This is a genomic window from Kitasatospora sp. NPDC098652 (genome assembly GCF_044760155.1).
GTDB lineage: Bacteria > Actinomycetota > Actinomycetes > Streptomycetales > Streptomycetaceae > Kitasatospora.
Window position 1 is genome coordinate 1 of the sequence record NZ_JBIWAQ010000017.1, and the last position, 56856, is coordinate 56856.

A 56856-nucleotide genomic window follows, 5' to 3' on the forward strand; every position below is an offset into this window, starting at 1 on the left:
CGGGTGCACTTCCGGGACCCGTCGTTCACCAATCTGCAGACGATGGCGGCGATGTGCGAGGGCGGCCAGGTCGCCGACGTGATCGTCGCGGTGGCGAGCATCGACCCGGTGATGGGCGGCGTGGACCGGTGAGGCTCTGACGACGGGCGCGCCGCACGGCTGGGGAGCCCGGGGAGGCGGAGCTCGTGCACCGACCAGGGCGGGCGCCGGCCGTTTCGGGCGGGTCAGCCGGGCGGGGCGGGCGACGGGTGCTTGCATGACCAGGTCGGTGCGACAGGCTCCCGCCCGAGGAGACAGGGAATGACGGACACCATCAGATCATCGGAAGGAACCGCCACCGAGCGGCGGGTGCGGCGCGGACAGGCGGTGCTGGGGTGGTTGAGCACCACCGATCACAAGGTGATCGGGAACATGTACCTGGTCACGTCGTTCGCGTTCTTCCTGTTCGCCGGACTGCTCGCGCTGCTGATGCGCGCGGAACTGGCGCGGCCGGGGCTGCAGTTGATGAGCAACCAGCAGTACAACGAGCTGTTCACCATCCACGGCACGATCATGATGCTGCTCTTCGCGACGCCGACCTTCGCCGGTTTCGCCAACGCCGTGATGCCCCTGCAGATCGGCTCACCGGACGTCGCCTTCCCCCGGCTGAACGCCTTCACCTACTGGGTGTTCCTGCTGGGCGGACTGATGGTCGTCAGCGGCTTCCTGACCAGCAGCGGCGCCGCCTCGTTCGGCTGGTTCGCCTACGCGCCGCTGAACGGCCCCGTCCACAGCCCGGGCACCGGCGCCGACCTGTGGACGATGGGCCTGGCGGTGGCCGGTCTGAGCACGATCCTGGGCGCGGTCAACTTCATCACCACCATCACCTGCCTGCGGGCGCCGGGGATGACGCTGTTCCGGATGCCCGTCTTCACCTGGAACGTGCTGTTCACCTCGATCCTGGCCCTGTTCGCCTTCCCGGTCCTGACCGCCGCGTTGCTCTGCCTGGAGGCGGACCGCAAGTTCGGCGCCCACGTCTTCGACCCGGCCAACGGCGGCGCGCTGCTGTGGCAGCACCTGTTCTGGTTCTTCGGCCACCCCGAGGTCTACATCGTGGCGCTGCCGTTCTTCGGCATCGTCTCGGAGATCCTGCCCGTGTTCAGCCGCAAACCGGTCTTCGGCTACTACGGCCTGATCGGGGCCACCATCGCGATCACCGCGCTGTCCGCGGTGGTGTGGGCGCACCACATGTTCGCCACCGGCCAGGTGCTGCTGCCGTTCTTCTCGCTCGCCTCGCTGCTGATCGCCGTGCCGACCGGGGTGAAGTTCTTCAACTGGGTCGGCACCCTGTGGAACGGCTCGCTGTCCTTCGAGGCGCCGATGCTGTTCTCCCTGGGCTTCCTGGTGACCTTCCTGCTCGGCGGTCTGACCGGAGTGCTGCTGGCCGCGCCGCCCATCGACTTCCACGTGACCGACAGCTACTTCGTCGTCGCCCACCTGCACTACGTGCTGTTCGGGACGGTGGTGTTCGCGACCTTCGCCGGCTTCTACTTCTGGTGGCCCAAGATCACCGGCAGGATGCTCGACGAACGCCTGGGGCGGATCCACTTCTGGCTGCTCCTGCCCGCCTTCCAGGCCACCTTCCTGGTCCAGCACTGGCTCGGCGCCCAGGGCATGCCCCGCCGGTACGCCGACTACCTCGCGTCGGACGGCTTCACCACCCTCAACACCGTCTCCTCGATCGGCGCCTTCCTGCTCGGCGCCTCCACCCTGCCGTTCCTCTACAACGTCTGGTACACCGCCCGGCACGCGCCGAAGGTCACCGAGGACGACCCGTGGGGGTACGGCCGCTCCCTGGAGTGGGCGACGTCCTGCCCGCCGCCGCGCCACAACTTCCACACCCTGCCGAGGATCCGGTCCGAGGGGCCGGCCTTCGACCTCCACCATCCGGAACACTCCCGGCAGGCCGTCGAGGCCGGGGAGGGCGCCCGGTGAAGGCCGAGTCCTACCTGTTCGCCGGGGTCGCCGCGTTCTTCGCCGCGGCCGCCGGGGTGTACGGCTGGTTCGCGCACGAGCCCGCCGGGAAGGCCGCGCTCGTCGTCGCCTGCCTGATGTCGGCCCTGGTCGCGTTCTTCTTCTGGACCCAGCACGTCCGCCGGGGTCGGCGCCCGCAGGACCGTACGGACGCGGAGATCGTCTCCGGTGCGGGACCGCTGGAGTTCTTCGCCCCGCGCAGCTACTACCCCGCGCTCACCGCCGCCGGTCTCGCCCTGTTCGGGACCGGGGTGGTGTACGCGCTGTGGCTCGTGCTGGTGGGCGCCGGGGTGACGGCCGCCGGGGTGGTGGGCGCGATGTTCCAGTACGCCGGCCGGGACGACTGAGCGGGGTCACCCGCCGGGAACGCCGGCCCGGTCGGGCGCCGGAGCCCCTTCCGCCGTCCCCTCCTCGGGCGGCAGCTCGACCCGGTCGCGGTAGAACCAGGCGCTCAACCGACGGCGCAGCCGCTCCCGCCTGGACGCCCCGCGCCCGGGCGGGGGCAGCGGACGCGGCATGTTGCGCACGGTCAAGGTGTAGCGGCGCCCGCTGGGCAGGGGTTCGCGTCCGGCGTGGAACGCGCCCTCGATCGCCTCGCGCACGTACCCCGTCTCCCGGCCCCGGGTCAGTTGGTCCCGGTCGCGGGCCTGCAGTGCGAGCGCCAGGCGCTTGGCGAGCCAGAAGGCGGCGACCGGGCCCGCGAACAGCGCCACCCTCAGCACCCAGTTCAGGCCCTCCACCGGCACGTCGAGCGCGCGCGCCACGACGTCCTGACCGCCCGCCACCAGCAGCACCACGTAGAACACGAAGCCCGCGACCCCGAGCCCGGTGCGGGTGGGGCGGTTACGGGGCCGGTCGCACAGGTGCTGCTCACCCCGCTCGCCGGTCAGCCACCGCTCCAGGAAGGGGTACGCGTAGAGGCACGAGAAGAACAGCAAGGGGAACAGCACGGCGGGCACCAGCGGGTTCCAGGACACCGTGTGGCCCCACAGGCCGGTCTCCGCACCCGGCATCAGCCGCAGTGCCCCCTCGATGAAACCCATGTACCAGTCCGGCTGGGCGTCCGTGGACGCCTGGTCCGGACGGTACGGCCCGTACAGCCAGATCGGGTTGATCTGCGCGAGGGCGGCGGAGAGCGCCAGCACGCCGAAGACCATCGCCAGCAGCCCGACCGTCTGGACGGTGAACCCGGGGAACAGCGGCTTGCCGACGACGTTCCGGTTGGTGCGCCCCGGCCCCGCCCACTGGGTGTGGGTCAGGTGGAAGACCAGGATCAGGTGGGCTGTGACCAGGGCGACCAGCAGACCGGGCAGCAGCAGGATGTGCGCGCTGTAGAGCCGCGGCACGATGTCCTGCCCGGGGAGGTCGCCGCCCCACAGGAAGTAGCTCAGGTAGCTGCCGACCAGCGGCACCGAGAGGATGAAGCCCTGCGCGGTGCGCAGCCCGGTACCGGAGAGCAGGTCGTCGGGCAGCGAGTAGCCGGCGAACCCCTCGATCAGTCCCACCTGGAACAGCGTCAGGCCCACCATCCAGTTCAGCTCCCGGGGGCGGCGGAACGCCCCGGTGAAGAACACCCGCAGCAGGTGGGCACCGATGGCGGAGGTGAACAGCAGCGCGCCCCAGTGGTGGATCTGCCGGATCAGCAGTCCGCCGCGGACGTCGAAGCTGATCGCCAGGGTGGAGGAGTAGGCCGCGCTCACCCGCACGCCGTTCAAGGGGGCGTAGGTCCCGTGGTAGACCTCCTCCGCCATCGAGGGCTTGAAGAACAGCGTGAGGTACACCCCGGTGAGCAGCAGCACGACAAAGCTGTAGAGCGCCAGTTCGCCCAGCAGGAAGGACCAGTGGTCGGGGAAGATCTTGCGGACCAGCCCCTTGGCCCCGTCGAACAGCGGCAGGCGCCGGTCGAGTGCCACCGCGGCCGACTCCGCGACCCGCCCCGCCCGCCGCCGCGTCCGGGCCCTGCTCCTCGACCGCGCCATGTGCCCGCCGCCCTCCGACCGTCCCGCTCGTCCGCGTCCGTCCCGCTCGTCCGACAGACATAGCCCGGGCGGGTACCGGCGGCCGTACGGCGCGCCCCTGGGCGGCGGCTGTCACCCGGACGCCGGGGCCGAGGTGGTCCAGCAGGTGTTCGTCGGGGTGCGCGGTTCAGCCCTCCAGGGCGTCCGCGATGCGGTGCAGCACACCACCGCCGGTCGGGTGGCGCGGCGCGGTCTCGCGTACGGCCTGCATCCGCTCCCCCAGCTCGCTCAGTTCCTTGCGGCCCAGGGTGGCCCGCACCTTCGGGAACCAGTCGGCCTCCTCCTGCGCGATGTGGCGTTCGACGGCGTCGATCAGGACGGCGGTCTTGGCGTCGTAGCCCTCGTCGTCGGGCGACATCCGGCTCAGCTCCTCGCAGAGCAGGTCGGCCACGTGGTGCTCCTCCTTGGCCCGGTCCATCTCCTCGGCGAGGCCGGCCACCTCCTGGCGGATCCTGGGGTAGACCAGTTCGTCCTCCAGGTAGGTGTGGACGGTCAGCGCCTCGATGATCTGGTGGACCGTTCTGGCCCGCGCCGGGCCGTCGCCGTCCTGGGCCAGCCCCCGGTACTCGCGGAACAGACCGCGGACCTCCTTGTGGTCCTCCCGCAGGAGGACGATCGCGTCGTTCGACATCACAGGGCTCCTCGTCATCGGCTCCCCCGGGAGTCCGGCGTGTCCCCCGGCAGGACGGAGCCAAACGCGGGCCGTCGGCGGATCCGGGCCGACGGTGGATTCCACCCGGATCCGCCGCCGGGAGGATTACCGCCCTCGATCCGGGGCAGCCGCACCGTACGTCCCGGCTCCGGAACGACCACCGGGACGGCCAGCGCCACCCACCGCGGCGACCGGTTCCCCGGCCGGGCGCCGCGGTGGGTGGGTGGCTGCGTTTGCGGCTGCGGCTGCGGCTGCGGCTGCGGCCAGGGTGGTCGCCTGCGGAGGTTTCCCGGCGCCACGCCCGGATAGCCGCTCCGCTGAGGACGACCCGAGGAACCCACTGAGGAGCCGAGGCTGTTATGACCGCGTTCGGATACTTCCTGTCCTGCGAGGAGTTCACCCCCGCCCAACTGGTCGACCAGGCCAGACTGGCCGAAGAGGCCGGATTCACCCGCCTCGCCATCTCCGACCACTACCACCCCTGGAACGACGCCCAGGGCAGCAGCCCCTTCGTCTGGGGCGTGATCGGCGCGCTCTCGCAGGTCACCCGGCTCCCCGTGACGACGCTGGTGACCTGCCCGACCGTCCGGATCCACCCCGCGATCGTCGCCCAGGCGGCCGCTACCGCGGACGTGCAACTGGAGGGCGGCCTACGGCTCGGCGTCGGCACCGGCGAGGCGCTCAACGAGCACGTACTGGGCGACCGGTGGCCGCCGTTCGACGTGCGGGCCCAGATGCTGGAGGAGGCCGTCACGGTGATGCGAGAACTGTTCGCCGGAGGGGTCGTCAGCCACCAGGGCACCCACTACACCGTCGAGAACGCCCAGCTCTACACCCCACCCAAGGACGGCCGGCTGCCCGTGTACGCCTCGGCGTTCGGCCCCAAGGCCGCCGAGCGGGCCGCCGGGTTCGCCGACGGACTCGTCACCATGACCCCGGACGAGGAACTGATCGGCCGCTACCGGGCCGCAGGCGGCGGCGGTCCCGTTCTCGGCGGCGTCAAGGTGTGCTGGTCGAGGGAGCGCGAGCAGGCGGTGAAGACCGTCCACCGGCTCTGGCCCAGCGAACTGCTGCCCGGCGAACTGGCCCAGGTCCTGCCCACCCCACGCCACTTCGAGCAGGCCACCGAACTGGTCACCGAGCAGATGGTCGCCTCTGCCGTGACCTGTGGCGACGACCCGCAGGAGCACGCCGACCGGCTGCTCGGCTACCGCGACGCCGGCTGCGATGAGGTGTACGTCGGCCAGATCGGCCAGGAACAGGAAGGATTCTTCGACTTCTACCGCGAGCAGGTACTGCCCCGGCTGAACTGAGCGAGCAGCTGGGCTGAGCGACCGGCTGGGCTGAGCCACCGCCCGCTCCCGGAGACGGCTCCGGGAGCGGGCGGTGGATCGCGAAGCACCGGACGCCTACCGGTCGACCGGGGGTTGCGCAAGCAGGCTCTCGTCGAGGCCGGCCAGCAGTTCGGCGGTGTCGCGGTGGACCTCTGCCGCGCCGGCGCCGAGGAGTTCCAGGGCGGAGAAGCCCCCGCTCTCGACCGCGATGCACGGAACCCCGGCCCGGGCGGCGGCGGTGACGTCCCAGACGGTGTCACCGACGAACACGGCGTGCTCGGGCTCCGTCTCCGCGCGGTGCAGAGCGGCCTCGACCAGGTCCGGCGCAGGCTTGGTCGCGTCGACGTCGTCACTGACCGTGGCGGCCGCGATGACGTCGTCGGCGTCGAGCGCACGGCGCAGCACCGTGATCTCCCGTTCGGAGGCGGAGCTGGCGAGCACCACCTTCCAGCCCCGCCCGGCGCAGGCGCGCAGGAGGCGTGCTGCTCCGGGCAGCGGCGTGATCGCCGGCCAGTGGCGGGCGTAGAGGGCGTCGTGGGCCGCCGTGATCGCGTCGTCGTCGCCGTGGTCGCGGTCCTCACCGAGCACGTGGTCGAGCAGCTGGTCGGCGCCCATGCCGACGGCCCGGTGGACCCGGGCGGACGGCACGGTCCGTCCGTACTGCCGCAGCGCCTCCCACCAGGCGAGCGTGTGGAAGTACGTGGTGTCGAGCAGGGTCCCGTCGACGTCGAAGAGCGCTGCCGCGGTCCTCGTCATGGCATCTCCTCCAGGTCGGGGGAGCCCCGGACGGGGCTCCGCTCCCCCAGGGCGGCTATCCGCTGCGGGGGCCCGGAAACGCCGGAGCGGGCCGGTGGGGGCCGGAGCAGTCCGTTCGGCCCTGTCGGATGCGGCCACCCCCGCCCGGTCCGCGTGTTCCGTCGCCGTTCTCGACCTGCGCCCGGGCGACGGGGACGGCATCACCATTGCCGAGAACTGCGCTCCTACCGCCCCCGCGCGACCGGCCCGGCCGCCCTCGCCGGGGAGGCGCTCCAGTGGCCCTGCTTCGTCTACCTGGCCGCAGCCAGGAAGCAGAGCGGCGCGGCGACGCCGCTCGGCCGCACGTCCACCTTCCTCGGCGTCAACCCCAACACGACCTGGAGGCCGCAGTACTGACGGAACGCCAGAGTCAGGGAGGTGGGCGGCTTCCTCATCAGGCTGCGGATCGTCCGCTTCCTGCACAGCCCCGATGTCCGGCGCACTCGAGCACCGGGGGCAGCCACACGGGACGGCGCGCGGCGCCGCGGTCCGTCAGGCCGAGGGCGGTGCCGTCACGGCCTGGACGCGGGCCTCCAGGGCAGCCCTGGCCGCGAGCGGGTTGATGTCGGCCCGGCGCTCCCGCTGCATGGCGGTCAGCCGGGTCACCACCAGGATCGCGGCGATCGCGGCGACGAGCCGCAGCGCCGAGCCGCCGGCCTCCAGCCGGAGGCCCGTGCGCAGGGCCTCGAGGTCGATGGAGTCCGTCACGTCGAAGCGGGTGCTCTTGACGGCGGCGACCCAACCGAGGATCAAGGAGCCCATCCAGGTCAGCCACCACACCGCGACGATGCCCTCCGACGGCGTGCTGCGCCTCCCCTCGGCGTCCAGCGGCGCGCTGGCCCGCCAGCAGTCCACCATCAGCTGCCAGGGGAACCAGAGAAAGACGACCGGGGTGAACCAGCCGCCGATGGTCCAGCCGCGCCCGAGGCGGTGCCCGTTCGGCAGCAGCAGGTCGGCGTTCCCGCGGGTGCGGTGGAACCAGACGATGAACAGCACCACGGTGGCCAGGCCCAGGGGGCGGGACACCGTGCTCAGGGTGTGCGCCGCGGATTCCAGGGCCGCCAGGTCATCGGGGTCGGGGCCGTCCGTCCCGTCCAGCAGCCGTCCCGCGAGCACGTCCAGCCAGACGTCCAGGACGACCACCGCTGCCGCCGCCACGGCGCCCAGGCCCAGCAGGACGGAGAGCGCCGAGGCGAGGCCGTTCGCCGGCCTCAGCGCGGCCGCCCATCCGGGGGCCGCCTCCGCGCAGCCGAAACAGCGTCCGCTGTCGGTCCCCACCGGACGCGCCCCGCACGCCACACACACCATCGGATCGTCAACTCCTGGAATCGCCGGGCGGCTCGACCGAGCGCGCCGGTTCGCCACCGCCCCGACCGGGACGGGCGCGCCGACTCTAGGGGATCCGCGACACCGGCTGCCAGTGGGTTTTCCCAGCTCAGGGGCGGTATCGCCAGATACCCCGACAGATCGCACCGCTGCGGGTGGAGCCGGCTCGGTGCCGATGATCCGGTGCCCGGCGCCCGGACGGGGAGCGAGCGGCGGACGGCGCTCGCGGCACGCCCCGGTTCCGCGCGCGCCGCGGCCCCGACGGCCGGGGCTCCGTCGGGGCCGGGCGGGTCGCGGGGAGGTCAGGGGCACTGCTTCCAGGCGAGGTGGTAGGTGGTGTTGATGCTGCCGTCGGTGGAGTCCATCGCCATGAAGCTGGTGGTGTGGGCCTGGTCGGAACTGCCGCCGGAGACGCGCAGTTCGGTGTTGATGTTGAAGTTGCGCTCCTCGCCGCAGGGGGCGAAGACCAGGGCGGCGACGTCGACGGTGTCGGTGGCCTGCCAGTTGTCGTCCCTCGGGCCGTCGAAGCGGTGGCTCTGGTAGCTGGTCCGGGGGTCGCCCTGGAAGTAGTAGTTGGCCCGCTCGGTGCCGTACGCGCCCTGTTCCAGGTGGGCGAAGCCGCGGTAGTCGGCGGAGGCGATGGCGTAGGTGAAGCCCTGGGGGACGTGGACCTGCAGGTCGAGTTGGCAGTTCTTCCGGAAGTCGGTCGGCTTGGAGCCGACGCCCACCTGGGCGAGGTAGCTGCTGTACGTCACGGTGAAGGCGGTGTTGTCCGGCGAGACGGCGACGGCGGCGGTTCCGGCCGGACAGCCGGAGCCGTTGACGGTCGCGACGTCGATGACGATCCGGTCCGGCGGGGTCGGCAGCGAGTCGCCGCCGAAGGTCGAGGTGCCGACCAGTGCGGCGGTCGCGGTGGCGGCGACGGCCAGGGTACGGAGCAGCATGGGCTTCCCCTTCGATCGTCCACGGAGGTACGGGGGCGGAGCGGCGCGCGGCGGCGCAGGGCGGCGCGACGGCGCTGCGGGCGAGGCCGAACGCGGCCCCCTCTGACTTGACGTGGCTATGTCAACACATCGCGCGGACGGTGCACAAGGGGTGACGCATGGTCACTGTCGGCGGGCCCGGCGGCCCCCCGGGTGACCTGCGGGCGTGGGGCGCGGCTCGGACGGATCGGGCGCCCGCATAGTCGGAGGACTGATCACACCTTCCGATCGCGAGACGAGACGACCGTGCCCCTCCCCCGCCGCCGGACCGCCGTCACGGCCCTCGCCCTGCTGCTCGCCCTCCCCGGCTGCGGCGCCCCGGCACCGACGCCGAACCCCGCCGCGACGCCCGCCGCGAACCCGACAGCCACGCCCGAGGCTCCGAGCCAGACCCCCACCGGCCCGAGGCCGTTCACCCTGGTCGCCACCGGCGACGTCCTGCCGCACACCGAGATCATCCAGCAGGCGAAGGAGGACGCCGGCGGGACCGGCTACGACTTCACCGCCATGCTGGCCGGCGTCAGACCGCTGATCAGCGGCGCCGACCTGGCCATCTGCCACATGGAGACCGTCTACGGCGCCGACGGCGGACCGTACACCGGCTACCCGGCCTTCAAGTCCCCGCCCCAGGTCGCCAAGGCGCTCCGGGACGCGGGCTACGCCTCCTGCGACACCGCGTCCAACCACACCCTGGACGACGGCCCGGCCGGCATCCGCCGCACGCTCGACGCGATGGACGCCGTCGGCCTCGCCCACACCGGCTCCGCCCGCACCGCCGAGGAGGCCGGGAGGCCCGCGCTGCTGCGGGCGGGCGGCGCGACGGTGGCCCAACTCGCCTACACCTACGGCACCAACGGCATCCCGCTGCCGAAGGGCGAGCCCTGGGCCGTCAACCTGATCGACCGGGACCGGATCCTCGCCGACGCCCGCGCCGCCCGGGCCGAGGGCGCCGACCTGGTGGTGGTCAGCATCCACTGGGGCACCGAGTGGCAGGACGCCCCGAACGAGCAACAGCTCACCCTGGCGCGCGAGTTGGCCGCAGCCGGACAGGGACCGGGCCGCCCCGACGTGGACCTGATCCTGGGCACCCACGCCCACATCCCACAGGCCTACGAGAAGATCGGCGACACCTGGACGGTCTACGGCCTCGGCGACCAGCTCGCCGGGCACATGTTCACCTACGACGGCGCCGAGGACCCGCGCGGCAACTGGAGCTCGCTCGCCCGATTCACCGTCAGCCCGCCCGCTGGGCCGGGGCAGCGCTGGACGGTGAGCCGGGCCGAGTTCGTCCCGCAGATCACCGACCTCGGCCCGCCCTACCGGGTACTCGACCTGCGCGAGGCCGTCCGCAGTGACCCGGGCCGCGCCGACTGGGCCCGCGCCCTGGACCACATCCGCACGGTGGTGCTCAGCCGTGGCGCCGGCGCGGCGGGCCTCACCATGGCACCGTGACGACCGCCGGGCACCGTGACGACCGCCGGGCGGCCGGCCCCGGGCAGCCCGACGTCCGGGCAGCCCGACCTCCGGGCGCCCTGACGGCAGGCCCGCCCTCCGGGAACCCGACCCGGGGGCAGGACGGCGGACCGGCTACGGCTTGCGCCCCACGCCCCCGTACACCGAGACCTGGCCGTCGAGCCGCTGCGCGGAGTCGCTCAGTTCGGGGTGCCACTGGTTGATCAGGACCACGCCGGGTTCGTCCAGCTCCAGGCCGGTGAAGAAACGTTCCACCTCGGCGTGCGACCGCGTGTGGACCTCTATCCCGGCCTCCGCGTAGCGCCGGGCCCCCGCCTTGGCCGCCTCCGGCGCGTTGTCGGCCGTGCCCGCGCTCAGCGCGAGGAAGCTGCCGGCGGGCAGGGCGTCCACGAGCTTTCGGACGGGCGGGTGCGCGGCCTCGTCGGAGAGGAAGTGCACGATGTTGATCAGCGTCAGCGCGACCGGCTGGGTCAGGTCCAGGGTGGCGGCCACCGCAGGGTCGGCCAGGAACTTCTCCGGCTCGCGCAGGTCGCCCTCGACGTAGGCGGTGCGCCCCTCCGGGGTGCTGCTGAGCAGCGCGCGCGAATGGGCCAGCACGATCGGGTCGTTGTCGACGTACACCACCCGGCAGGACGGGTCGACCGCCTGGACGATCTCGTGCAGGTTCGGCGCGGTCGGAATGCCGGTGCCGACGTCCAGGAACTGGCGGACGCCGTGTTCCTCGGCCAGTCGGCGCACCATCCGGTGCATCACGGCGCGCGCGGCGGCCGCGGCGGTCCGGGCCTCCGGGAGGTCGGCGAGCACCCGGTCGCCGACCTCGCGGTCCGCCGGGAAGTTGGTCTTCCCGCCGAGCAGGTAGTCGTAGACCCGCGCGGAGTGCGCCCGGTCCGTCCGCAGGTCCACCTGCGGCGGCTGCTCGAAGTCCACTTCGGTCAGCCAGCTCTCCGGCCCGTTCCCGTCCATCGTCGCCCTCCCCGTCCGGCGTCTGGTCCGGACCACTCAACCACAGGACGTGAACGTCCGTCAGGCGGTTCCCGGTGTCCGCTGAACCCCGGGTTCCGTCTCCCGGAGCGCGGCGGTGAACGAGGGCACCCGCATCGCCGTCAGCAGGCCCAGCGCCGGCCCCGCCGTGCAGACCGTGACGTAGAACGGGATCAGCCCGAGGTTGCCGTGGGAGTCCAACCACGCGGCGAGCAGCGGGAAGGTGCCGCCGAAGGCCGCGATGGTGGCCGCGTTGACCACGCCGAGGCCCACCGCGCGCACCTCGGTCGGGAACAGCAGCCCGGTGAACACGTTGAGCGTGCCCAGCACCATCGCCACCATCATCCCTAGCAGCACGGCCACGAGTTGGAAGGGCAGCCAGCCCCCGCGCAGCCCGGCCAGCAGGAACCCGACCAGCGGGACGGGCAGTGCGAACCCGATCCGGGCGACCGGCAGCAGGCCGAAGCGGTCGGCGGCCGCGCCGGTGAGCAGCATGGTGACCAGCACCACCGCCAGCACGACCGTCATGAAGGAGGCCGCCCGCTCCTTGTCGATCACGTGGTAGGCGGCGGCGTACTGCGGCAGGTAGGTCAGCGCGAAGTAGTAACCGACCGTGCCGCCCAGGGTGTTGAGGAAAACGGTGAGCACCGCCCAGCGGTGGTCCCGGAGCGTGCGCAGGAACGGCGGGCGCCCGCCCGGCCCGGCGGCGGCCCGGGCCCGCTGGAACTCGGCACTCTCCGGCGCGGCCCGCCGCACCCACACCGCGGCCAGCCCCAGCAGCGCGGCAGCCACGAAGCCCAAGCGCCAACCGCCGTTCTCCAGACCGGACTTGCCGATGGTGTGGATCAGCAGGGTGAGCACCCCGAAGGAGAGCAGCGAGCCCAGGATGATCCCGCCGTAGGAGACCGAGCTGAACGCGAAGCGGTGCCGGGGCGGCGCCGTCTCGGTCACGTACGCGGCCACGCTCGGCGCCTCCCCGCCGAAGGCGAGCCCCTGCACCACCCGTACCACCACGGCCAGCACCGCCGCCCAGACGCCGATCGTCCGCTGCCCCGGCAGGACGGCGAGGCCCAGGCTGGCGACGGCGATCACGGCCATGCCGAGACTGAGGGCGAAGCGCCGCCCCCGGGTGTCGCTGAGCCGGCCGATCAGGTACGAGCCGACCGGGCGGGCGCCGAAGCCGACCGCGAAGGTGGCGTACGCGGCGAGCGTGCCGCTGACCCCGCCCTTGCCGTGGCCGAAGAGGTCGGCGGCGAAGTAGGGCGCGAGCACGGCGTACACGTTCCAGTCGAAGGACTCGACCACCGACCCCACCGTCGCCGCCGCCAACTCCCGTCGCCGGCCCCCGTCGTGCACCCCGTCGTGGGCGGGGGCGGTATCGATGCGATCTGTCATGGCGTCAGCATGGCACCGTTCGACCTGCGGCGGAATCGGGTTCGGGCCCGGCTCCGGCGGGAGCCCGGCGGCCGGTCCGCGGGTGGTTCGCGGGCGGTGCGCAGCTGGTGCGCGGGCGGCGCGCGGGCGATCCGTAGCCGGCGCCCGGGCGGTGCGGCGACGAACCGCGGCCGGTGCGGCCGCGAGCCGCGGTACCCCCGTAACCGCGCCTCGCCGCCGGACCGGCCGGTCGGCAGCCGTGGTCGGGCCGCCGGACGGGCCCGACACCGTCGGGCCAAGCCTTCATCCTCGTCCCGGGTCGCGCACGACGACCACGACGTTGACCTGACGTTGACCTGACACTTGGCCCCGGGAGGACTACGCTCATGCGCGATCCGGGTCGGCCGGGCGGGGCGGCGACACGGTTCGCAGGGGATCCGGAGGGAACGGATGGGGGCTGCTGCTTTCGCCGCGCTGCTGCGCGAGCGACGTCTGTCGGCGGGGTGGAGCCAGGACGAACTGGCGGACCGCTCGGGGGTGTCGACCCGGTCGATCAGCGCACTGGAGGCCGGTGGCCGCCGACCCCGGATGTCCTCGGTGGTCCGGCTCGCCGAGGCCCTCGGGGTCGACCCGGACACCCGGGCCCGCTGGCTGGCCGCCGCCCGGGAGACCGACGCACCGGCGGCCGGGCCGGCCCCTGCGAGCACTCCGCCACTCCCCGCCCCGCCACCACCGCTGCCCTCGCCGGGCAGCTCGGGGCCACAGCAACTCCCCATGGCGATCCGGCACTTCACCGGCCGGGCCCGCGAGCTCCGCGCCCTCGACGCCCTGCTCGCCGACGTGACCCCCGGCTGCGGCGCGGTGGTGATCTCGGCGATCGCCGGCACCGCCGGAGTGGGCAAGACCACCCTCGCCGTGCACTTCGCCCACCGGGTGGCCGACCGCTTCCCCGACGGCCAACTCTTCGCCAACCTGCGCGGGTTCGACCCGGCCCGGGCCCCGGTCGACGCCGCCGACGTGGCCCGCGGCTTCCTGGAGGCCCTGGGCGTGCCGGCCCTGCGCATCCCCGCCGATCCGGACGGACAGCTCGCGCTCCTGCGCAGCCGGCTGGCGGGCACCCGGACGCTGATCGTCCTGGACAACGTCCGGGAGGCCGAGCAGGTCCGCCCGCTGCTGCCGGGCTCCACCACCTGCCTGGTCGTGGTCACCAGCCGCAACCGGCTGCCCGGACTGGTCGCCCTGGACGGCGCGGTGCCACTCGCCCTGGACGTGCTCTCCCGCGAGGAGGCCCGCGAACTGTTCGCCCGCCGCCTCGGTGCGACCGCCGTCGCCGAGCAGCCCGACGCGGCCGACGAGTTGATCGAGCTGTGCGCCCGGCTGCCGCTCGCCCTGAACATCGCCGCCGCCCGGGCCGCCGACCACCCCGGCATCCCGCTCGGGGTGTGGGCGCGCGAACTGCGCGACTCCCGGGCCCGCCTGGACCTGCTGTCGGCGGGCGACAGCCACGCCGACGTCCGGCTGGTGCTCTCCTGGTCCTACCGCGCGCTGGCCCCGCAGGCCGCCCGGCTGTTCCGGCTGCTCGGTCTGCACCCTGGCCCCACCATCAGCGTGCCGGCGGCCGCGAGCCTCGCGGGCCGCCCGCTGACCGAGACCCGCGCCCTGCTGGAGGACCTCCACCGGGCCCACCTGATCACCGCGCCCGAGCCCGGCCGGTACACCTTCCACGACCTGCTGCGCGCGTACGCCGCCGAACAGGCGGCCGCCCTCGAACCGCCGCAGGGACGGGCGGGGGCGACGCGGCGGATGCTCGACCACTACCTCCACACCGCCCACCGCGCGGCCTGCCTCGCCTACGCCGACGACGCGGCCTGGCATCCGTTCGACCTCGCCCGCCCCGCCGCCGGGGTGACACCCGAGCAGCTCGCCGACCGCCGGCAGGCGCTCGTCTGGTACCGGGAGGAACAGCCGGTACTGGAGCGGGTCGTCGACGCCTCGCACGCGGCCGGGGCCGACCTGCACACCTGGCAGCTGGTCGGCGCCCAGGTGCCTTACCTGCTCAAGTCGGGCCTGTGGCAGCAGTGGCAGCGCGCCGGCGAGACCGCGCTGGCCGCCGCCGAACGGGCCGGCGACCCCGGCCGCCGGGCCCACGCCCACCGCTGGCTCGGCCAGGTGCACCGCTCCCAGGACCGCCAGCCCGAGGCCCAGCGCGAACTGCGGCTGGCCCTCGCCCTGTTCGAGGAGACCGGCGACCGGCCGCGCGAGGGCCGGACCAGGCTCGACCTCGCCATCGCCCACGGCGAGGTACGGGCCGACGCCGAGGCGGTGGCCGAGTCCCGCCGGGCCCTGGCACTGTTCGAGGAGCTCGGCGACCCGTCCGGGCAGGCCCTCGCCCTCAACAGCATCGGCTGGTACCTGGCCCAGCAGGGCGAACTGCGCGCCGCGCTCACCCACTGCCGGCGCGCCCTGGACCTCGCCCGCGAGGTCGGCAACCTGCCCAGCCAGGCCTCCATCTGGGACAGCATCGGCTACATCCACCACCAACTCGGCGAGTACCACGAGGCGCTGCCCGCCTACCACGAGTCCCTGAGCCTGCGGCGGGCGGTCGGCGACTACTTCCTCCAGGCCGACATCCACACCCACCTCGGCGACACCCACCTCGCCCTCGGCGACCCGGAATCCGCCCGAGCCGACTGGATCCTCGGCCTGGCCATCCTCGACGACCTCCAGCACCGCGACGCCGAAGCCGTCCGGGCCCGCCTCCACCGCCTCGACGCCACTCCGGGAGCAACCCGATAACGGGCGGCATCACGCGGGGACGTGTGACACCATCACCTGCCGAGTGAGCGAGAGCCGGATCCCGAGCCGAGCCGAGCGGCCGGGCCGGCACTCGAAACGCTCTGGGGCGTGTCTGACTGTTCCCGCCGGGCGCGCGACGCCGGGGTGGGGCCGGTGCGGCGGGCAGGCCGCCGCACCGGCCCCGGGGGCTCACGCCGAGGTGCCCGTGCGGCCGCGGCGGGCGAGCAGCACGCCGGCCGCCGTGCCGAGGACGCCGACCACGATGCCGGCGATGCCGAGGCCGCGGGCGGTGGAGTCGCTGCTGTCGGCCTTCGCCGCCGCCGTCTCCGCACTGGCCTTCGCCGTCGCACTGCCCGTCGGCGCCGGGGTCGCGGCGACGGCGCTGTCCCCGTCGGCGGCCGCGGTCGTCAGGTGCAGCACCGGGGCCGGGTTCTTCGGCTCCGGCCGGCCGGCCTGGGGTTCCTCGATCCAGCGCACCACGTTGCCGTCGCTGTACGTCTGGAGGGCCTTGAAGACGACCTTGTCGGTGCCCTCGGGCAGCGCGCCGAGCTCGACGGTGAAGTCCTGGTAGTGACCGGGGGTGATCTGGCCGCCGGTCCAGATCACCTGGGAGACCACGTCGGTGACGTCCCCGTCGTCGGTGTGGATCGGGGTGGCGAGCTTGGTCGTGGTGATCTTGTCGGTCCAGCCGGGCACCGTCGTGACCAGGGCGGACGGGATGGGGTGGTCGGTCGGGAAGTCGATCTCCACCTGGACGGTGCTCTTGGTGTCGTCCTCGTTCGGCACCCGGAAGGCGAAGGTCCGGTCGGTGGCGTTCTTCGGGACGCTGGACGGGTCCACGATGACGTGCGCGGAGGCCGTCGTGGCGGCGGCCAGTACGGTCGCGGCCGCCAGGGCAGCGGCGGCGGTCAGGCGGGTCATGGGGGTCAGGCGGGGCAGGCGGGGCAGGCGGGTCGGGCGGGTCATGGGGGAAGTTCGCATGATGCGGTTGTTCTCCAGAGGAGGGCACGCGTGATCGCGCACGGGCGCCCGGCGGGCCGGTGTCCGAACCGGGCCGTCGTCGCCGCCGTACGAAAGCTCGCGTGCGGTGGGTGATCCAGGGGGTCGGGAGGACGGCCGTGCCCGGGAGCGTCCCCGCTCCGGTCACGCCGTCGCGCACCCCGGCGGACCGCGCCTGATCACCGTGTGCCGCAGGAAGGCCGAGCACGCCCGGCCCGAGCGGTCGGCGCCCGACGCCCGGCGCACCGCGTCCCCGAGGACGTCGAGCCCGTCCCGCAGGGCCGTGAACAGGGCCAGCGCACCTCGGAGTTGCGCCGCGCAGGCCCGCCCGGCGGCCTCGGCGACGCGGGCCGCGATCCGGACCAGGGCCCACACCGCCGCCTCGCCCCGGCGCAGCCACCAGCCGGCGGCGAGGGTCGCGGCCAGGTGCGCCAGGACCATCGCGGGGCTCAGCCCGGCGAGCGTCGCATGGCACCAGAAGCCGAGGTGGGTCGCCGCGACGGCGGTGTGGTGGGTGGTGCCCGCGCCCGCGCTCGCCGTGACGTGCGTCATCGCGGCGCCACGGCGATCGGCCATCCCCTGCATGCCGGGCATAGAGGAGATACCAGTCATACCTGCCATGCCGGGCATGTCCGGCATCCCGGCCGCCCCGGCAACCCCGCCGGTGCCTCCCCGCGCCGCCCCCGGCTGCCCGGCGCCGACCCCGGCACCGGCCGCAGCCCCGGCCGCGTGGAACAGCAGGTGCAGGCCCAGCTGGCCGCCCAGCAGACCGCCGACGATCGCCCGGGCCGAACGCTCCTGCCGCGCACCGAGCACGGCGACCGCCGCGACCAGCACCCACCCGAGCAGCAGCACGCCGGGCGGCAGCCGGTCCCCCGAGGCCAGCACGTGCCCGGCGGCGGACAGCACGAGGCAGACCGTCGCGAAGGGCAGGGCCCGCAGCACGCGAAGGTCGAGGGCGGCGGCGCGCACCGGCAGTGGTGCGGGCCCGGCGTCGAGGTCGGTCATGGCGGCGCCATCATGGCACGGGATCCCGGTGCCCTGTCGGGGACTCCCCTGATTCGTCCCCGATCCGGCGCCCGGCGGCGTTTCGGCCCGCCCGGCCCGGGCTACCACAGCGGTACGACCCGTCCGGGAGACCGGGCCGCAGGCCTTCATCGCGGCACGCCGGAAGGGTAGTTGAGCTTAAGCGGATCTTCAGCAAGGCCCTGCCATCCTGACCGAGCCGCGGTTCGCCGCGGCCCCAGCCGCTGCTCGTCGCACCAGGCGGCATCCCCCGCGCCCCGGCCGCGCCCGGGCACCGGATCGTGCCCGGACGGGCACCGGAAGCCACCCGCCCCTGCCCCGTCACCGCCAGAGGATCGGCCGACCGTGTCGCAACTCCCGCACCTCCACGAGGCATCGGCGCACCACGCCGAAGCGTCCCGCCCGTCCGTGCCCGCCGCCGGGCGCGTCGTCATCGTCTCCGCGAGCGTGGGCGCCGGGCACGACGGCGCCGCCGCCCAGCTCGCCCTGCGCCTGGCCGGGTCGGGCCACGCCGTCGACCGCTGGGACTTCCTGGACCTGGTCCCCGCCGGGCTCGGGCCACTGGTCTCGGAGTGCTACCGGCGGCTGCTGACCGTCGCCCCCTCCGCCTACCAGCGGATCTACTCCAGCACCGAGTCCACCGGGCGCCCGGGCGCGCTGATCCGGCTGATCCAGCGCAGCACCCACCGCAAGCTGCTGCGATCGCTCCCGCCGGACACCCGCGCCGTGGTGGCCACCTACCCGATCGCCGGGCAGGTGCTCGGCACCCTGCGCGGCCGGGGTCGGCTGGCGGTGCCCGCCGCGGTCTACCTGACGGACTTCTCCGTGCACCCGCTCTGGGTGGCGCCCGGCGTCGACCTGCACCTGGCGGCCCATCCCGTCCCCGCCGAGCAGGCCCGCGCGCACGGGGCCGAGCGGGTCACGGTCGCGGGCCCGGTGGTCGACCCCCGGTTCACCCCGACCACGGAGGCCCTGCGCACGGCTGCCCGGGCGCGGTTCGGACTGCCGCCGGGCGCGCCGCTGGCCCTGCTGGTGGCCGGCTCCTGGGGGGTGGGCGAGGTGGCGAGGGTGGCCGCCGAGGTGCGCGCCACCGGGGCGGCGGTGCCGGTCGTGGTGTGCGGGAAGAACCGGGCCCTGGCGGAGCGGCTACGGGCGGACGGCGTCGAGCACGCCTTCGGCTGGGTCCGGGACATGCCCGGCCTGATGCACGCCTGCGACGTGCTGGTGCAGAACGCCGGGGGCCTGACCTCGCTGGAGGCGTTCGCCTGCGGCCTGCCGGTGGTCAGCTACCGCTGCATACCCGGGCACGGCCTGACCAACGCGGCCGCCCTCGACCGGGCGGGCCTCGCCCCGTGGGTCCGCGACCCGGCGCAGCTCGCGGCCGTCCTCGCCGCCATGGCCGACGGGCCCACCGGGCGCCGGTACCGGGAGGCCGGACTGGCACTGCACCGCGACGCGTCCGGGCCGGCGGAGGCGATCGCGGCCATCGCGGCCATCCCGGCCGGTGGCTCCCCGGCCGTACGGGCCGGCGGCGCATCCCCCGCCGTACCGGCCGACGCCGCGCCCCCGGCGCACGCCGCACCGCCGCCGCTGATCCCCGCGCAACGCCGCCGCCCCGACCGGGCAGCCACGCCCGCCCCCGGCCGCGAGTCCGCCCTCGCCTCCACCCCCGCCTCCACCCCCACCCCGCGCCGCGTCGGCCGCCGCCCCGACCTCCGTCCCGGCCGACGCGTCGGCCTCGTGCTCGCCGCCCTCAGCGCGACCGCCTGGCTGTCCACGGCCGGCGCCCAACTCGCCGTCGCCTACGGCGGGTTCGACGCCGTCGACGCCAGCCGCACCGGCCGGGCCTTCCTCGTGGTGCACCCGCCGCACGGCGGGCACCTCGACGACGCCACCCTGAGCGCCCTGTCGGCCGTGCAGGCCGCCGTCTCGGTCGACACCGACGAGGCCGCCGCCGACCCGGCCGAGGTCCGCCGCTTCGCGGCCGCCGGGCTCACCCTGGTCAACGCCGGCTACGGCCCGCCCTACCGGAGCGGGATCGTCACCCGCCGCAACTCCGTCGACGCCGGGGCCGACGCCCTGCGCTCCGCCACCGGCGCGGGCAGCTCCTTCTTCCTCTCCAGCCGGGACGTGGACGCCCTCGACCTCGGCCTGGCCGCCTACCACCGCGAGCACCTGGTCGTGCCCGACCTCCGGATCGCCTGCGGCAGCGCCGTCACTCCGCAGCTGAGACCCGGCCAGATCGTCCTGGTCGAGTGCGGCAGCGCCGATCCGGCCGGGCTCACCACGACCATGAACCGCCTGCTCACCTCCCACCGCCCGCCGCACCTCGGCGCGCTGACCACCCTTTCCTGAGGCCCCCATGAAGCCCCGCGTGCTCCCGCTCCTCGGCGCCGCCGCTGCCACCGCCACCGTCGCCGCCACCGCGCTCCACGCGGCTCCCGTGCTCTCCACCTACGGGCCGCTGCGCAACCGCCTGCTGCCCCGGCTCGCCGGGACCGGGCGCCCCGACCACGTTGCCCTCACCTTCGACGACGGCCCGGACCCGTCCTCCACGCCCGCCTTCCTGGCCGTGCTCCAGGAGCGCCGGGTGCACGCCACCTTCTTCCTGCTCGGCTCGATGGCCGTCCGGGCGCCCGCACTGGTGCGGGAGATTGCGGACGCCGGGCACGAGCTCGCCGTGCACGGCTGGGCGCACCGCCCGCTCCTGCTGCGCGGCCCGCGCGCCGCCTTCGAGGACCTGCGCCGGGCCCGCGACACCGTCGCCGACCTCACCGGCACCGCACCGCACTGGTTCCGGCCCCCGTACGGCGTCATGAGCGCGGGCGCCCACCTCGCGGCACGCCGGCTCGGCCTGACCCCGGTGCTGTGGACGAGCTGGGGCGAGGACTGGACCGGCCGCGCCACCCCGGACACCGTCCACCGCACCGTCACCACGGACCTGTACGGCGGCGGCACCGTCCTGCTGCACGACTCGGACTGCACCTCCGCCCCCGGGGCCTGGCACTCCGCCCTCGGCGCCCTCCCCCGGCTGCTCGACCACTGCGCCGCCCAGGGCTGGCAGGTCGGCCCGCTCCGCGAGCACGGGGTCGGGGCGGGGCCCCGAGGCAGCGCGACCTGAACCGAACCCGCCGACGGAACCCGACCCGACGCGTCCAGCCCGACCGGCCCGTCAGCCCAGAACAGCCAGTCAGCCCGAGACGGACTGCGGCCCGGCCGCGATGCGGGCCGCCCTGGCACACACCCGCCGCAGCAGCGCGTTCAGCTCGGTGCGCTGGCCCTTCGTCAGCGGGGCCAGCAGGTCCTCCTGGACGGTGGCGGCGTCGCCGTGCAGCCCTTCGAGGGCGGCCTCGCCCGCAGCGGTGAGGGTCACCACCTCGTGGCGGCCGTTGACCTGGACGACCATCGACTGCACCAGCGCGGCCGACAGCAGTTCGTCGAGCGCCCGGGACACCTCCGGCTCCGGCAGGCGCAGCCGGGCGGCGAGGTCGGGCCGGGCGTGCGCGCCCTGCCGGGACAGCGCCGAGAGCACCGCCAGATGGGTCTGGCCCATCCCCCGGGCCCGCCACCGGTCCGCCAGCAGGCCGTCCGCCGCCCGGCCGGCCGCGGACAGCAGGTAAACCGTCTGCTCGAAGGGGCTCGACGATCCCTTCCGCCCGTCGTACACGTGCCGTCCAATCGCTGGGGAGGGTTGCACCACCTCCGGTCCGGGCCCCGGAGTGCCGACGCCCACGCCCGCGCCGGGCCGAGTCGTACCGGCGGTGAGCAGTACGGAACGCGCGGCGGGCGCGAGGACCACGGGCACGCGGCGCTGCGGACAGGCGGGAGCAGCCACACCCTACCCAGGGTCGACGGCTTCGGTCTACATCGTTGTCGTCGAACCGTGAGGTCACCGGCCCTGGACCGCGCACCCGGGCCGGGTCGCGGCCTGACCGCCGGTCGACGTACGTCCGGGCGTCGGACCGTGTCGCTCGTATAGAGACCTTCCGGGCTACCACATACTCGCGATCGCTGTTCGAGAGTGCGCGCGCTGCACCCGGCAGCCGCCCCGAGCCCGCCGGAGGACCCATGACCACACCCCCGAACACCCCCGCCCCCGATCCGGTCGTCGCGAATCCGACGTACCTCGCGGACATCCGCACCTACTTCCGCCCCGAGGACGTGGCCCACATGGCCGCCAAGGGCATCGACCTCGGCACGTACGACGGAGTGAAGCAGAACGCCCTCACGATCTTCGCCCACACCGCGCCCCCCAACGCGGACATGCCCCCGGACGCGGCGGGCAAGTGGAGCGCCAACCGCTCGCAGACCTTCAAGAACTGGATCGTCAACGGCTTCCCGCTCGGCACCTCGACACCGGTCACGACGGCACCCGGCGGGGCGGCCCCGGCCCGGCTGCGCAAGGACGTCACCACCCTCACCGACGCCGAATTCGCCCTCCTGACAACAGCGTTCAACGGCGTCATGGCCCGCTCCACCACCGCCCCGGACGGCTACTTCACGCTGGCCGGGCAGCACGGACTCCCGAAGGCCTGGTGCCTGCACCACGAGCCCCGCTTCAACCCCTGGCACCGCGTCTACCTGCGCGAGTTCGAGGACGCGCTGCGCTCCGTCCCGGGCTGTCAGGACGTGACGCTCCCCTACTGGGACATCTCCACCCCGCTGCCGGACCGCCTGCAGCACCCGCCGTTCGACCGGTACGTCCTGCCCGCCGACCCCGGCGCCATGGCGACGCCGCCGGTCCCCGACACCTTCCCGTACACGACCCAGCGCTACTCCGTCGCCGACATCACGGCGAACCTTGAGCGCTTCGGCGTCCTGGCCGAGATCGCCACGTCGATGGCCCAGTCCCTCTGGGGCGCGTCCGACATCAACGGCTACCAGAAGTTCTCGATCCAGTCCCACGACGGCGGCCACGGCTCGGTCGGGCCGACGATGGGCGTCCAGGAGGTCTCCGCCTTCGACCCGGTCTTCTGGTTCTACCACTGCAACATCGACCGGCTGTGGCTGAGCTGGCAGACACGCAACCACGCGACCACCCTGGCCGGGTTCCGGACCACCCTGGCCGGCGGGGACGAGAGTTGGCTCACCGACCCGCACTTCAACTCGCTGCCGCCGTTCACCGCGACCGCCGACCAGACCATCGCCACCGACATCGGGTACGACCGACTGGACCTGCCCACCCACGCGGAGACCGTCATGGAGAACCTCTCCGGCAGCATCGACGCCGCCCGCACCTTCTCCTTCCGCAGCGCCGACCCGGTCTCGGTGCGGGTGAAGGGCATCGACCGGCTGAACATCCCGGGGTCGTTCATCATCAGCCTGCTCGCCAACGGCGAGCCGGTCGCGGAGCGGTTCTTCTTCCAGCCCAACAACCCGCGCCAGTGCGCGACGTGCGTCAAGCACGGCACCGTCAACATCGACTTCCGGCTGACGAGGGAACAGATCCTCGACCGCGCCCTGACCGTCCGGATCGACGTCCCGGGCCACTCCGGGGAGATCGGCACCGCCTTCCCACTCGGCCAGGCCGGCAACCCCACTGTCAACGCCCGCCTCCTGGTCGGCGAGGCGTAACCGCGGCCACGCCCGTCGCTCTCTCCCGTTCGCCCGTTCGCCCGTTCGCCCGGGAGCCCTGGATCCACCGGGCTCCCGGGCGAACGGGGCTCAGCGGGCTCAGCGGGCTCAGCGGGCTCAGCGGGCTCAGCGGGCGAACTTCTGCTTCGCCGCCGGGGTGACGGGGGTGAAGAAGTTGACCAGGTTGCCGTCGGGGTCGCGGAACAGCAGCGAGCGGTTGCCCCAGGGCATCGTGGTGGGACCGGCGACGACCTCGGTGAGGACGGCGCTCAGGTTGCGGTGGACGCGGTCCACGTCGTCGACGAGGAACTCGGTGATCACGCTGTGGTTGTCCGCCGGGCGGGCCGAGCCGGGGGCGAACAGCGGGACGGTACGGGTGCCGGCGATCGCGAGGGTGGCGCCGCCGATCCCCAGTTCGGCGAAGTCCTCGGTGGCCCACACCGCCCGCACGCCGGTGGCCTGCTCGTAGAAGGCGACGAGGCGGGCGACGTCGGCGGTGATGATGCGGATCGAGACGAAGTGCACGGGGATCTCCTTGGCTGAACCTGAAACGGGACTCGGGAACCTGCACGACGCAGGCTAGGCGGGATACTGGACAGAATCGGTCCGCTATTCCGCCTAGGCTGCGAACATGCCCCGACCCACCGCCCGCGTGCTGACCCTGCTGGAACTGCTGCAGTCCGGCGGCACCCGGACCGTCGCCGAACTCGCCGACCGGCTCGGTGTCCAGGGGCGCACCGTACGGCGGTACGTCGACCAGCTGGGCGAGCTGGGCGTCCCCGTGGAGTCGGTGCGCGGCCGTTACGGCGGGTACCGGCTCGCCCCCGGGTACCGGCTGCCCCCGCTGATGCTCGGCGAGGACGAGGCGCTGGCCGTCCTGCTCGGCCTGCTCGCCGGCCGCCGCGCGGGCCTGAGCACGGCGGAGCGCACGGCGGGCGAAACGGCGGCGGCGAAGATCCGACGGGTCCTGCCCAAGCACCTCGCCCGCCGGCTCGACCCGCTCCTGGACGCCCTCGCCTTCACGGACCGGCCCGGCGAGTTCGACACCCCGGACGCCGAGGTCCTGCTCACCCTCGCCGACGCCGTCCGCCACCGCCGACCGGTCTCCCTCCACCACACCGGCCGCGACGGGCGCCGCACCGAGCGCACGCTGCACGCGTACGGGATCGTCGCCCACGCGGGCCGGTGGTACGTCACGGGCCGGGACGCCCGGCTCGACGAGGACCGGACCTTCCGGCTCGACCGGATCGCGGACGCCCGCACCCTGCCCGGCTCCTTCGACCTGCCCGACGGCCCGGATCCGGCGGAGCGGGTGCTGTCGGCGTTCGCCACCGCCGAGTACCGGCACGAGGTGACCGTGCGGATCCACGGAACGGTCGGGCAGATCCGCGCCGGGCTCCCGGCGAGCGTCGCACGCCTGGCGGATGGCGCTCCCGAGGACGACGCTCCCGAGAGCAATACTCCCGACGGCAATGCTCCCGAAGGCGACGCGACGGTCGAGCGCTGGCGGGTGGTCGAGCTGCGGGTGGAGCGGCTCGACTGGTTGCCCGCCGTACTCGCCTCGCTGGACCGGCCGTTCGTCATCGAGCGGCCCGACGAACTGCGGGCCCGCGTCGCCGCTCTGGCCGATCGCCTCGCCTCGTACGCCCGTGACCGCACCCCCGGACCCGCCTGAGCCGCGTCGCCGCACCACCCGGGCGGGCGGTACGGCGACGCGGCCTTCGAGCGGTGGGGGTCAGTAGCTGGTGAGGCCGAGCTGCTGGACGCCGTTGGTCTGGTCGGTCCAACCACCGGTCAGGCCGCCGTCCTTGACGATGGCGTGACCGTCGGTGGACAGCACGCCCACCCGGCCGGAGGCGCGGTCCAGCTGGAGATCGGCCACGTTGTTGGTCTCCGGCGTCCACCCCGCCAGCAGCCCGCCCTCCTTCACCGAAGCCGTCCCGTCGTTGAACACCACACCGACCCAGTCGCCCGACAGCCGAAGCTGCTTGACACCGTTCGTCTGGTCCACCCAACTACCGGCCAGGCCACCGTCCTTGACGATGGCGTGACCGTCCTTGGTCAGCACACCGACCCGGCCGGCGGCACGGTCCAGCTGGAGATCGGCCACGTTGTTGGTCTCCGGCGTCCACCCCGCCAGCAGACCGCCCTCCTTCACCGAAGCCGTCCCATCGTTGAACACCACACCGACCCAGTCACCGGACAGCCGAAGCTGCTTCACGCCGTTCGTCTGGTCCACCCAACTACCGGCCAGACCACCGTCCTTGACCACCGCATGCCCATCCGTGGTCAACACCCCCACCCGACCCGCACCCTGGTCCAACTCGAAGTCGGCAACCCCACCCCGCTCATCCACCCACGGCGCGTTCAGATCCCCCTCCTTCACATACAGCTCACCACCGGTCGTCAGCACACCGATCCAACTGCCACTCACCTTGAACCTCGCCAACCCCCCACCCCACTCCGGACTCCACCCCGCCGTCAGCGCCCCCTGCTTCACCGTCAACGCACCGTTCTGCAACACCCCGATGCGGGAGTTCCGGGCACCCGTCAGGCCGGCGGGACTGATGTAGGCGCTGATCCGCATGTTGACGGCGGTGGGGACCGAACCGACCGGGACTTCGGCGGCGCCGAGGGTGAGGTTCTGGACGGTCGCGGTGCGGGCGAAGGCGGCCTCGTCCGAGCCCTGGCCTCCCCAGTCGCCGTTGGTGGTGAGGACGGATCCGTCGGCGTTGACCTTGGTGACGAGCCCGACGTGGTCGGCGCGCCCGGCGCCGTTGTAGTTGTAGAGCACCGCATCGCCGAGCTGGGGCCGGTAGTCCGGCCCCGTGTGGAGGGTGCCTCTGGCCTGCCCGTAGGCGTAGAAGGTACCCGAGGAGGCGGTGAGCCCGGCGACGTCCAGGCCCGCGTTCTGCCAGACCCAGATGGCGAAGTCGGAGCACCAGTACTCGGGCTTGCAGCTGGAACCGAAGGACGTGCCACCGAGGCTGTTCGGTGCGCTGTTGACCACCGAGCAGGAACCGGCGCCCTTGCCGGCGTTGTTCAGGGCCAGGGTGGCGAGGTCGCTTCCGGTGGCGGCGGAGGCGGAGGGCGCGGCAAGGGTCACGCAGGCGCCGAGCAGCGCGGTCGAGAGCGGGACGGACAGCAGGCGCAGGGTCCGGGACATGGTGATGAGCTTCCTCTCGTTGATGATCCGTCGGGTGTGGTGGTTCTGCGGCACGTGTTTCAGAAGCTGGTGAGGCCGAGCTGCTGGACGCCGTTGGTCTGGTCGGTCCAACCACCGGTCAGGCCACCGTCCTTGACGATGGCGTGACCGTCGGTGGACAGCACACCGACCCGGCCGGAGGCGCGGTCCAGCTGGAGATCGGCCACATTGTTGGTCTCCGGCGTCCACCCCGCCAGCAGACCGCCCTCCTTCACCGAGGCCGTCCCGTCGTTGAACACCACACCGACCCAGTCGCCGGACAGCCGAAGCTGCTTGACACCGTTCGTCTGGTCCACCCAACTACCGGCCAGACCACCGTCCTTGACGATGGCGTGCCCGTCCTTGGTCAGCACACCGACCCGGCCGGAGGCACGGTCCAGCTGGAGATCGGCCACATTGTTGGTCTCCGGCGTCCAACCCGCCAGCAGACCGCCCTCCTTCACCGAGGCCGTCCCGTCGTTGAACACCACACCGACCCAGTCGCCGGACAGCCGAAGCTGCTTCACGCCGTTCGTCTGGTCCACCCAACTACCGGCCAGACCACCGTCCTTGACCACCGCATGCCCGTCCGTGGTCAACACCCCCACCCGACCCGCACCCTGGTCCAACTCGAAGTCGGCGACCCCACCCCGCTCATCCACCCACGGCGCGTTCAGATCCCCCTCCTTCACATACAGCTCACCACCGGTCGTCAGCACACCGATCCAACTGCCACTCACCTTGAACCTCGCCAACCCCCCACCCCACTCCGGACTCCACCCCGCCGTCAGCGCCCCCTGCTTCACCGTCAACGCACCGTTCTGCAACACCCCGAGCCGTGCGGTGGGGGCCCAGAGCGCGTCGACGATCAGCTGGGCGTCGCCGGCCTGCGGCTGGTAGCGCTCGGGGAAGGCGGAGCCCTGGACGCCCTGGCAGACGACGCCCACCGGCTGGCTCTTCCAGGCGCCGTTGGGGAAGTTGGCCAGCATGTGGCTGAGGAAGGAGTTGGTGGCGAAGACCGGGTCCTCGATCTGGGCCGGCGTTCCCCAGCCCGCGCTCGGGCGCTGCTGGAACAGGCCCAGGCTGTCCGCGTCGCCGTACGTCAGGTTGTTGATGCTGCCTTCGACGATCGCGGTGGTGACGGCGATGACCGCGGCGTGGTTGTCGAGGCCCCGGTTCCGGACGGTGTTGACGATCGTCCGGGCGCAGGAGACGTTGTAGCCGTTCAGCGCACCGCGCATCTTGCCCTGCAGGCGGGGGTTGAGGGTGGTGGCGATCGCCTGGTCGGTCGCCGTGCCGTCGGACGCGGCCGGGTCGCAGGCGACCGTGCCCGAGGGCACGGCGGCGGCCAGGGGCGCGGTGGCGGCGGCGAGGGCGAGGCTGAGGGCGACGGCGGTCAGGCCGGTGGAAACGCCCTGGTGGATCCGGGTCATGGGGTCTTCTCCTCCACGAAACGCGGTTCGGTTGTCGGTTGACTGGTTGCCCGGCGGTATCGGCCCGGCCGGGCTTCGCTGATCCGACGTTCCGACAGCGGTCTGCAAGTTCGGTGCAGAGCGGCCGCTGATCACCTGGAGGCGGTTGCGGGTCGCCGGGCCTGCAAGGCGACCGGGAATCCTCCAGCGGACTTGCAGGGAACTTGAATCGCCGGTCGACACGATGGGGGTTTCCGTCGAACCGAGGACCGCGCCATGCCTGACGACCGCTTCCCCCGCACGCCCGCCCCGGCCGATCCCCCGCCCGCTCCGCCGCCCGCTCTCCCGCTCACCGACCTGGCCGACCTGGCCGACCTGGCCGACGGCACCCTGGTGCGTGACTCCACCGGGCAGTTGGCCGTCGCGGTGGGCGGCGTCCTGGTCCGCTTCGCCGACCTGGCCGAGCTGACAGCCTGCGGCTACGACGAGCGCCGGGTGCTGGCGATGCCCGGGCGTTTCGACCCGGGACAGGCGCTGCCCGCCGACGGCACCCTGGTGCAGGGCCGGGACGGGCAGGTGACCACCGCGGTCGCGATGATGGTCGGCCAGGCGCGCCTGGACTTCGCCAGCGAGGCCGAGTTGGAGGCGGCCCCGGCCCGGGGCGTGGTCAACGGCGTGCCGCTGCCGCTCTTCCGGGGCCTGCCGGTGGTGCCCGCGGACGGCACGCTCTGTCGGGCCACGGTGGACCGCGCGGGCCGGTACGATCCGCGGCCGGTGGCCCTGCTGCTCGGCGGCGCGCTGATCGCCTTCGACGGCCCGGAGGAGGTCGCCGCGTGCGGCTACCAGGACTCCACGGTCTGGACCATACCGAGCCGGGTCTACGACGGCTTCCCCACGGAGCTGCCGGCGGGCGTGCGCCTCACTTCACCGGGCTCGGGAACGGTCAGCACCGTGACGGCGGCCGGGGACACGCCCGGGGAAGCAGTCGGGACGACGACCGGCCGGGCCTGGGTCGTCCCCGAGCGGGTGCTCCGGGCCGTCGTCCCGCGCGCCGAGGCCTGACGGCCCGTCGGCCTCAGGCAAGGTTCTCGCCCGCCTCCCGGCTGCCGTACCGCTCGAAGACGCCCCGCGCCTCCTGCCAGGCCGCCTCCGCCGCGGCCGGGTCACCGCCCGCGGCTGCGAGGCGGCCGAGGTCGCGCAGGGTCCGGGCGCGCCACAGCGGCAGCCGGAGGACGTCCCACAGCTGGAGGGAGCGCCGGAGCGCCTCGCCGGCCGCCTCGAGTTCGCCCTCGGCCAGGGCCAGTTCGCCGAGCGTCCGCAGGATGAGCGCCTCGCCGAAGCCGTCGCGCAGTTCGCGGCAGGTCTCCAGGCCGTCCTCCAGGGCGATCCTGGCCGGGGCGTGGTCGCCTTGGCGCAGCCGGACCTTGGCGAGCGCCTGGGCGGCGTACACCGCGCCGAGCCGGTCGCCGGCCCGGCGCAGCAGGTCCTCGGCCCGGGCCGAGACGGCGGCGGCCTCGGCCAGCCTTCCCTGGGCGCGCTCGACCAGGCCGAGTCCGCGCAGGACCAGGCCTTCGCCGCGCTGGTTCCCGGCCGCGCGGTAGGCGGCGAGGGCGCGTTCGTGGCTCTCCCGGGCCTGTGGGAAGCGGCCCTGTTCGCAGTGGACGCTGCCAAGTCCGTAACCGGCCTGGGCCTCGGTCAGCCGGTGCCCGAGCCGTTCGGCGCCCGCCAGGGCCTGCGTCAGGTGGATGACCGCCTCCCCGTACTGGCCCTGGGTGCGGCAGACCTCGCCCAGCCCGGCGAGGGCGGCCACCTCACCGATGCGGGCGTCGTCGGTGCCGAAGCCGGTGGTGCCGAGGCTGGTGGTGCCGGTGCCGGTGTCGTTGGCGCCGGCGCTCCGGTAGACCGCGATGGCCTGGCGGTAGTAGTCGTAGGACTCGGCGAGCCGGTCCTGCTCGAAGCGCAGCCGCCCGAGCCCGACCAGGAGCAGCGCCTCGCCGGCGAGGTTGCCGCCCGCGCGGGCGGCGGCGAGGGCCGCCTCGTGGGTCCGCCACCAGGAGTCGAACTGGTTGTGCGCGGCGAACAGGCCGAGCGCGACGCTGTTGGCGAGCCGGCAGGCCGCCACGTCCAGCCCGGCCCGCCCGGCCTCCTCGACCATGACGACCAGGCTGTCGTGCTCCGCCTCCAGCCAGGCCCTGGGGTCGGCGAGGAACTCGGCGCTCTGCCCGGGTTCGAAGCGCCAGGCCGGGTCCTCCGCCGGCGGAATGCCCGGCGTGCCGGTGGCACTGCTCTCGACCGCCTCGTCGACCAGTGCGATCCAGGCGTCGACCAGTCGGACGACCGCGCCGGTGCGCTCTTCGACGGGCTCGCGCCGACCGTGCTCGGCCGCGAACAGGCGGACCAGGTCGTGCAGGTGGTAGCGGGTCTGGCCGACGGCGTCGGTGCCGACGGCGTCCAGGAGTTGGGCGTCGACCAGCTCGTCCACCACGTCCTCGGCGGCCGTCGGGTCGGTGTCGAGCAGCGGGCCCACGACCCAGGCGGGCAGGTCGGCGGGGCTCAGCAGGCCGAGGCGGTTCAGCGCGGTGCGGGCGGCCAGGGAGAGCCCGGTGCAGCTGAGCGTCAGACTGGCCCGGACGTCGAGGTCCCCGGCGGTGAGTTCGTCCAGCCGGGTGCGTTCGTCGCGCAGCCGGGCGGCGAGTCGACCGAGGGCCCAGTGGGGGCGCCCGGCCAGCCGGGCCCCGGCGACGCGTACGGCGAGCGGTAGTCGGCCGCACAGGTCGACGATCTCGCGGGCCGCCTCGGGCTGGGCCGCGACCCGCTCGGCACCGACCAGCCTGGCCAGGGCGGCCACCGACTCGTCCACGGCCGGGACGTCCAGGTCCAGTACGGCGGCGCCCTCCAGGACGGGCAGCCGGCCACGGCTGGTGACCAGGACGGCGCAGCTCGCGGTGCCCGGCAGCAGGCTGCGGACCTGCTCCTCGTTGGCGGCGTCGTCCAGGACGGTGATGATCCGGCGGTCCGCCGTCAGCATCCGGTACTGCTCGGCCCGTTCGTCCAGGCCGGTGGGCAGCAGGGCGGCGTCGACGCCGAGGGCGCGCAGCAGTCGGCCCAGGGCGTCGTGCGGGCCGACGGGGCGGTCGGCGGTGCCCCGGAGGTTGAGGTAGAGCTGGCCGTCGGGGAAGCGGGGTGCCAGCCGGTGGGCGACGTGGATCGCCAGCGCCGTCTTGCCGCAGCCGGCGCGGCCGGACAGCACGGCGACATCGGCGGCGCCGGGGTGACGGTCGGCGCCGGGGTGACCGTCGGCACCGCCGGTGCGGTCGGCGCTGCCAGTGCCGCCGCCGGACGCGCCGAGGGCCCGCTCGATCCAGCCGACCTCCCGCTCTCGACCAACGAAGTCACGTGCCGCAAAGGGCAGTTGGCGTGGCACGGACACGGGCGGTACGGGCCCTTGCGGTACGGGCCCGTGCGACACGAACCCTGGCGGTACGGGCCCTGGCGGCACGGGCGGGGCCCCGGACGGCCCCGGGTCCGCAGCCCTGAGCCGAGTCCGGGGGCGGACGGACACCGGGCCGGTGGCGCCGAGCACGGTCTCGTCCTCGGTGAGGATCGCCTGGTGGATCAGCCGCAGACCCGGCCCGGGGTCGATGCCGAGCGCGTCGGCGAGCAGTTCGCGCCCCTCCTGGAAGACCCGCAGCGCGTCGGCCGCCCGGCCCATCCGGTACAGGGCCGTCATCAGCTGCCCGCGCAGCGGCTCCCGCAGGGGGTGCTGGGCGCACAGGGCGGCGAGCTCGGAGACGAGTTCGCCGTCGCAGCCCAGCGACAGCCGGGCGGCCGCGCGCTCCTCGATGCCGTCGATCCGGAGCCGGCCGAGCCGAGCGGACTCGGCCTCGGCGAAGGGCTGGTCGATCCCCTCCAGGGCGCGTTCGCCCTTCCACAGGGCGAGAGCGGTGTCGAAGGCGTGCACCGCCTGCTCGGCCTCACCGCGCTCGACGGCGTTCCTGGCCTCGGCGAGCCCGCGCTCGAACCGCCAGGCGTCGAGCTGTTCGCCGTCCACGGCGAGCAGGTAACCGGGCGAGCGGGTGAGCAGCAGCCGGTCCGCCTCGGCGCCCAGGCCTCGGCGCAGGGCGGCGACGTAGCTCGCGACCAGGGCGGTGGCGGTCGCGGGCGCCTGCTCGCCCCAGACGAGGTCGATCAGCCGGGCGGAGCTCACCACCTGGCGGGGCTGGAGCAGCAGGGCGGCCAGCAGGCTCAACGGCTTCGGGCCACCGAGGACCAGCCGCTCCCCCGAACGCAGGGCCTCCACCGGCCCCAACAGACTGAACTCCGTCATCCCCGTCCCCCCGGACCTTCGACCGCCCGAGGGCGACCGGCACTGCGTCACGGGTTGACCGTACACGGTTCGGGGCGGACGGCAGGGCCTCTCCGCCAGGTTCCACCGGACGGACCGCGCCGCCGCTACCGCGTCCCCGGTGCCGACCGCCCCCGTCGCACCCCCGGCGCTGCACGGGCGGCGCGGGCGGCGCGGGCGGCGCGGGCGAGGTCGGCGACCGAGATCGGCTCGTGGGCGTGCTCGGCGCAGAAGGTGACGGCCCGGCATACGGCGGCCGGCGCGGCGACCAGGGCGGAGGCCGCCCGGCCCGGGTTGTCCGGCTGGATGTCCAGGAGGCCGTGGAGCAGGCGCTGTCCGTGGTGGTTGCCGCGCGTCCGCCGGACGACCGTTCCCGGTCGTCACTCCCCGACTGTGCTCCCCGCCTCGCCGGGCACCGGCTGCGGCCGGCCCCGACCGGCCAGCCACAGCGTCACCTCCTGCCAGGCCGCCCGCTCCTGCGCCGGACTGCCCCACCACCACCAGAACGGCGAGGTGCCGGAGTGCAGCTCCTCCCGCCACCGGTCGGCGCACTCGTCCAGGTGATGCCCGGCGACCGGGCCCGTCTCCGCCTCCGCCTCCAGCTCCGCCTCCCGGCGGGCGAGCCAGGGAGTGACTGTCGAACTCGCCGTCACACAGCTCGCGAAGACCTCGGCCGCTGGGGTCGGCGGCGACGCCGTGCGCAGGGTCTGCGGCCACCAGGCGTCCAGGAAACCGGCGACCGACGCGGCCTGCTCGCCGGGCCACTCCGACCAGCCCGCCGCGGCCGGCCCCCGCGCCATCAACTCCGGGTCCGCCGGACGCCCGGCGAGCACCAGGACGAGCTGCGGGAGCACGCGTCGGATGACCGCCGCCTGGTCATCCCAGTGGCCGGGCTCCTTCTGCGCGACCTGGCGGACGAGCTCCACGGGGAGCGGGACATCAGGGCTGCGCACCAGCCTCATCTCGCCCTCGGTGAAGCAGCGACCGCACCCGGTCTCGCCGATGTCGGCCGTCATGCCGCGGAAGGCGTCCGCCACCCTGGCCGTCGCCGCCCCCAGGGCGTCAAGGGCGTCAAGGTCGTCAATGTCGTTGCTGGACCGAATCGGCGACCATCGGCGCCTACGTCCGCCGGCGCCATGCCCGCGCTGCGTGACGAGCCACTAGACAGCCACGAAGCTGCGGTCGCCGTCCCCCACGACGACGCGCCCGAAGCGCATGCCGGGGAAGTGCGCGGCCACCAGCAGGTCGTCTCCGTCCGCCGCTCGGTCCGCGATCCGGTTGCGCACCGCCGAGGCGGCGGCAGGGTCGACGTCCCAGACCACCTCCCAATCCCGTTCGCTGAACTGGACGACGGAGTGCACCACGTCCCCCAGCAGGACGGCCCTCCGGCCACCGGAGGAGACCACGTACACCGTGGAGCCGGGGGTGTGGCCCGGCACGTGGAGCGCATCGACACCCGGCGCCACAGTGAAGTCCGCGTCGAACAGCTCCAGCCGCGAACCGAGCGGAGTGAGCTTGTCGACCGCGCTCGGCTGCGCGTTGTCGCCGGTGACGAAGTACTCCCAGTCGGCCCGGTGCGCACGGTAGGTCGCCTGGGGGAACACGGCCGCGCCGTCGTGCGTCACCGCCGGGACGGGACAGGATGTCCGCCGCGACCTCGACCCCCACCCCGTCCCACACCGGCAGGACCTGGATGTCACCGATCTTCACGCGCACTCTCCCGTCTCGTGCAACCACCTGGCAGCAACCGGCCGCAACCGCTCGAGGCACAGGAGAATTCCGGACCGCTCAGCGCCGGCTCCGCGCTTCCTCACCCATGGGCTCGGCCCTGGAACTCGACGTCCGGCTCCAGCGCTCCGACTCCAGCGCTCCGGCTCGCATCGATCACCCGGCGGCCCGAGCGCGAGAGGGCCTAACGCTCGGCGGCGAGACGCACACCCAGGCCGATGAACAGGCCGCCGGTCGCCACGTCGAGCCGACGGCGCGCGGCCGCGCGCCGGTCGAGCCAGCCGCCGATCCGGCCTGCGAGCACGCCCACCGTGCCGTCGACCAGGAACTCGACCGCGATGAAGACCGCGCCGAGGACCAGGAACTGGAGCCAGACCCGACCCAGCGCGGGGTCGACGAACTGGGGCAGGAACGCGATCGTGAACGTGACCATCTTCGGGTTCACCAGGTTGGTCAGCAGCCCGCGGACGTACGCCCGCCGACCGGAGACCCCGTTCGCGCCCGCCGACTCGACCCGCTCCTGGCCCCGGTGGCGGATCGCCTGCACGCCGAGGTACACGAGGTACGCGGCGCCGGCCAGGCGCAGTGCGGTGAACGCGGTCGGCGCGGCGGCGAAGAACGCGGACAGTCCCGCGGCCGCGAGCGCGATGTGAACGGCCTCGCTGGTCGCGACCCCGGCGGTGGCGAGCAGCCCGGCGCGGGCGCCGCCGCGAATCCCGCAGCCGAGGACGAACAGCATGTCCGGCCCCGGGGTGACCATCGCGACGAGGGTGGTGAGGAGGAAGACGACGAAGAGGTGCGGATCGACAGGCATGGGCGCGATGCTCGTGCGGGCGGGGCAGCCCTGCAAGCGATATTCGTAGGCTGAGACGGAGGGGTGTCCAGACCTCGGAGCGCGGGCGGGAGCAGCGACAGCAGCCGCCGCACGACCCACGCGTCTGCGCCGAAACGGGGATGCAGCAACGGCAGGAAGTCGGAGAACTCGTCCACGTGCAGCGCGTCACCGTCGGCCATCCGGCTCGGAACGACGAACGCCCAGTCCAGGGCGCCCGCTTCGCCGCCCGCGCCGCCTCGGTGGGCGGCGAAGGCACGCTCCACGAAGCCCACGGTGGCCTCGAACGCGTCGGCGTGGTGAGGAAAGCAGCTGCTCTTTCGCAGGAGCGTCTCGAGGCTGTCCAGGCACCGTAACGCCTCGCCCCGGCGGTAGGAGCCGTACACCGGGGTCGGCTTCCACAACTCGCGTTAGTGGTACAGGAGTTCGCTTCTCAAATCCCACATCTCGTCAGAAGGCACGCTGGTGCTCAACTCGCATCCCCGGGGGGATTTCCAGCAGCCACGCCACCTAGAGGAAAGGCTTCACCCCCCAGTGGATCTCGGTCAACGGAACGGTGACGCGACCGGTGCCCCGTGCCGGCCGGCCTGGCGGGCACGGGGCACCGTCCGCCATCGCGCTCACCCGCCAACTACAGCACTCAGTGTGCGACACGAAGTCGCTCCAGGTAAGTAAGGACAGCCACGTGAAGGAGGTATCGATCGGCTGAACTTCGGGCCAGTGTCCACGGCCCGTCCCCGCGCTCGCATGCGTCGCTGGTCACGGCGGGGTGTGAAGCCGAGCGTTCAAGCCCAAGAGCACCTCGGCCATCGAGGAGCCACAGGCGAGGGGAAGGCCGGACGGGCGAACGAAAGTGAACCCAGTCCGGCTGGAGTACCAAGCGGTCTTGGCGAAGTTCGCTGCGGCCCCCGTCAGGTCCTCATCCGGCGGGGACCGTCTCGTCAGCCGCAAGTGAGTTGCCTTCGGCGATGCTGCCGCAGGAGGATGGGGCCTCCTTGTCGGCGAACCGGTCGCGCAGCCAGGCGAGCGCGGTGGGCACCGTGGCCATGGGCGCGGTCAAGTGGCTGAGGGCGTCGTACTGCTGGTACCAGACCGCGGCGCCCTCGGCGCAGTACTTCCGCGCCAGCGCCCGTGTGTCCCCGGCGACCGTGATGCCGTCGCCCGAGCCGATGCCCGCGATGTTGCTCGTGGTTCCCTCGAGGAAGCCGGCGTTACCCTGGCCGATGTAGCCGGGGACAGTCGGGGTCGGTGCCAGGCCGAGGTTGGCCTTGTTGACCGCCTCGACGAGCTCGGGCACGGAGTTCGGGTTCGCATACTCCGGCTTCGCCATCTTCTTCCACGTCAGACCGGGGTAGTGGCCCAGTACGTCGGCGATCGAGGAGTGCTGGTGCTCGTCGACCAGCTGCTTGCCGTAGTCGTTCAGGTACTTCTTGAGGTCGAAGTCGTACGAACGCGCTTGCCCGATGAGCAACTCCGGGATGAGCCCGGACCACACCTGACTGCCTTCGATGTACCTGAGGATGTGCGAGGGCTTCACGAGCACCCCGCCCTCGGCGTATCCCACCAGGCGCTTGTTGACGTCAGGGGCGTACTCGGGCGCGAGGGAGGCGGCCCAGTTGGTCGCGACGGCGCCGCCCGAGTAGCCCATGAGGCCGACGCGCGCGTCGGGGCTGATGCCGGTCCTCGACGCCGCGCTGGAAGCGGCACGCAGGGAGTCCAGCGTGTTGTACCCGTACTCGCGGGCGGCCGCGAGGTGGGCGGCCTGCCCCTCGGTGTCAGGGAGGACGACGTCGTAGCCGGACAGCAGGAGCGACGCCACGAGCGTGGACTCGCCGTTTGCGATCAAGCCGCCGGGCAGCTTGACGTTGCCCGCGACCGCCCGGGACGGACCGTCTTCGGGGTCGAGCGAGTCGTAGAACGACTGGTACGACACGACCTTGCGGCCGTCGCCGCCAGGGCTGCGCAACACGGAGGTCACGCCTGCGGACGGGTGGCCCTGCGCGTCGGTGGTGCGGTAGAGCAGCTGCGTCGCCTGGAGGGGGGTCGCGATACCCAGGACGTGGTACGGCAGCGTCCGGACCTTGAGCACGTCCCCGGGACTGTACGAGGACAGCGGCTTGCTGCCGTTGTAGGTGTAGAACGCGTCGCTCCCGGCAGTCGTCGACGAGGGCTGCTCCTGAACGCCGGACGCGACAGCGGGCACAGCGGCGACGGCGAGGGCGACGACGCCCGTGATCGCGGCGTGCCACACTCTGAATTTGCGCATGACTCTCCCAAACGGTGTAAGCGGATCAGAGAGATGACCGTTACGGCCCGAACAGGGAAGTGGCCGAACGTCGGTTCCGGCGCAACCTAACAAAGGCACACGGCAGTTGACCAGGGGGCGCCAGAAGTCTTCGCGGGACGAACGGCGGCTGAGTCAGTGACCCAGCTCCGTTACCGACCTGACGCACAGCCAGCTCGTAGCCGTCTCCGCCGCCTCCAACCGCAGCAAGGGCGACCAGGGCCCGGACCAGTGGAAGCCCCCGCTCGCCCCTCCTACTGGTGTGAGTACGCCCGCGCCTGGGCTATCTTCCGTAGAGCTCGTAACACGATTACGCCGTCGGCTTGTTGAGCCGTCGCCAGCAGATCAGCGCGCACGCGAGCGAGACGAGTGAGTCGTGCGGTTCGAGGCGGCGTTCCCACCGGACGGCGTCCGGGTTGGCCGGCCACGGGCGGGACCGCGTCGACCAGTGCGAGGGTCTGGGTGACGTCGGGGACGTTGCCGCCGGTCGTGATGACCTTCAGTGGCGTTCCGCTGCCGTCGCAGATCAGGTGGTGCTTGCTGCCCGACTTGCCGCGATCGACCGGCGACGGGCCAACCCCGGCGCCCCCCTTTTCGCGCGTACGTGGGAGGCGTCCACGCAGGCGCGCGTCCAGTCGATCCGCCGGGCGGCGTTCAGTTCGGCGAGCAGTATCCGGTGGACCTGGTCGAAGACCTCGGCCTCCGTCCACCGGCACAGGCGCCGCCAGCACGTCTGCCCGGAGCCGAAGCCCAGCTCCGGTGGGAGCTGCTGCCAGGTGATGCCGGTGAACAGCACGAACAGCACTCCCTACAGGCACAGCCGGTCGTCCACCGGCCGGGGCCCCGGCCGACAGCCTGGAAGGCCCTGCCCTGGCCGTGGACAACGGGCAGCTGGCCTGCGTTCACCGCGGCCACGGCAGCGGCGACCAGAACCTGTACGGGACGGGCTTCGTCACCGGGAGGGGCTGGGACACGGACCAGAGGTTCCCGGGCCACCTCAGCGGTGCGGGACCGGCCCTCATCGTCTACCGGGACGTGAACGCCGAGGTCGATCAGCTCCTGTGCGTCCACCGCGGCGCCGGCAAGAAGGCCGCCGGCACCGACACCGCAGAGGTGGAAGCCCGCATCGCCGCCGAACGCCTCTCCGCCGACTGGATCGACACCCCGTAGCCGCTCCTGCACGGCTGCCCCGCCGCCACCACGGCGGCCGGGCGGCCGAGTTCGTGAAGCACGAATCGATCCGCCCCCGCTTCGGGGCCCGTCACAGTCTCCGGCTCCACGCACCGCGGAACACCAACGAGGGACTCCTGCGCGACAATCGGCTCTTCAACCCCTGATCCGGTCACGCAGACGGTTTGACTTGGCGTAGACACCTGGCGAGTTACCAAGAGGCATGCTCCGTGCCCGATATCCGTGCCGATCACCCGAACGAGATCTCTGGCGGAAGCGCCCCTCGATCAGGGCGTCCAGTTCTGCAAGCATCTCGTTGAGCGCTTCTGGCCTGTGACGACCACGTTCTCCGCCTGCAGCCCCTTCGGGCCTCGGGAGACGTCGTATGCGACCTGGTGGTTCTCGCGACGTGGCGCATCCGGCCGGCGGCGGCACGGGGGCGGCCTTCATCTCGGTGCGGCAGTGGGGAGACGGCCTCCGAAGCGCACCTTGATTCATCCGTTGCCCCATCCCGGTGGGTCTCACGGTCCTGACCGCCGTCATCGACGTACCCAAGGGGACGCCGACCGCGAAGTTCAAGATCGATGTGAGGGCCTACTCCGCTGACGAAGAGTATCTCGCCGCCCTCGCATTCAAGGTCGACTTCTCGTCCCGGTAACCGATATGGCGGCGTCCTGTTCGAGATGGAGGGGTTGCCAGAGCTCGGAGCGCCAACCGCGCTGGACGGCCGAGGAGTGGGAAGTCGATGGGGCCGACTTCCCACTCCTCGGCGTTTACGGGGTCGGGCTCGAAGTGGGGTGCGGGGTGGGGTGGTTGTGGCGGGGCGCGGTGAGGGGGTAGGCCCAGGCGAGCAGGGCGAGGAAGAGCACGAAGGGCAGGAGGGTGCAGAGCGCGGCCCGCCCGTCGCTATGGCGGGGTTCAGGTTGCATCGGGGGTGGAATCGGCATCGGTGAGGTCGAGTTCGGCCCAGACGGTCTTGGCGTTGGGGTGGCGGGGGATGGTGCCCCAGCGGTCGCTGAGGGCGCTGATGAGGAACAGGCCCCGGCCGGACTGGGCGTGCGGCGTGGGGGCGGTGGGCAGGACGGGGGGGCTGTCGCCCCTGGGGTCGCTGATCTCGATGCGCAGGGTGGTGCCCCGGCGCGCGGTGGTGGTGAGGGAGAGGTGCAACTCGAATCCGCGCCCCGGAACGCGTCCGTGCAGGACGGCATTGGTGGCCAGCTCCGCGACGATCAGCAGCGCCGAGTGGAAGGGGTCGGCGTGCGTCGAGTTCAGCCCCCAGCAGGTGAGTTGACGCCGAGCGATGCGTCGGCACAGCGCGGCACCCTTGGGCGTGGCGGTGTGGAGGGTGGTGTGGCGGCGGGGTCTGTCGAGGGGGATTTGGGTCGTCATGGGAGAAAGCGTGGCGGGGGGGACGTACGCTGACCATGGATCCGGCGAGCACAGAGAGTACTTGTGCAGGTGCGGACAGCTTTTGTTGTGCGACTCAATCACAGGCGGGGTGGTCGCTATGGGTGCGGCGCGGAACAGCGAGACGGGTGACGAGGTTCGAACGGAACTGCCGGAGGACCTCACTGAGACCTCCGACTTCCTCCGCGCGATCGGCAAGCAGATCAAACTCCTGCGGGAGCGGGCCGGGTTGACCCAGAAGGAGCTTGCCAAGCGCGTCGGCTACGGAGAGGAGTTGATCCGCTCGGTGGAGCGTGGCGTGCGCACTCCCCAGCCGGAGTTGCTTGTCGCATTGGACAAGGAACTGAATGCGGGAGGCTTGCTGGCCATCCAGAGGGATGATGTCATGAAGGCCCGAGCCAAGGCGCGCGTGCGACACCCGGCCTGGTTCCGCGGCTATGCAGGCTTGGAGCCCGTGGCCGTGGAGATCCACGAGTTCAGCACATTGCTCATCCCCGGCTTGCTCCAAACCGAGGCTCATGCGCGAGCGCTCTTCGGAATGCGCCAGCCGCTGCTCACTGAGGAAACGATCGAGGAGCGTGTGGCCGCACGAATCGAACGTCAGGAGATTCTGACGCGCTGGCCACGGGCGATCTTCAGTTGGGTCATCGAGGAGAGCGTCCTCCAACGCCCGCTCGGTGGCTGGGAAGTTCACGAGGAGCAGCTGAGGCGTCTGCTGGAGGTCGGGGCGATGCGAGGCATGGCGATCCACGTCATGCCCACCGCCCGGGTTGACCACCCTGCCCTGGGCGGGCCCTTCACGCTCATCACTCCCAAGGGGCGCCCACAGAACGGATACATCGAGGCGCAGCAAAGTAGTCGACTGATCACGGATCAAGAGGAAGTCCGTATCATGAACGCACGATACGGCGCTCTCAGAGGGCAATCGCTCGACGTGAGGGAGTCCTTGACCTTGATCGAGAAAATGCTGGGAGAACGATGACCGCGAAGCTCGCGTGGATCAAGAGCAGCTACAGCAGCAACGAAGGCGGCCAGTGCGTCGAGGTCGCCGAGACCCCGGGCATCGTCCACGTCCGTGACTCCAAGGACAAGAGCGGCCCCCAACTGACCTTCGAGCCGGCCGCGTGGGAGGCGTTCCTCACCTTCGCCGCCACCAGCGAGGTCTGACGGCTTCGGCCCGTCGCTCCTGACGAGCGACGGGCCGAACCCGTACATCACCTCTCTGTACGGGCTCCCTTACTTCCCCTCACCGCAGAACTCGGCCTCCAGCTCCTTCGTGAAGACCGCTACCGGCCCCCACACCTCGCCGTTCGCCCAGTCGCCGTTGACCTGGGTCGACATCATGTGGCGACCGTCCCGGCTTCCGAACGTGTAGGACCAGGAGCCGTTGATCGCCCCTCCCATCCCCCACACCTCGCCGCACGACAGCGTGAGCGACCCGATCCCCAGGCCGTAGTGGGAGTTCGGGACCCAGCCCGTACGGCCGGCCTTCGGGTCCTTCATGGTGACCATCTCCGCCATCTGCGCGGGCGGCAGCAGCCGTCCGCCCAGCAGCGCCTGGAAGAAGGTGCTCAGGTCCTCCACCGTGGAGATCATGTCCCCGGAGCCGTAGCCCCAGGACGGGCTGAGTTCGGTCACGTCGTGGACCGGCAGCTCCGGCCGGTTGAACGGGCCGAGCTTGGAGTAGAACCGCGCGTGCGGGCCCCGGATGCCGGTGTCGTCGGCGGCGGGCTCGTAGGTGCTCCTGAGGTGCAGGGGCTTGGCGAAGCGATCGGCGATCTCCTGGGCGAGGCTGTGGCCGGTGACCTGTTCGATGATCATTCCGGCCAGCACGTAGTTGGTGTCGGAGTACTCCCAGCTGGTGCCGGGCGCGAAGCTGGGCTTCGTGCCGATGCCGATCCGGACCAGCTGGCGCGGGGTGAAGGAGTCGAACCGGTGCTGGAGGAACGGGAGCCCCTGGAACTCCTTCGACACCGTCTCGTCCATGGCGAAGTTGGCGATCCCACTGGTGTGGTTGAGCAGTTGACGGACGGTGATCGCCGAGCCGTCGTAGCCGTTTCCGTCGACCAGGCCGGGCAGCCACTGCTCGACGCTGTCGTCCATCGTCAGCTTCCCCTCGGCCTCCAGTTGGAGCAGCGCGGTGGCCACGAAAGTCTTGGTGGTGCTGCCGATCCGGAACCGGTCCTGCCGGTGGAACTCCTGCCCGGTGCTCAGGTCGGCGGTGCCGGACTGCCCGTACCAGATCGAGCCGCGGTCGCGGACCTCGGCCGTCGCCCCCGGCAGGCCGTTGGCGGTGACCGCCCGGTCGAGCGCGGCCTGGAGTCCCTGGTGGCTCCCGCGCCCGCCGTGGTCGGCGGCGAGCGCCGCCGGGGCGGTGGCGGTCAGCAGGGCAGCGGCCACGGCGGCGGCGAGGGCGGCACGGGCGGTGGTCCTCATGGTGGGTCCTCCTGGTCGGTCGGGCTTTCGTCGTCGGTGAGGAACGTACGGCGGGGTTCGAGGATCCATCAACATCCGATTGCCTCATCATCGGCATCGCACCAGCTCAGTGACGGTCAATCATTGCAATGACGATGCCGACGAATGCAAACGCGGTTGCAACCGTCCGGCCGGTGTCCGGATACTCGTGCGAAGGCCCGAGGAGAGGAGCCACCCGTGCCGGGTGCCAGGCTGAGCCCGCAGGACCGCCTCGCGATCGCGACCGGTCTCGCCGAGGGGCTGGACTACGCCGCGATCGCCCGGCTGATCGCCCGCCCCACCTCCACGGTGACCCGGGAGATCGCTCGCAACGGCGGCCCCGGCCGCTACCGCGCGGAGACCGCCCAACGCGCGACCGCCCGACGGGCCCGACGGCGGCCGGGCCTCGCCCGCCCGGCCCAGGGCACCGCGGCCGCCCCGGACGGGCGGGACCGGGCGGCCATCGCCGACTACGCCGACCGCTTCGCCGACCTGCTCGTCCACCTGGGACTACCCCGCATGGTGGCCCGGGTGCTCAGCTGCCTGTACGTCACCGACAGCGGCAGCCTGAGCGCGGCCGACCTGGTGCAGCGCCTCGGCGTCAGCCCGGCGTCGGTGTCCAAGGCCGTGGGCTACCTCGCGGACCAGGGGCTGATCCGCCGCGAGCGGGACGGGCGGCACGGCCGCCGCGAGCAGTACACCATCAACGGTGACGTCTGGTACCGCTCACTGCTGGCCAGCGCCCAACGCAACGCCCTGCTCGCCGAGTTCGCCCGAACCGGCGCCGACCTGCTCGGCGCCGACACCCCCGCCGGGCAGCGCCTCGACACGGCGGCGGACTTCCTCGCGGAGATCGGCACCGACCTGGTCCGCGCGGTCGAACGCCGCCGCTCCGCCGCCGGCATGTCCTGAGCCGGTGTGCCGGCCCCGCCCTGGGACGGGCTCCTCGCCCTGTCCACGCCGCAGCTCTCCTTCCGGGCGGTGTTCAACCACCCCGCCGCCCTGCGGAGGAAGGGTCCGCACCGGCGGGCCCGACGGCAAGTACCCGCACCGGCGGTCGCCGGTACCGCTCACGCCCCGCCCCGGCCCTGGACCGTCTCCGGGATCGGCGGCGGGACCGGAGCGGGGCCGAGCGTGGTGGTGCCCGGGCGGGCGAGCCGGATCAGTCCCTCGCGATAGGCCGCCATCGCCTCGCGGCTTCGGCCCTGACGGTCGAGCAGGTCGCCCAGCAGGCGGGTGGTGTCGGCCAGGTCGCCGGTGACGTCCGCTTCCCGCTGGAGGTCGACGGCGGTGCGGTAGTGCCGTTCGGCCGCCTCCAGGTCGTCGGCGCGTTCGCGGATCAGGCCGAGCAGCCGGTGCGCCGCGGCGGCGTGGACCGCGCCACGGCCGGGGCCGAGGCCCTCCAGCAGCCGGCCGAGGAGCTCCTCGGCTTCCGCCGTGTGGCCGAGCCGCCACCGGACGTCGGCGAGCTCGACCTCCACCTGGACCGCGTAGAACGCGGCCCCGCTCGCGCGCAACATCGCCGCTGCCGTGCGCAGTTCGCTCTCGGCCTCGGCGAGTCGGCCGTGCTGGGCGTGCAGGTATCCGCGCATCCAGTGGCACTGCGCGAGCTCGACGCGGATCCCCCACTGCTGGTACACCTCCTGCGCCTTGACCAGCGCGGCTTCGGCCTCGGCGAACCGTCCGTGGGCCACATGGGTGCGCGCGACGGACCGGTGCAGGCCGGCGACGGCCACCGGGTCCTCCACTCGGGGTGCCAGGGCGAGCGCGAGGCCTGCTGCCTTCGTCGCGCGTTCGAGGGCACCGAGCTCCAGGTAGGGGCCGATCGCCGAGGCGTACAGCAGCATCAGCGACACCGGGTCCGGCAGGCCGCCGCTGTTCAGCTCGTTGATCGTGCTCTCCAGCAGGTAGCAGGAGTAGCGGACGTCCCCTTCCAGGTAGTGGGCGGTCGCCCTCCCACGGATGGCGGGCACCCGAGCCGGCAGCGGCTGGTCGGCCAGCAGGTCCTCGGCCTGCTCGAACTGCTCCCGCCCCTCGGCCAGCGCGCCGCGGCGCAGCAGGAACGCCCCCAGGGCGGTGCGCAGTTCGGCGACGAGGTCGACCAGCCCGAAGGCGCCGGCCCGTTCTGTCAACGCGGCCAACCGCTCCTCGGCCGCCTCGCCGTCGCCGGCCTCCACGAGCTGGTGCGCCTCGGCGATGCCGTCCCGGATCTCGCTGCGCAGGCCGGCGGGCAGGCCGAAGGCCAGTTCCTCGTAGCCGACCTGGAGGCGCTCGGCAAAGTAGCGCAGCACCGTTTCGGACGCCCGGGCCTTGCCCGCCTCCAGGGTGGAGACGTACGCGGCGGTGTACCCCGGCTCGGCCAGTGCGCGCTGGGTCAGTCCGCGTTCGGCGCGCAGTCGTTGGAGCCGCGCGCCGACCGGCTCCGAGGGCTGCTCACCGGTGGTGGGGGCGGACATCTCGGCTTCCTCCTCGGGGTCGTTCATGTTCCGTCGGCACTCCTATCACGCCGATGACCCGGGGTCTTGCGGGGCCGAGGACCAGTGCCCTAACTTAACTCTAGTCGTAACTGATGTTATGACGGCATTTATGTCGGCATCCATGTCGGAGCAGCCGCTCCCTCGGCTGCTCTCCCGGCTGTTCTCCGGCCGCTCTCCGGGCGTCTCCGAACGGTCCCGCGCGCCACCCCCACGGCTCGCCAAGGGACGCACCCGGCTCCAACGGTCATCGACGAGCACTTCCACACGGCGCGCGATCCGCGCCACCCCCACCGGAAGGACCCCCATGCTCCTCAGTCGACGCACCATCCGTCCCAGGCCCCGCACCACCGCGGCCGCACTGACGGCCGCCACCATCGCCGCGACGATCCTGCTCCCCGCCACCACTGCCCACGCCGCCCAGTGCTGGTTCGGCGCCTGTTTCAGCTACGTGACCGGGCGTCAGCAGACCACGACGGCCGGCGCCGCCGTCACCATGTACGTCGCCGACCCGACCGGCGTCCCCGCCAACGGCCACTCGCTCCAGGAACTCTCCCTGCAGAGCACCGGCGGCACCGTCAGCGGCAACACCGTCGAGATCGGTTGGACCGTCGACCCCCAGGTCAACGGCGACTACCTGCCCCACCTCTTCGTCTTCCACTGGATCAACGGCCAACCCACCTCCTACAACACCGGCTTCGTACCGACCTCCAGCACGGTACGGCCGGGCATGGCCCTGCCCCCGGGCGGCTCGGTGCGGCTCGCCTGGTGGAACAGCAACGGCAACTGGTGGGCCTACTACGACAACACGCCCATCGGCTACTTCCCCGGCAGCACCTGGAGCGGCACGTTCACCACCGCCCAGATCGTCTCCGCCTTCGGAGAGGTCGCCGCCGACAGCCAGACCAGCTGCACCCAGATGGGCGACGGCCTCTACGGCAGCCAGGCCGGATCGTCGTCGATCTCCGACTACCAGCTGTACGGCTCGTCCGACCAGCCCCGGTTCACCGTCAGCGCGACCGACCCGAGCTACTACAACTACGGTGCGGCGAGTGCCACTTCCTTCCGCTTGGGCGGCCCCGGCGCCTGCTGACCGCGGACGGTCGATGACCGCCGACGGTCGTGTCGGCCTCGCGAGGGCGGCGAGGCCGATGCGCCGCGGGTTCCGGCCCGAGAGGGGCGCGCCGGAGACTCAGTCCGGCCGGTAGTGGTCGGCGACGACGCGGGCCATGGCGCCGATGCGGTCCTCCGCGACCTCCCGGGCCGCGAAGAAGCAGTGGCCGCGGACCGTGCCGTAGTCCTGGGCCAGGGTGAGGTGGCGGGACAGCTCGGCCGGGTCCTGCCAGGCGGCGGGCTGGCCCGGCGCGCCCGCCTTGTACAGTGCCTCGCCGAGGTAGAGGTCGACGCCGGTGCCCCGGGCCACCGCGTCCCACCAGGGCACCAGGACGGCGTAGTCGGCGGCGGCGAAGCCGATGTTCCAGTAGAGCTGCGGGCAGATGTAGTCGATCCAACCCTCGCGCACCCACTTCCGGGTGTCGGCGTGCAGGTCGTCGTAGGCCTGGACGCCCGCCGTGGTCGCCGAGCCCTGCTGGTCGGTCGCCTGGTTGCGCCACACCCCGAACGGGCTGATCCCGAACCGCACCCGGCTGTTGACCGCCTTGATCCGGGCGCCCATCTCCCGGACCAGAAGGTCGATGTTGTCGCGCCGCCACGCGTCGCGGTCCGGGAAGTCGGCCCCGTACCGGGCGTAGGCCGCGTCGTCGTCGAAGCGCTGCCCCGCGACCGGGTACGGGTAGAAGTAGTCGTCGAAGTGGACGCCGTCGACGTCGTAGCGGCGTACGGCGTCGAGCATGGCGTCCTGCACGAAGCGGCGGACCTCGGGCAGGCCCGGGTTGTAGTGGAGCCGCCCGCCGTGGGCCACCACCCAGTCGGGGTGGAGCCGGGCGGGGTGCGTCGGGACCAGCCGCGAGGGGTCGTCGTGGGTCGCGATCCGGTACGGGTTGCACCAGGCGTGCAGTTCCAGGCCGCGTTGGTGCGCCTCCTCGACCGCGGTGCCCAGCGGGTCCCAGCCCGGGTCCTGGCCCTGCACCCCGGTGAGCCAGGCCGACCAGGGCTCGTACGGGGAGGGCCACAGCGCGTCCGCGGTCGGGCGGACGTGGAGCAGCACCGCGTTCAGCCGTCGTTCCAGCGCCTGGTCGAGCCGGGCGAGCAGCTCGGCGCGCTGGGCCTCGGCGGTGAGCCCGGGCCGGGAGGGCCAGTCCCGGTTGGCCACCGTCGTCAGCCAGACGCCGCGGAACTCCCGCTCGCCGTCCCGCCGTTCCGCCGCCACCCGGCCGGGCTGCTCCTGCGGGCCGCCCCGGCCCGCGGCGGACGCCGGGGCAGACGCCGGGGCGGCCACGGCCAGCCCGCCGAGTGCGGCCGCCGTGCCCGCCACGAAGCCCCGCCTCGTGATTCGCCCCATGTCGTGCCCCTCGCTCATTCCCGCAGCTCGCTTCCCGCAACTCGCCGCCCGTCGGTCCGGCCGCCCTGCCGAGGGTCCGACCTCTGCGTTGTCAGGAGCAACGAACGCGGGCGGGGTTGGGTACGGGCGTGTCATCCTGGCGGCCGCGCATCTCTGCTCGTGGGCGGCGCCGTTCGCATTCCGTAAGGACGTCACAGCCCCTCACCACACGCCCGGCGCGCTTCGATGGACGGGTGGATTCCAAGCCCCCCGGCGCCCGGCGCCGCCTCGCCCGCCGCCTCGACCGCTCGCTCCCTCCCCCGCCCGGCTTCCTGCGGCGCGGCCCCTTCCGCGACGGCGCGTTCACCTCCGCGCTGCACGAGCCGCGCACCGCCGTCGTACTCGGCCGGTGGCTCGGCGCAGCCCTGCTGGTCTGCTTCCTGACCGGCCTGACCAGCCACTTCCTCCAGGACCCGCCGCACTGGCTGGCGCCGCACCTGCCCTCCCGTCCCGTGGACGGGTACCGGATCACCCAGGGGCTGCACGTGATCAGCGGCATCGCCGCGATCCCGCTGACCGGCGCGAAGCTGTGGACGGTCTACCCCCGGCTGTTCGACTGGCCGCCGGCCCGCAGCGTGCTGCACGCCCTGGAGCGGCTGGGCATCGCCGTCCTGGTGGCGGCCGTGCTGCTGGAGCTGTGCACCGGACTGCTGAACACGCTCCAGTGGTACCCCTGGCCGTTCCCGTTCCGCCAGACCCACTTCTGGCTGGCCTGGCTCGCGGTCGGCGGCCTGCTGATCCACCTGGCTGTCAAGGCGCCGCTCATCGCCCGGCACTGGCGCGGTCGGCAGGCTCCGGCGCCGGCCGGGCGCCGGGGGTTCCTGACCGCGGTGGGAGCGGCCGTCGGCGCGGTGACGCTGACCACCGCCGGGCAGACCGTGCCCTGGCTGCGGGCGGTGGACCTGCTGGCCCCGCGCCGACCGGGCCCGGGGGCGGGCGGCCTGCCGGTCAACCGTACGGCCGCCCAGGCCGGGACGGTCACCGTGCCCGCCGACTGGCGGCTGGTGGTCGACGGCCCCCGGCCGTTCCGGATCGGACTCGCCGAGCTGCGCCAACTCCCGCAGCACGAGGCGGTGTTGCCCATCGCCTGCGTGGAGGGCTGGAGCGTGAGCGCCCGGTGGGGCGGGGTCCGGGTGGCGGACCTGCTGGCCCGGGCCGGGGCGCCGCCGGGCTCGGCCGTACGGATCACCTCGCTGGAGGCCGAGGGGCCGTACCGGGTGTCCGAGCTGCCCGCCCCGTACGCCGCCGACCCGCTCACCCTGCTGGCGCTGCGGGTCGACGGCGAGGAGCTCAGCGCGGACCACGGCTTCCCCGCGCGGATCATCGCGCCGAACCGGCCCGGCGTGCTGCAGACCAAGTGGGTGGCCCGGATCGAGGTGCTGGGATGACCGCGCCCGCGACCTGGCTGCGCGGGGCGGCCCTGGCGGCCGGGCTGACGCTGACCGGTTTCGGCCTGTACGGGCTGCTCGACGACGCCTACGTCACCGAGCCCGCGGGGGTGCTGTGGTGGGCCGTCGGGGCCCTGGTCCTCCATGACGGCCTGTGGCTGCCGCTGGTCTGCCTGGCGGGCGCCGCCCTGGGGGCCGCCACGGGCATCGCACGCCGCGCGCCGCGCCCGACCCTCCGCGCGGCGGCCCCACCCCGGGGCCCGGTGCTGCGCGGCTGGCTGGTGGTGGCCGCCGCGCTGACCGCCGTCGGCCTGCCCGCCGTCCTGCGGGCGGGCCGGGACTCCGGCAACCCGACGGTGCTGCCGCTGCCGTACCTGCGCAACTGGCTGCTCCTGCTGGCCGCCACCGCGGTGTGCGCGGCGCTGGTCGCGCTCGCCCGACGGCGGCGACGGCACCGGCGCCGTCCGGCGGCTGAACTGCCCCCTCCGGACGGCGACATGGACGAAGGACACCTTGTGTCCTAGAGTGAACGAGGTGTCACCCCGGTTGCGGCGCACCCCCAGGCACGCCACCCCCAGGCACGCCACCCCTAGGCACGCCACCCGTAGCGACGCGGGCCGCACCCGACCGTACGCGACACCCCCGCCTCACGTCACCGAGGAGAGCCACGGCCATGACCGACACCTTCGAGGCCGGCAAGTCCGAGCTGGTCGAACTCGCCCACCGCCGGATGCAGACCGCGATACCCGACAACGACTGGACGGTGCGCCAGAAGCTCGCGCTCACCTGCCGCATCCTGTTCGACGCCGGGCACGACTCCGGCCTCGCCGGGCAGATCACCGCCCGCGCCGAACGCCCCGGCACCTACTACACCCAGCAACTGGGCCTCGGCTTCGACGAGATCACCGAGGACAACCTGCTGCTCGTCGACGAGGACCTCACCGTCCTGGAGGGCGACGGCATGGCCAACCCGGCCAACCGCTTCCACAGTTGGGTCTATTGCGCCCGCCCCGACGTCAACTGCATCATCCACACCCACCCGCTGCACGTCTCCGCACTGTCCATGCTGGAGACCCCGCTCGTGGTCTCGCACATGGACATGTGCCCGCTGTACGACGACTGCGCGTTCCTGGAGACCTGGCCCGGCATCCCGGTCGGCAACGAGGAGGGCGAGATCATCTCCGCCGCCCTCGGCGACAAGCGCGCCCTGCTGCTCGCCCACCACGGCCAGCTGGTCGCCACCGGCACGGTCGAGGAGGCCTGCACCCTCGCCCTGCTCTTCGAGCGGGCCGCCAGGCTCCAGCTGCTGGCGAGCGCGGCCGGGAAGATCCAGGAGATCCCCGGCCTGCTCGCCCAGGAGGCCCACGACTGGATCTCCACCCCCAAGCGCGGCCAGGCGACCTTCGCCTACTACGCCCGCCGCGCCCTGCGCGCCGGCCACGGCGACGCGCTCAGCCCCCGGAAGGAGTCCTGACATGGCGACCACCCTGGAAGGGATCATCGCGTACCCGGTGACCCCGTTCTCCCGCACCGACGGCAGCCCCGACCTCGACGGGCTCACCGCGCTGATCGACCGCCTGGTCGCCTCCGGCTGCCACGCCGTCGCCCCGCTCGGTTCCACCGGCGAGAGCGCCTACCTCGACGACCCGGAGTGGTACGCCGTCGCCGAGGCCGCCGTCTCCGCCGTCGCGGGCCGCGTCCCCACCGTCGTCGGCATCGCCGACCTCACCACCCGCAGCGCCGTGCGCCGCGCCCGCTTCGCCGAACAGGCCGGCGCGGACGTGGTGATGCTCCTGCCGCTCTCCTACTGGACACTCGACGAAGAGGCCATCACCCGGCACTACACCGCCGTCGCCGACGCCGTCGGCATCCCGATCATGATCTACAACAACCCGAGGACCGCCGGAGTCGACCTCCCGCCGGAACTCATCCACCGGCTGGTCCGGGACGTCGACAACATCACCATGGTCAAGGAGAGCAGCGGCGACCTCCAGCGGATGCACCGCCTCACCCAACTCTCCGACGGCGCACTGCCGTTCTACAACGGCTCCAACCCGCTCGCGCTAGCGGCCTTCGCGGCCGGCGCCAGCGGCTGGTGCACAGCAGCGCCCTGCCTGATCCCCGAACTCCCGCTGGAGCTGTACCGGGCGGTGCGCACCGGGGACTTGGACGCGGCCCGCGAGGTGTACTACCGCCAGCTGCCCGTCCTGCAGTTCCTGACGCGCGGCGGGCTGCCGACCACGGTCAAGGCCGGCCTCTCCCTGCTCGGCCTGGACGTCGGCGACCCCCGACCGCCGCTGCTGCCGCTGCCGGAGGAGCGCCGGGCGGAGCTGGCCCGGCTGCTGGCGGACGCCGCCGGCTGAACCCCCGCCCGGGGAGGCGGGGTCAGGGCAGACTGGGGACCCGGTCCGCGGTGCCGTCCTGCTCGTCGTGGATGACCACGAGGACGTGGGCCGGCTCCGGACCGGTGCTCCGGCAGCGGTGCGGCACCGCCGAGTTGAAGTACACGCTGTCGCCCGTGCCCAGCTCCACCGTCCGCTCGGGGAACTCCAGCTCCACCGTGCCCGCGTGGACGAAGAAGAACTCCTCCCCCGGGTGCGACTTGAACGGGGAGCCGGTGGCGTCGGTCGGCGGGTACATCACGAACGGCACCATCCGCTTGCCGCTGAGGCCGGTCGCGATGCCCTCGTAGTGCGGGGCACCGGGGCCGGCCCCGCCCGCGATCGGGGTCCGCTCCCCGGCGCGGACCACCGTCACCAGCTCCGGCTCGACCTCGTCCGAGAACAGCCGGCCGACGTCGACCCCGAGGGCGCGGGCCAGCTTGAGGGCGGTGGAGATCGACGGGTCGCTGAGGCCGCGCTCGACCTTGGAGAGGTAGCTCTTGGTGACCCCGACCTGCTCGGCCAGCGCCTCCAGGCTCAGCCGGTTCTGCTGCCTCAGCACCCGCAACCTGCTGCTCATGTGCCACCCCTCACCTGCGGAACCGTCCGGCCCATCATCCCACCACGGGCCCCGGCGGCCGGCCCCCGAGGGGGACGGCCGCCGGGCCTTCGGGCCGCCCTCCCGGTGTTACGAGAGGACGCTCCAACCCTGGCCCGCCGCAGCGCCGTTCGGCGCCGCGGTGGTCACCGTCGTGCCCGCCGTCCCGCCGCCCGCGTCGAGCGCCAGACCGGTGGCGACGTTGGTGACGGTGAGCACGCCGGTCGCGGTGTTCCGGACGACCCGCCACTCCTGCCACGGATTGCCCGGCGAGTAGTTCAGCAGGTAGGCGCTGCTCCCCGGCGAGGTGCCCGCCGCCAGGACGGTGTGGACGTGGGTGGCGGTGTCGCAGTTGTCGCTGATCCGCACGGTGCCGTCCGGGTTGCCGGTGAAGGTCCACTGCTCCGAGGTGTGGGTGGGCCACCAGGTGTTGACGTCGGCGGCCGAGCCCACTGGCGCGCTGCACGTGCCGGCGACCTCCAGCACCGGGCCGCCGGCGCCGCCCGTGCCCAGCGCGTGGTACCTGCCGTCGTCGACGACCGTCGCCGGGCCGGTCGCGGCCTGCGGGGTGAGCCGGTACATCGCGACGCCGTGCGCGGGCACCCAGGTGCCGCCGACCGTACCGCCCGCGGCGCCTGGGGTCACGGTGCCGGTCGCGCCGGTCCACAGCTCCTTGTAGGTGAACCCGCCGGTCAGCCCCAGCGCGGCGAGGTCCGTGCCGATCGTGTGCGCGGCGGCCGGGTCCTGGTTGACCAGCAGGACGGCGGTGCTCCCGTCGGCCAGTTGCCGCTTGAGCACCACCGGCGCCGTGCCGCTCGTCGGCGCGGAGCCGACCAGGGTGGCGGGCTTGGCCAGCGCGTCCTGGTCGACGGCGACCACGTCCCGGTTCTCCAGGACCGCCAGGCTCGACGCGCCGATCCCCGTGGACCAGGTGTGGCCGCCGTCGGTGTGCTGGGACTGGGCGGCGGTCCGCAGGTCGGCCCCGGAGATCAGCGGGGCGGCGAGCATCGCCAGCACGGAGGTCTCGGTGCGTGACTCGTCGTCGGTGAACGGCTTGTGGCAGGTGCAGGTGTCGGTGGTGCCGTAGAGGCCGTAGACGTCGTTCCAGCCGGTGTACATCATGTCGAGGTCGTTCCAGCTGCCCGGGCGCACGTTCCCGGGGTAGCGCAGGGCCGTCTGCAACTGCCCGTTCCACAGCACGCCGTCGAGCTCGCTGTCCCGGTCCCCGCCGATCCGGCAGAGGTTGGCCACCTGGCCGCACCAGACGCCGGTCGGGGCGTAGCCGGGCGCGCTGAACGGCGCCGTGCCCGCGGCCCGGACGACCGGGTCGGTGCGGGCCGGGTCCGCCGGGTCGAGGAGGTAGGGCACTCCGGTGTGGACGGGCTGGGCGGAGACGCTGAGGGTGACCTTCGGGCGGCCCTGGGCGGCGGAGGCGGCGTCGAGGGCCCGTTGGAAGGTCTGGACGCGGGCGTAGACGGAGCGGGTGAGCTCCTTGCCCTCGCCCTGGGTCGAGTAGTCGTGGCCGTCCGGGCCGGTGATCTGCGGCCCGTACGGGCAGTCGTCGTACTTGACGTAGTCGACTCCCCAGGAGACAAAGTCGCCCGCGTCGGTGGCCTCGTGGCCGAGGCTGCCGGGGTGCATCTGGCAGGTCTCGTAGGTGTCCGTGGCGTAGAGCCCGAACTTCATGCCCTTGCTGTGGGCGTACCGGGCCAGGTACTGGATGCCGTTGACGGTCCGGCCGTCGACGGTCTGCGAGGGGAAGTGGTCGGGGCGCGGGACCAGGTGGCCGGAGGTGGGGTCGTTGCCGCTGCCGTCCGTCCCGGCGACCGGGTTCCCGGCCGCGTCGTACAGCTGCATCGAGCCGTACGGCGTCCGGACGAAGTCGGCGCTCTGGCCGTCGCGGTGCCAGAGCGACCAGCCGTCGTCGATCGTGACGGTGTTGTAGCCGGCCGCCACCAGGCCGTTGGCGGCCATGAAGTCGATGGTCTGGACGACCTGTTCCTCGGTGACCTCGGTGCCGAGGGAGTTCCAGGAGTTCCAGCCCATCGGCGGGGTGAGGGCGTTGCCGTTGCCGAGCGCGGCGGCCGGGGCGGCGGAGCCGAGGGTGACGGCTCCGAGGCCGGTCACGGCCAGGGCCGAGGCGAGCAGGGGTGCCGCGAGGCGGCGGGGGAGAAGGCGCACGTGCGCTCCTGTGGGGGGTGGTGGGGGTGCGTGGGGGTGACTCTCGGTCAGGGGTGACTCTCGGGGGTGACTCTCGGGGCTGACTCTCGGTCGGATTCGGGGGACTGCCGGCCGCCCGTGCGCTTTCCGTTGACGGCATCCGACGCGGCATGTGAAATAACACATGTCACCGATCACATGGGTCAAGGCTTTTGCCGCGATTTTGAACGTTCAAATGCTCAGGCCCCGCCAAGGAGCCCGCATGCCCTCCGCGTCCCGCACCCGCGCCACCGCCACCGCCCTGCCACGGCCGGGGGCGGGCCGTTCCCCGAACGACCCGCCCCTGCGTACCTGTGTGCCTGTGTGCCTACGTGTCTGTGTGCCTACGCCGCCTTCGCCGTGGCCCGGACGCCGAAGTGCACGTACCGGCTCCCGTCGGCCAGGGCGTAGAACACCACCGGTATCCACGCGTCCTTCTCGTTCCGCCGCCCCGCGAAGACGGTCTTCGCCGGGGTGTCCGACACCGCCGTCAGCTGCCACACCAGCGGGTCGAAGGTCCCCGCGAGGCCGTCCGCCCCCTCGTACGTGAGGGTCAGCGCACCCTCGCCGCCGCTCTCACCGCCGCCCTCGGCGATCGTCATCAGGAAGCCCTCCCGGCGGTAGCTGCCGACGAACGCCCCGAGCTCGACCACCGGCGGCCGGGCCGGCGGCTCGAAGCCGGGCATCGTCACGCCCGCGAACTCCGCCGACAGTTCCCGGCACAGCGCCTCGAACACCTTGGGCGCCGCTCCCCCGCCGTTCGTCAGCAGCACCACCGCGACGCCCTTCTCCGGCATCGCCCGCAGGTAGGCCAACTGCCCGAAGGTGCTTCCGTCGTGGCCGAAGCCCCGGACGCCGTCCCACTCGAACAGGCCCCAGCCGAGCCCCCAGTGCGCACCGAGGAACCACTGGTCGGGCATCTCGACCTCGCGGTTGAGCATCGCCCCGACCACGGCCTCCGGCAGCACCCGCGTCCCGTCCGGCGCGACCCCGCCGTCCACGAACAGCCGCGCGAACCGGGCGACATCGGCCGCCGTCGCGCAGATCCCGCCGTACGGGCCGGCCGACGGCGGCATCATGTTCCACAGCGGCGTGGGCACCGGCTCCTCGCCCGGGTCGCCCATGTGCCCCATCGCGGCGCGGAAGCGCAGCACCTCCTCCGGCAGGGTCATGGTGTGCTCCAGCCCGAGCGGGCCGGTGATCAGTTCCTTCAACGCCTCGTCCCAGGTGCCGCCGGTCACGACCTCGACGATCCGGCCGAGGACGTTGTACGCGGTGCTGGAGTACGACACCGTCGCGCCGGGCGGGTTGGTCAGTCCGACCGTCCGGGCGCCCTCGAGGTAGCGGGCCAGGCAGTCGTCCCCGCGGCCGGTGTCGCTGACGAAGTCGCCCTCGATGCCGCTGGTGTGGTTGAGGAGTTGACGCGGAGTGATGGTGCGGGTGGCCTCGGCGTCGGCGACCGCGAACTCGGGCAGGACGTCCACGACCGGCGCGTCGAGGTCGAGCTTCCCGGCGTCCGCGAGCAGCACCACCATCGCCGCCGTGTAGCCCTTGCTGACGGAGCCGATCTGGAACACGGAGTCCGTGGTCACGGCCACGCCGGTCTCCGAGTGCAGGATGCCGGAGGCCAGTTCGTGGATCTCACCACCGGCGAGCACAGCCAGGGTGGCGCCGTGGATGCGGTGGGCGGCGAGCAGTCCGTCGAGCCGGGCCTGCCAGTGGGCGGTGTCGAAGACCGGCGTCTTCTCGGGCACTTCGCGGCTCAGCTCTTCCGACATTTGCTCTCCCTCGCGGGTCAGGACGGTGCATGGATGTCTCATGGACGGTTCACGGCGGCAGCGGCGGACTCGGCAGGCCGGCGGTCCAGCGGTCCGGCGGTCCGGCGCAACCGACCCTCAACTCGCCGATGGCAGGCGGATGCCGGGCTTCGCCGCGGCGCGATCCGCTGTCGCCGATCATGACACTAGCGCGCTCCCGACCTTTTTCAAACATCGTTTGAAACCGTCCGGCCGCCACCGCCCCCCGCGCCGCACGCTGTCGGACCCCTCGCCTAGGCTGACGACCAGGCAAGGAATCAAGGAGCAGAGCTGTGCGGATCGAGCGTCACCAGGTGGACGGAGCGGCGGTTTCGGCGGCCCGCGAGGGCTTCACCGACCGGATCGGACGGATGGTCCACTCGTACTCGCGCGCCGACCTGATGACCGCCACCGAATGGCGGCTGATCGCCGACGAGTTCCTCGACTACCTCGGCGCGCTCTCCGCCGACTCCCCCGCCCTCGACACCCCGGAGGCCAGGGCCGTCCTCAAGGACGCCACCGAGGCCGCCGCCGGCGCCATCGCCTTCGCCGCGTACTACGGGTACGACCGCTTCCAGGTGTTCCTCGACTACCCGAACTTCGGGATGGGTTACGACCCCGAGGACGCGGACGGGAGCGTCCGGCGCCGCCCCGTCCTCCCCCGGCACTGGCTCGACGCGCTCTGCCTAGCGATCCTCTCCGACCGGTTCACCCGGCACGGCGAGGCCTTCGCCTTCACCTGGCAGGCCATGCCCGCCGGCGGCGGCTACTCCGCCGCCCAGCTCGTCAACGGCTTCATGGCCCACCTCCTGGGCCGCACCCGCGACGAGGACGCCACCGGCGCCGATTCGACGGACGACGAGTCCGCCGCGACCGCCGCGACCGCCGCGACCGCCGAGCAGCGACTCGCCGCCATCGACGCCGCACTGGCCCGGATCGAGGACCGGGACAGCGACGCCACCCAGGCCCTCCACACCCTGCGCGCCCTCGCGGCGCAGGACCGCGCGGCCTTCGACGCCGGACTGCTCGCCCTGCTCGACCACGCCGACGGCACCCGCCCGCGCAGCCTCCTCCCGCTGCTCCCGCTCGCCCTCGCCGCGCTCGCCCACCGGGCCCACGGCTGGCTCCCCGCCGTCGACACCGACTACCTCCCGCACGCCCTGGTCACCGGCTTCGCCGGCCCCGGCCCCCGGGTCGCGGGGCTCGGCCGCGACCGGCGCGCCGACGCCGTCGCCCAGCTCGCCGCCGGTCCGGTCCGCATCGACCGACCGAGCCCGGCCCTCCCTTTCCACCCCGACAGCGAGGCGCTGTACGAACTGCGGACCCAGGAGGCGATCAACCCCGGGCCCGAGGACCGCCA

Annotated in this window: 46 protein-coding genes and 3 pseudogenes (1 of these 49 only partly in view); 22 read left to right on the forward strand and 27 right to left on the reverse strand. The window is 73.1% G+C overall.

Annotated features, from left to right (window positions below; genetic code table 11):
- The 3 genes and pseudogenes from ACIQWA_RS29390 to ACIQWA_RS29400 form a co-directional block, all read left to right on the forward strand.
- Positions 1–132: pseudogene (locus tag ACIQWA_RS29390) on the forward strand (NADH dehydrogenase subunit D); the annotation flags it as partial.
- Between the two features lie 168 nt (positions 133–300).
- Positions 301–1974, forward strand: coding sequence for a cytochrome c oxidase subunit I (gene ctaD / locus ACIQWA_RS29395; RefSeq protein WP_402487605.1), 1674 nt, complete (start codon positions 301–303; stop codon positions 1972–1974).
- Positions 1971–2360: a cytochrome c oxidase subunit 4 gene (locus tag ACIQWA_RS29400; protein ID WP_360246081.1), complete on the forward strand. Its 390-nt coding sequence runs from the start codon at positions 1971–1973 to the stop codon at positions 2358–2360. Before ctaD ends, ACIQWA_RS29400 begins: the two co-directional genes overlap by 4 nt.
- 6 nt (positions 2361–2366) lie before the next feature.
- On the opposite strand, the gene ACIQWA_RS29405 is transcribed toward ACIQWA_RS29400, so the two are convergent.
- Both ACIQWA_RS29405 and ACIQWA_RS29410 read right to left on the reverse strand, forming a co-directional pair.
- The gene (locus ACIQWA_RS29405; protein ID WP_402487607.1) at positions 2367–3992 is read right to left on the reverse strand and encodes a cytochrome bc complex cytochrome b subunit; all 1626 of its coding nucleotides are present in this window, start codon (positions 3990–3992) and stop codon (positions 2367–2369) included.
- Between the two features lie 166 nt (positions 3993–4158).
- Positions 4159–4662: a hemerythrin domain-containing protein gene (locus tag ACIQWA_RS29410; RefSeq protein ID WP_402487609.1), complete on the reverse strand. Its 504-nt coding sequence runs from the start codon at positions 4660–4662 to the stop codon at positions 4159–4161.
- 380 nt (positions 4663–5042) lie between these two features.
- On the opposite strand from ACIQWA_RS29410, the gene ACIQWA_RS29415 reads away from it, so the two are divergent.
- On the forward strand, positions 5043–5996 hold the full coding sequence (locus ACIQWA_RS29415) for a TIGR03557 family F420-dependent LLM class oxidoreductase (protein ID WP_360246072.1): 954 nt from the start codon (positions 5043–5045) through the stop codon (positions 5994–5996).
- A 96-nt stretch (positions 5997–6092) separates the two neighbouring features.
- Here the strand turns inward: ACIQWA_RS29415 and ACIQWA_RS29420 are convergent, their stop codons facing one another.
- From ACIQWA_RS29420 to ACIQWA_RS29430, 3 genes are all read right to left on the reverse strand, one after another.
- Entirely contained in the window at positions 6093–6773 is a 681-nt protein-coding gene (locus tag ACIQWA_RS29420; protein ID WP_360246069.1) for an HAD family hydrolase, read from the reverse strand.
- A gap of 531 nt (positions 6774–7304) precedes the next feature.
- Positions 7305–8090: a DUF4328 domain-containing protein gene (locus ACIQWA_RS29425; protein WP_402487612.1), complete on the reverse strand. Its 786-nt coding sequence runs from the start codon at positions 8088–8090 to the stop codon at positions 7305–7307.
- 350 nt (positions 8091–8440) lie between these two features.
- Entirely contained in the window at positions 8441–9082 is a 642-nt protein-coding gene (locus ACIQWA_RS29430) for a DUF4360 domain-containing protein (RefSeq protein WP_360245324.1), read from the reverse strand.
- 285 nt (positions 9083–9367) lie between these two features.
- On the opposite strand from ACIQWA_RS29430, the gene ACIQWA_RS29435 reads away from it, so the two are divergent.
- The gene (locus ACIQWA_RS29435) at positions 9368–10573 is read left to right on the forward strand and encodes a CapA family protein (protein ID WP_402487614.1); all 1206 of its coding nucleotides are present in this window, start codon (positions 9368–9370) and stop codon (positions 10571–10573) included.
- A 135-nt stretch (positions 10574–10708) separates the two neighbouring features.
- Here ACIQWA_RS29435 and ACIQWA_RS29440 read toward each other — a convergent pair whose 3' ends face one another.
- Both ACIQWA_RS29440 and ACIQWA_RS29445 read right to left on the reverse strand, forming a co-directional pair.
- Positions 10709–11557, reverse strand: a complete 849-nt coding sequence (locus ACIQWA_RS29440) for an SAM-dependent methyltransferase (RefSeq protein WP_402487616.1) — start codon at positions 11555–11557, stop codon at positions 10709–10711.
- Between the two features lie 60 nt (positions 11558–11617).
- Positions 11618–12970 carry an MFS transporter gene (locus tag ACIQWA_RS29445; RefSeq protein WP_402487618.1) on the reverse strand — a complete coding sequence of 451 codons (1353 nt, stop codon included), beginning with the start codon at positions 12968–12970 and terminating at the stop codon, positions 11618–11620.
- Positions 12971–13399: 429 nt separating this feature from the next.
- On the opposite strand from ACIQWA_RS29445, the gene ACIQWA_RS29450 reads away from it, so the two are divergent.
- Complete coding sequence (locus ACIQWA_RS29450; protein WP_402487619.1) at positions 13400–15745, forward strand: ATP-binding protein; 2346 nt, start codon at positions 13400–13402, stop codon at positions 15743–15745.
- Between the two features lie 189 nt (positions 15746–15934).
- On the opposite strand, the gene ACIQWA_RS29455 is transcribed toward ACIQWA_RS29450, so the two are convergent.
- Entirely contained in the window at positions 15935–16726 is a 792-nt protein-coding gene (locus ACIQWA_RS29455) for a YcnI family protein (RefSeq protein WP_402487621.1), read from the reverse strand.
- A gap of 162 nt (positions 16727–16888) precedes the next feature.
- Positions 16889–17752, reverse strand: a complete 864-nt coding sequence (locus tag ACIQWA_RS29460) for a hypothetical protein (protein WP_402487623.1) — start codon at positions 17750–17752, stop codon at positions 16889–16891.
- Between the two features lie 363 nt (positions 17753–18115).
- Between ACIQWA_RS29460 and ACIQWA_RS29465 the strand changes: the two genes are divergently transcribed.
- Together ACIQWA_RS29465 and ACIQWA_RS29470 are read left to right on the forward strand one after the other, a co-directional pair.
- Complete coding sequence (locus ACIQWA_RS29465; RefSeq protein WP_402487625.1) at positions 18116–20125, forward strand: glycosyltransferase; 2010 nt, start codon at positions 18116–18118, stop codon at positions 20123–20125.
- A gap of 7 nt (positions 20126–20132) precedes the next feature.
- The gene (locus tag ACIQWA_RS29470; protein ID WP_402487627.1) at positions 20133–20891 is read left to right on the forward strand and encodes a polysaccharide deacetylase family protein; all 759 of its coding nucleotides are present in this window, start codon (positions 20133–20135) and stop codon (positions 20889–20891) included.
- Positions 20892–20960: 69 nt separating this feature from the next.
- On the opposite strand, the gene ACIQWA_RS29475 is transcribed toward ACIQWA_RS29470, so the two are convergent.
- Complete coding sequence (locus tag ACIQWA_RS29475; RefSeq protein WP_360245354.1) at positions 20961–21437, reverse strand: MarR family winged helix-turn-helix transcriptional regulator; 477 nt, start codon at positions 21435–21437, stop codon at positions 20961–20963.
- A gap of 401 nt (positions 21438–21838) precedes the next feature.
- Here ACIQWA_RS29475 and ACIQWA_RS29480 point away from each other — a divergent pair, with 401 nt between their 5' ends.
- Positions 21839–23344 carry a tyrosinase family protein gene (locus ACIQWA_RS29480; protein WP_402487629.1) on the forward strand — a complete coding sequence of 502 codons (1506 nt, stop codon included), beginning with the start codon at positions 21839–21841 and terminating at the stop codon, positions 23342–23344.
- A gap of 126 nt (positions 23345–23470) precedes the next feature.
- Here ACIQWA_RS29480 and ACIQWA_RS29485 read toward each other — a convergent pair whose 3' ends face one another.
- Positions 23471–23869 (reverse strand): VOC family protein, encoded by a 399-nt coding sequence (locus tag ACIQWA_RS29485; RefSeq protein WP_360245363.1) that lies wholly within the window; start codon positions 23867–23869, stop codon positions 23471–23473.
- A 106-nt stretch (positions 23870–23975) separates the two neighbouring features.
- On the opposite strand from ACIQWA_RS29485, the gene ACIQWA_RS29490 reads away from it, so the two are divergent.
- Positions 23976–25019, forward strand: a complete 1044-nt coding sequence (locus ACIQWA_RS29490; RefSeq protein ID WP_402487631.1) for a helix-turn-helix transcriptional regulator — start codon at positions 23976–23978, stop codon at positions 25017–25019.
- A gap of 60 nt (positions 25020–25079) precedes the next feature.
- Here the strand turns inward: ACIQWA_RS29490 and ACIQWA_RS29495 are convergent, their stop codons facing one another.
- Together ACIQWA_RS29495 and ACIQWA_RS29500 are read right to left on the reverse strand one after the other, a co-directional pair.
- The gene (locus tag ACIQWA_RS29495) at positions 25080–26564 is read right to left on the reverse strand and encodes a CHAP domain-containing protein (RefSeq protein ID WP_402487633.1); all 1485 of its coding nucleotides are present in this window, start codon (positions 26562–26564) and stop codon (positions 25080–25082) included.
- Positions 26565–26569: 5 nt separating this feature from the next.
- The gene (locus ACIQWA_RS29500) at positions 26570–27961 is read right to left on the reverse strand and encodes a hypothetical protein (protein WP_402487635.1); all 1392 of its coding nucleotides are present in this window, start codon (positions 27959–27961) and stop codon (positions 26570–26572) included.
- A 255-nt stretch (positions 27962–28216) separates the two neighbouring features.
- On the opposite strand from ACIQWA_RS29500, the gene ACIQWA_RS29505 reads away from it, so the two are divergent.
- A complete protein-coding gene (locus ACIQWA_RS29505) occupies positions 28217–29002 on the forward strand; it encodes a hypothetical protein (RefSeq protein WP_402487637.1) in 786 nt (261 codons plus the stop codon).
- Positions 29003–29015: 13 nt separating this feature from the next.
- Here ACIQWA_RS29505 and ACIQWA_RS29510 read toward each other — a convergent pair whose 3' ends face one another.
- The 5 genes from ACIQWA_RS29510 to ACIQWA_RS29530 all read right to left on the reverse strand — a co-directional run bounded on the left by ACIQWA_RS29510 (position 29016) and on the right by ACIQWA_RS29530 (position 37111).
- Positions 29016–32267 (reverse strand): AfsR/SARP family transcriptional regulator, encoded by a 3252-nt coding sequence (locus ACIQWA_RS29510; protein ID WP_402487639.1) that lies wholly within the window; start codon positions 32265–32267, stop codon positions 29016–29018.
- A gap of 398 nt (positions 32268–32665) precedes the next feature.
- Complete coding sequence (locus tag ACIQWA_RS29515; RefSeq protein ID WP_402487640.1) at positions 32666–33301, reverse strand: hypothetical protein; 636 nt, start codon at positions 33299–33301, stop codon at positions 32666–32668.
- Between the two features lie 144 nt (positions 33302–33445).
- The gene (locus tag ACIQWA_RS29520) at positions 33446–33910 is read right to left on the reverse strand and encodes an MBL fold metallo-hydrolase (protein WP_402487642.1); all 465 of its coding nucleotides are present in this window, start codon (positions 33908–33910) and stop codon (positions 33446–33448) included.
- 287 nt (positions 33911–34197) lie between these two features.
- Positions 34198–34827, reverse strand: a complete 630-nt coding sequence (locus ACIQWA_RS29525; RefSeq protein WP_402487644.1) for a LysE family translocator — start codon at positions 34825–34827, stop codon at positions 34198–34200.
- 937 nt (positions 34828–35764) lie between these two features.
- On the reverse strand, positions 35765–37111 hold the full coding sequence (locus ACIQWA_RS29530; RefSeq protein ID WP_402487646.1) for a lipase family protein: 1347 nt from the start codon (positions 37109–37111) through the stop codon (positions 35765–35767).
- Positions 37112–37286: 175 nt separating this feature from the next.
- Between ACIQWA_RS29530 and ACIQWA_RS29535 the strand changes: the two are divergent.
- A pseudogene (locus ACIQWA_RS29535) lies at positions 37287–37411 on the forward strand (HNH endonuclease); the annotation flags it as partial.
- Positions 37412–37536: 125 nt separating this feature from the next.
- Here the strand turns inward: ACIQWA_RS29535 and ACIQWA_RS29540 are convergent.
- A pseudogene (locus ACIQWA_RS29540) lies at positions 37537–37976 on the reverse strand (IS5 family transposase); the annotation flags it as partial.
- 29 nt (positions 37977–38005) lie between these two features.
- Here ACIQWA_RS29540 and ACIQWA_RS29545 point away from each other — a divergent pair.
- On the forward strand, positions 38006–38299 hold the full coding sequence (locus tag ACIQWA_RS29545; RefSeq protein ID WP_402487647.1) for a hypothetical protein: 294 nt from the start codon (positions 38006–38008) through the stop codon (positions 38297–38299).
- A 773-nt stretch (positions 38300–39072) separates the two neighbouring features.
- Here the strand turns inward: ACIQWA_RS29545 and ACIQWA_RS29550 are convergent.
- Together ACIQWA_RS29550 and ACIQWA_RS29555 are read right to left on the reverse strand one after the other, a co-directional pair.
- Complete coding sequence (locus ACIQWA_RS29550) at positions 39073–39228, reverse strand: hypothetical protein (protein ID WP_402487649.1); 156 nt, start codon at positions 39226–39228, stop codon at positions 39073–39075.
- A complete protein-coding gene (locus ACIQWA_RS29555) occupies positions 39218–39688 on the reverse strand; it encodes an ATP-binding protein (protein WP_402487651.1) in 471 nt (156 codons plus the stop codon). The genes ACIQWA_RS29550 and ACIQWA_RS29555 overlap by 11 nt, the downstream gene beginning before the upstream one ends.
- A gap of 118 nt (positions 39689–39806) precedes the next feature.
- Between ACIQWA_RS29555 and ACIQWA_RS29560 the strand changes: the two genes are divergently transcribed.
- Positions 39807–40688, forward strand: coding sequence for a Scr1 family TA system antitoxin-like transcriptional regulator (locus ACIQWA_RS29560; protein WP_402487653.1), 882 nt, complete (start codon positions 39807–39809; stop codon positions 40686–40688).
- Complete coding sequence (locus tag ACIQWA_RS29565; RefSeq protein ID WP_402487655.1) at positions 40685–40873, forward strand: DUF397 domain-containing protein; 189 nt, start codon at positions 40685–40687, stop codon at positions 40871–40873. Before ACIQWA_RS29560 ends, ACIQWA_RS29565 begins: the two co-directional genes overlap by 4 nt.
- Before the next feature lie 69 nt (positions 40874–40942).
- Here ACIQWA_RS29565 and ACIQWA_RS29570 read toward each other — a convergent pair whose 3' ends face one another.
- Positions 40943–42142, reverse strand: coding sequence for a serine hydrolase domain-containing protein (locus tag ACIQWA_RS29570; protein WP_402487657.1), 1200 nt, complete (start codon positions 42140–42142; stop codon positions 40943–40945).
- A 216-nt stretch (positions 42143–42358) separates the two neighbouring features.
- On the opposite strand from ACIQWA_RS29570, the gene ACIQWA_RS29575 reads away from it, so the two are divergent.
- Complete coding sequence (locus tag ACIQWA_RS29575) at positions 42359–43072, forward strand: MarR family transcriptional regulator (protein WP_402487658.1); 714 nt, start codon at positions 42359–42361, stop codon at positions 43070–43072.
- A gap of 158 nt (positions 43073–43230) precedes the next feature.
- On the opposite strand, the gene ACIQWA_RS29580 is transcribed toward ACIQWA_RS29575, so the two are convergent.
- The gene (locus tag ACIQWA_RS29580) at positions 43231–44643 is read right to left on the reverse strand and encodes a tetratricopeptide repeat protein (RefSeq protein ID WP_402487660.1); all 1413 of its coding nucleotides are present in this window, start codon (positions 44641–44643) and stop codon (positions 43231–43233) included.
- A gap of 298 nt (positions 44644–44941) precedes the next feature.
- Between ACIQWA_RS29580 and ACIQWA_RS29585 the strand changes: the two genes are divergently transcribed.
- On the forward strand, positions 44942–45727 hold the full coding sequence (locus tag ACIQWA_RS29585) for a neprosin family prolyl endopeptidase (protein WP_402487662.1): 786 nt from the start codon (positions 44942–44944) through the stop codon (positions 45725–45727).
- A 99-nt stretch (positions 45728–45826) separates the two neighbouring features.
- Here the strand turns inward: ACIQWA_RS29585 and ACIQWA_RS29590 are convergent, their stop codons facing one another.
- The gene (locus tag ACIQWA_RS29590; RefSeq protein WP_402487663.1) at positions 45827–47095 is read right to left on the reverse strand and encodes a glycoside hydrolase family 10 protein; all 1269 of its coding nucleotides are present in this window, start codon (positions 47093–47095) and stop codon (positions 45827–45829) included.
- 311 nt (positions 47096–47406) lie between these two features.
- Between ACIQWA_RS29590 and ACIQWA_RS29595 the strand changes: the two genes are divergently transcribed.
- The 4 genes from ACIQWA_RS29595 (at position 47407) to ACIQWA_RS29610 (ending at position 50885) form a co-directional block, all read left to right on the forward strand.
- A complete protein-coding gene (locus ACIQWA_RS29595; RefSeq protein WP_402487837.1) occupies positions 47407–48522 on the forward strand; it encodes a molybdopterin-dependent oxidoreductase in 1116 nt (371 codons plus the stop codon).
- The gene (locus ACIQWA_RS29600) at positions 48519–49046 is read left to right on the forward strand and encodes a hypothetical protein (protein WP_402487665.1); all 528 of its coding nucleotides are present in this window, start codon (positions 48519–48521) and stop codon (positions 49044–49046) included. The genes ACIQWA_RS29595 and ACIQWA_RS29600 overlap by 4 nt, the downstream gene beginning before the upstream one ends.
- A 149-nt stretch (positions 49047–49195) precedes the next feature.
- The gene (locus ACIQWA_RS29605; RefSeq protein WP_402487667.1) at positions 49196–49996 is read left to right on the forward strand and encodes an aldolase; all 801 of its coding nucleotides are present in this window, start codon (positions 49196–49198) and stop codon (positions 49994–49996) included.
- A gap of 1 nt (position 49997) precedes the next feature.
- Entirely contained in the window at positions 49998–50885 is an 888-nt protein-coding gene (locus ACIQWA_RS29610) for a dihydrodipicolinate synthase family protein (protein ID WP_402487669.1), read from the forward strand.
- A gap of 22 nt (positions 50886–50907) precedes the next feature.
- Here ACIQWA_RS29610 and ACIQWA_RS29615 read toward each other — a convergent pair whose 3' ends face one another.
- The 3 genes from ACIQWA_RS29615 to ACIQWA_RS29625 form a co-directional block, all read right to left on the reverse strand.
- Positions 50908–51483 (reverse strand): helix-turn-helix domain-containing protein, encoded by a 576-nt coding sequence (locus ACIQWA_RS29615; protein WP_402487671.1) that lies wholly within the window; start codon positions 51481–51483, stop codon positions 50908–50910.
- A 108-nt stretch (positions 51484–51591) separates the two neighbouring features.
- Positions 51592–53682, reverse strand: a complete 2091-nt coding sequence (locus ACIQWA_RS29620; protein ID WP_402487673.1) for an alpha-galactosidase — start codon at positions 53680–53682, stop codon at positions 51592–51594.
- A 362-nt stretch (positions 53683–54044) separates the two neighbouring features.
- Positions 54045–55478: a serine hydrolase domain-containing protein gene (locus ACIQWA_RS29625; RefSeq protein ID WP_402487674.1), complete on the reverse strand. Its 1434-nt coding sequence runs from the start codon at positions 55476–55478 to the stop codon at positions 54045–54047.
- Between the two features lie 311 nt (positions 55479–55789).
- Between ACIQWA_RS29625 and ACIQWA_RS29630 the strand changes: the two genes are divergently transcribed.
- Positions 55790–56856, forward strand: the 5' portion of a protein-coding gene (locus tag ACIQWA_RS29630; protein ID WP_402487676.1) for an Imm49 family immunity protein. Its footprint extends 685 nt past the window's final position; the window shows 1067 of its 1752 coding nt (coding positions 1–1067); its start codon is at positions 55790–55792; the stop codon falls past the right edge of the window.

Excerpts from the sequence above, each read along its gene's own strand:
- ctaD (WP_402487605.1), top strand. The coding sequence starts at position 301 with ATGACGGACACCATCAGATCATCGGAAGGAACCGCCACCGAGCGGCGG.
- ACIQWA_RS29405 (WP_402487607.1), bottom strand. The coding sequence starts at position 3,992 with ATGGCGCGGTCGAGGAGCAGGGCCCGGACGCGGCGGCGGGCGGGGCGG.
- ACIQWA_RS29410 (WP_402487609.1), bottom strand. The coding sequence starts at position 4,662 with ATGTCGAACGACGCGATCGTCCTCCTGCGGGAGGACCACAAGGAGGTC.
- ACIQWA_RS29415 (WP_360246072.1), top strand. The coding sequence starts at position 5,043 with ATGACCGCGTTCGGATACTTCCTGTCCTGCGAGGAGTTCACCCCCGCC.
- ACIQWA_RS29420 (WP_360246069.1), bottom strand. The coding sequence starts at position 6,773 with ATGACGAGGACCGCGGCAGCGCTCTTCGACGTCGACGGGACCCTGCTC.
- ACIQWA_RS29430 (WP_360245324.1), bottom strand. The coding sequence starts at position 9,082 with ATGCTGCTCCGTACCCTGGCCGTCGCCGCCACCGCGACCGCCGCACTG.
- ACIQWA_RS29440 (WP_402487616.1), bottom strand. The coding sequence starts at position 11,557 with ATGGACGGGAACGGGCCGGAGAGCTGGCTGACCGAAGTGGACTTCGAG.
- ACIQWA_RS29445 (WP_402487618.1), bottom strand. The coding sequence starts at position 12,970 with ATGACAGATCGCATCGATACCGCCCCCGCCCACGACGGGGTGCACGAC.
- ACIQWA_RS29450 (WP_402487619.1), top strand. The coding sequence starts at position 13,400 with ATGGGGGCTGCTGCTTTCGCCGCGCTGCTGCGCGAGCGACGTCTGTCG.
- ACIQWA_RS29455 (WP_402487621.1), bottom strand. The coding sequence starts at position 16,726 with ATGCGAACTTCCCCCATGACCCGCCCGACCCGCCTGCCCCGCCTGCCC.
- ACIQWA_RS29460 (WP_402487623.1), bottom strand. The coding sequence starts at position 17,752 with ATGACCGACCTCGACGCCGGGCCCGCACCACTGCCGGTGCGCGCCGCC.
- ACIQWA_RS29470 (WP_402487627.1), top strand. The coding sequence starts at position 20,133 with ATGAAGCCCCGCGTGCTCCCGCTCCTCGGCGCCGCCGCTGCCACCGCC.
- ACIQWA_RS29480 (WP_402487629.1), top strand. The coding sequence starts at position 21,839 with ATGACCACACCCCCGAACACCCCCGCCCCCGATCCGGTCGTCGCGAAT.
- ACIQWA_RS29490 (WP_402487631.1), top strand. The coding sequence starts at position 23,976 with ATGCCCCGACCCACCGCCCGCGTGCTGACCCTGCTGGAACTGCTGCAG.
- ACIQWA_RS29500 (WP_402487635.1), bottom strand. The coding sequence starts at position 27,961 with ATGACCCGGATCCACCAGGGCGTTTCCACCGGCCTGACCGCCGTCGCC.
- ACIQWA_RS29505 (WP_402487637.1), top strand. The coding sequence starts at position 28,217 with ATGCCTGACGACCGCTTCCCCCGCACGCCCGCCCCGGCCGATCCCCCG.
- ACIQWA_RS29510 (WP_402487639.1), bottom strand. The coding sequence starts at position 32,267 with ATGACGGAGTTCAGTCTGTTGGGGCCGGTGGAGGCCCTGCGTTCGGGG.
- ACIQWA_RS29515 (WP_402487640.1), bottom strand. The coding sequence starts at position 33,301 with ATGACGGCCGACATCGGCGAGACCGGGTGCGGTCGCTGCTTCACCGAG.
- ACIQWA_RS29525 (WP_402487644.1), bottom strand. The coding sequence starts at position 34,827 with ATGCCTGTCGATCCGCACCTCTTCGTCGTCTTCCTCCTCACCACCCTC.
- ACIQWA_RS29530 (WP_402487646.1), bottom strand. The coding sequence starts at position 37,111 with ATGCGCAAATTCAGAGTGTGGCACGCCGCGATCACGGGCGTCGTCGCC.
- ACIQWA_RS29550 (WP_402487649.1), bottom strand. The coding sequence starts at position 39,228 with ATGCAACCTGAACCCCGCCATAGCGACGGGCGGGCCGCGCTCTGCACC.
- ACIQWA_RS29555 (WP_402487651.1), bottom strand. The coding sequence starts at position 39,688 with ATGACGACCCAAATCCCCCTCGACAGACCCCGCCGCCACACCACCCTC.
- ACIQWA_RS29560 (WP_402487653.1), top strand. The coding sequence starts at position 39,807 with ATGGGTGCGGCGCGGAACAGCGAGACGGGTGACGAGGTTCGAACGGAA.
- ACIQWA_RS29565 (WP_402487655.1), top strand. The coding sequence starts at position 40,685 with ATGACCGCGAAGCTCGCGTGGATCAAGAGCAGCTACAGCAGCAACGAA.
- ACIQWA_RS29570 (WP_402487657.1), bottom strand. The coding sequence starts at position 42,142 with ATGAGGACCACCGCCCGTGCCGCCCTCGCCGCCGCCGTGGCCGCTGCC.
- ACIQWA_RS29580 (WP_402487660.1), bottom strand. The coding sequence starts at position 44,643 with ATGAACGACCCCGAGGAGGAAGCCGAGATGTCCGCCCCCACCACCGGT.
- ACIQWA_RS29585 (WP_402487662.1), top strand. The coding sequence starts at position 44,942 with ATGCTCCTCAGTCGACGCACCATCCGTCCCAGGCCCCGCACCACCGCG.
- ACIQWA_RS29590 (WP_402487663.1), bottom strand. The coding sequence starts at position 47,095 with ATGGGGCGAATCACGAGGCGGGGCTTCGTGGCGGGCACGGCGGCCGCA.
- ACIQWA_RS29600 (WP_402487665.1), top strand. The coding sequence starts at position 48,519 with ATGACCGCGCCCGCGACCTGGCTGCGCGGGGCGGCCCTGGCGGCCGGG.
- ACIQWA_RS29605 (WP_402487667.1), top strand. The coding sequence starts at position 49,196 with ATGACCGACACCTTCGAGGCCGGCAAGTCCGAGCTGGTCGAACTCGCC.
- ACIQWA_RS29610 (WP_402487669.1), top strand. The coding sequence starts at position 49,998 with ATGGCGACCACCCTGGAAGGGATCATCGCGTACCCGGTGACCCCGTTC.
- ACIQWA_RS29615 (WP_402487671.1), bottom strand. The coding sequence starts at position 51,483 with ATGAGCAGCAGGTTGCGGGTGCTGAGGCAGCAGAACCGGCTGAGCCTG.
- ACIQWA_RS29625 (WP_402487674.1), bottom strand. The coding sequence starts at position 55,478 with ATGTCGGAAGAGCTGAGCCGCGAAGTGCCCGAGAAGACGCCGGTCTTC.